The organism is Microbacterium sp. Marseille-Q6965 (assembly GCF_946151065.1).
In the GTDB taxonomy this organism is placed as follows: domain Bacteria; phylum Actinomycetota; class Actinomycetes; order Actinomycetales; family Microbacteriaceae; genus Microbacterium.
In genome coordinates this window covers 230,686-285,307 of record NZ_CAMGZA010000004.1, presented here as the reverse complement: position 1 = coordinate 285,307, position 54,622 = coordinate 230,686, and the positions used below count along the sequence as shown (strand labels likewise).

The following is a 54,622-nucleotide window of genomic DNA, read 5'->3' as shown; positions in this document are numbered from 1 at the left end:
ACGACGTAGAAGCCGTATGGACCCGTCAGCTCGTCGGCCATCATCGCCTCGCTCCACGCGTCGGTCGGGAACGAGGCCCGCTCGATCGACATGATGGCGTCGAGGTCGGCCGGCACGGCGGGGCGGATACGGGCGCCGGGGGTCACGCGCTCACCCGCTTCGGGCTGTGGCTCGCCACGACGTCGGGCGAGCGGAGATACAGCGGCTCGGCGACGTCCGGCTCGAGCCCCGCCGCCATCCGCCGCGCGGCGATGCGGCCGACGCGCGCGGCGTCGATCGCGCCCACGTGCACGATCTCGGCTCCCGGGAAGCGCGCCGCGAGGTCCTCCGCCTGCGGCAGCAGCTCGGGGCCGGACGTGCGGCGGGGCACATCCGCCGCACCGACCCCCTCGTACACCGAGACCGCGTTCTCGCGCCGCCGGGCGTCGGTGACGACGGCGAAGCGCTCGGGCCCGCCGTCCTCGATGCGCGTGAGGGCGGCCGCGTCGTGGCTCACGACGGGAAGCAGCGGGATGCCGCGGCCGATGGCGAAGGCACGCGCGGCGGCGATGCCGATCCGCAGCCCCGTGAAGGGGCCGGGCCCCATACCGGCCGCGACGTGGGTGATCGCGTCCGGGGCGACACGCGCATCGGCGAGAGCGCGCGCAAGCAGGTCGCCGATCACCTCGGCGTGGCCGCGCGGGCTCTCGCTCTCGAGGCGGGCGTGCACCGACCCGTCCGCACCGATCACGGCGACGGTCGAGCCGATCGAGGTGTCGACGGCCAGGATCATCCTTCCAGCGTAATCGCGCTGCCTGATCCGGCGCCGTGGGCGGTGGTCGGGCCGGGCCCCGTCGGATCAGGGACGACGCGTGATGGTGACGACGCGAGGGGCGTCGGCGTCGAGGTCCTCGGCCGAGCGCGACAGGTCACCACACATGGTGTCGGCGCCGCGGCCGCCCACCGGCCGCGCGATCTCGATGTCCCACCATGACTCGCGCAGCCCCTCGACCTTTCCGCGGCCCCATTCGACGATCACCACGGAGGCGTCGGCATCGATGTCCAGGTCGTCCAGCTCCATGGCGTCGCCCAGCCGGTACGCGTCCGCGTGCACGAGCGGCGCACCGCCGACGAGGGACGGATGCGTGCGCGCGATCACGAACGTCGGGCTCTGGATCGGCCCGCGCACGCCGAGACCGGCCGCGATGCCGCGCGTGAGCGTGGTCTTCCCCGCCCCGAGCGGTCCCGTCAGGACGAGCAGATCGCCGGCGACGAGCCTCTCGCCGATGCGGCGCCCCAGCTCCTCCATCTCCGCCGCCGATGCCACGTCGTGCCGCCCCGTCAGCGCATCCGGGATCACGATGCCTCCGTGCGCGTCACGCGGCCGCCGATTCGCGTGACGATCTCGTAGTTGATCGTGCCGGCGGCGGCGGCCCACTCGTCGGCGGAGGGCGCACCGGAGGCCGGGTCGCCGAACAGCACGGCTTCGTCGCCCACCTCGACGGCGACGTCGCCCACGTCGACGACGAACTGGTCCATCGCGATCGTGCCGGCAACGCGGAACCGCTGCCCGCGGATCGCGACCGGCGCCGCGTTCGACGCCTGTCGGGGGATCCCGTCCGCATAGCCGAGCGGCACGAGCGCGAAGGTCGTCTCGCGCGGTGCGCGGTAGCGGTACCCGTACGAGGCGCCGTGCCCCGCCGGCACCCGCCGCACCGCGGCGACGCGGCCGCGCAGGGTCATGGCGGGCACGAGACCGAGGTCGGCAGAGGTGCGATCCTCAAAGGGCGAGAGCCCGTAGATCCCCACGCCGATGCGCACCGCGTCGAGTCGGGTCTCGGGGAGGTCGATCGCGGCGGCCGTGGCAGCGAGATGCGCGATGTCGGGGCGCACCCCATGCTGCGCGGCGCGTCGCAGCCCGTCCTCGAAGGCCGTCAGCTGCGCGCGGTCCTCGTCGGGCGACGTGCCGCTCAGGTGGCTGAAGAGCCCCTCCACCCGGATACGTCCCTGTCGTTCCGCGTGCGCCGCCTCGGAGAACAGCCGGTCCCATTCGGACGGCGCGGCGCCGTTGCGCCCGAGGCCCGTCTCGAGCTTCAGATGCACGGCGGCCCGCGAGGCCTCGCCCGCCGCCGCCACCTCGCGCAGCTGCGACACGCTGGAGACGCCGAGGGCGATGCCGGCGCCGACCGCGCGCCGGAAGTCGGCCCCGGGCCCGTGCAGCCAGGCGATCAGGGGAGCCGTGATGCCGGCGTCGCGCAACGCGTGCGCCTCCGCCAGGTCGGCCACGCCCAGCCGCGATGCCCCGCCGGCGAGCGCCGCTCGTGCCGCCGCGACGGCTCCGTGCCCGTACCCGTTCGCCTTCACGACGGCGATCAGCTCGCGGGCGCGGGTCAGCCGCCGCAGCGTGCGGGTGTTCGCCTCGATGGCGGCCGCGTCGATGGCCGCCTCACGCAGGGGCCCGCTCATCGACGCTCACCCCCGTCGCCGGGGCCCTCCAGCACGGCGTAGGCGACCGCGAGGCCCGCGTCGTGCGAGAGCGACAGGTGGGTGTGACTGACGCCGCGGGCCGCGAGGGTACGCGCCGTCTCGCCCGTCACGACGTATGCCGGTGCGCGGCGCTCGGCGAGCCGTGGCACCTCGATCTCGCGCCAGCTGACGCCGTCCGACCCGCCCAGCGCCTTGATGAGTGCTTCCTTCGCGGCGTAGCGCGCGGCGAGCGAGCGCAGCGGCAGCTCCCGCTCGTGGGCGCTGAACAGGCGCTCGGCCAGACGCGGCGATCCCTCGATCTGCGCCTGGAAGCGGTCGATGTCGACCACGTCCACGCCGATGCCGATGATCACGCCGCGCCCGGTTTCACTCGACCGTGACGGACTTCGCGAGGTTGCGGGGCTGATCCACGTCCAGTCCCTTGGCGTTGGCCAGGCCCATGGCGAAGATGTGCAGCGGCACGACCGCGAGGATCGGCTCGAAGATCGGCCCGGCGAGCGGGATGCGCAGCACCTCGTCGGCGAACGGCAGCGCCGCCACGTCGCCCTCCTCCGCGATCGCGATCACGCGGGCGCCACGGGCACGGATCTCCTCGATGTTCGAGACGACCTTGGCGTGCAGCGTCGCCGCTCCGCGCGGCGAGGGCACGACGACGAACACGGGCTGCCCGGGCTCGATGAGCGCGATCGGCCCGTGCTTGAGCTCGCCCGCCGCGAAGCCCTCGGCGTGGATGTACGACAGCTCCTTGAGCTTGAGCGCCCCCTCGAGGGCGATCGGGTAGCCCACGTTGCGGCCCAGGAACAGCACCGAGCGCGTGTCGGCCATCCAGTGGGCGAGCTGCTCGATGTGCTCCTGCTCGTTCTCGAGGATCCACCGGATCTTGTCCGGCAGCGCCTCCAGCTCGTGGATGCTGCGCGCGGCCTCGGCGGGCGAGACCGTGCCGCGGATGCGGCCCACGTGCAGGGCGAGGAGGTACAGCGCCGTGATCTGCGCGACGAACGCCTTCGTCGAGGCCACCGCGACCTCCGGGCCGGCGTGCGTGTAGACGACCGCGTCCGACTCCCGCGGGATCGTCGCCCCCTGGGTGTTGCAGATGGACAGCGTCTTGGCACCCAGGCGCGCGGCCTCCTTGACCGCCATGAGCGTGTCCATCGTCTCGCCCGACTGGCTGATCGAGACGACGAGGGTCTCGGGGCCGACGATCGGGTCGCGGTAGCGGAACTCGTGCGCCAGCTCCACGTCGACGGGGATGCGCGCCCACTTCTCGAGCGCGTACTTGCCCACGGTGCCCGCGTATGCGGCGGTGCCGCACGCGATCACGATGATCCGCTGGATGCCGGCGAACAGCTCGTCCATGCCGTCCAGCTCGGGGATGACGACCTGGCCGTCCTTCACGCGACCGAGGATCGTGTTGAGCACGGCCTCGGGCTCCTCGGAGACCTCCTTGGCCATGAAGCTCGGCCACCCGCCCTTCTCTGCGGCGGAGGCGTCCCACATCACCTCGAAGGGCGAGGCTTCCACCTCGTTGCCGTCGAAGTCCGTCACCGTGACCTGCTCGGGCGTGATCGCGACGATCTGGTCCTGGCCGATCGCGAGTGCGCGGCGCGTGTGCTCGACGAACGCGGCCACGTCCGAGCCGAGGAAGTTCTCGCCCTCCCCGAGGCCGATCACGAGCGGCGAGTTGCGCCGCGCCCCGACGACGAGGCCGGGACGGTCCTTGTGCATCGCCAGCAGCGTGAAGGCGCCCTCGAGGCGCGCGACCACGCTGCGGAAGGCGGCCACGAGGTCGCCGTCGTGCGCGCGGTACTCGCGCCCGAGCAGCACGGCGGCCACCTCGGTGTCCGTCTCGCTGCGGAAGCGGTGCCCCTGGGCGAGCAGCTCGGAGCGCAGCTCGGCGAAGTTCTCGATGATGCCGTTGTGGATCACCGCGAGGCGATCGTCATCGGCCAGGTGCGGGTGGGCGTTCTGGTCGGTGGGACCGCCGTGGGTTGCCCAGCGGGTGTGGCCGATGCCGGTCGTGCCCGCGGGGATGGGCGCGGCTTCGAGCTGCTCGCGCAGGCGGGCGAGCTTGCCGGCCTTCTTGGCCGCGTGCAGGGCGCCGTCGCCGTCGATCACGGCGATGCCGGCCGAGTCGTAGCCGCGGTACTCCAATCGGGCGAGGCCGGAGAGAAGGATGTCCTGGCTCTCGCGGGGCCCGACATAGCCGACGATTCCACACATGCGATCGATTCTAGGTTCGCGCGCCTGGGAAACCGGATCGGGCCCGCGGGGCGGTGCCGAGCCGGACCGCGACCGGCGCTGCCGCGGGCGGACGCGTCGCGTCGCGTCGCGTCGGCGCTCAGACCTTGCGCAGCAGCACCGACTCGACGGCGTGCTCGGCGCCCTTGCGCAGCACCAGGGTGGCGCGGTGCTTCGTCGGCAGCACGTTCTCGATGAGGTTGGGCATGTTGATGTCGTTCCAGTACCCGAGCGCCGTCTGCACCGCCTCGTCGTCGCTGAGATTCGCGAACACGTTGAAGTACGAGGCGGGGTTCGAGAAGGCGCCGGCGCGCAGCGCGAGGAACCGGTCGACGTACCAGGACGCGATGTGGTCGGTCTCGGCGTCGACGTAGATGGAGAAGTCGAACAGGTCGCTCACCGCGACGCCGTTGGGCGAGGGCGGCGGCTGCAGCACGTTGAGCCCCTCGACGATGACGACGTCGGGGCGGCGCACGGTCACCTGCGCGTCCGGGACGATGTCGTACCGCACGTGCGAGTAGAAGGGCGCGTGCACGACCTCGGCGCCGCTCTTGACGTCGGTGAGGAACTGCACGAGGGCCCGCCGGTCGTACGACTCGGGGAAGCCCTTGCGGTCCATGAGCCCGCGCCGCTCGAGCTCGGCGTTCGGGTAGAGGAAGCCGTCCGTCGTGACGAGCTCGACCCGCGGGGTGTCGGCCCACCGGCTCATGAGCTCGCGCAGCAGGCGCGCGATCGTGGACTTGCCGACCGCGACCGAGCCGGCCACGCCCACGACGAAGGGCGTCGTCTGATCCTCCTCGCCGAGGAACGTCGTCACGTCGGCGCCGATCCGACGGTGCGCCTTGGCCCAGATGCTCAGCAGACGGCTGAGGGGCAGGTAGACCTCGCGCACCTCGCTGAGGTCGAGCCGGTCGCCGATGCCCCGGATCTGCACGACCTCCTGCTCCGTGAGCGGCTGGTCCATCCCCGCCGCCAGCCTCGCCCAGTCGGCGCGCGGGATCTCCCGGTACCGGGAGTGTGGGAGGGAGTCGACTGCGGCGCTCATCCGCCTCATCGTAGCCCGCGTGCCGGCGCAGGCCCCATGGCCGCGGCTCTCCGCCCGGCGGCGAATCGCGTCGCGGCGCAGCGGATAGCGTTGCCTCATGCGTCTGGGCGTCCTCGACATCGGCTCGAACACCGTCCACCTCCTCGTCGCCGACGCCCACGCCGGCGGTCGCCCGCTGGCGACGACGAGCGAGAAGTCGGTGCTGCGGCTGATGCGGTACCTCGACGAGGACGGCGCGATCACGGCCAAGGGCGTCGAGGCCCTGCTGCGCGCCGTGCGCACCGCGAAGGAGGTCGCGGAGGCGGAGGGCGTGGCCGAACTGCTCGCGACCGCGACGTCGGCGGTGCGCGAGGCGAGGAACGGCGCGGAGGTCATCGACGCCATCGAGCAGGCCCTCGGACAGCCGCTGCTCGTCCTCGGCGGTGAGGACGAGGCGCGGCTGACCTTCCTCGCCGTGCGTCGCTGGTTCGGCTGGTCGGCCGGCCGCATCCTGCTGTTCGACATCGGCGGCGGCTCGCTTGAGATCGCCAGCGGCAGCGAGGAGCTGCCGCACGTCGCCCACTCGCTGCCCCTGGGAGCAGGCCGCATGACCGTGCGCTTCCTCCCGAAGGACCCGCCGGGCGACCGGGCGCTCGGGAAACTGCGGGAGCATGCGGCCGCGTCGCTCGCGCCGATCGCGCGCACGTATCGCCGTCTGCCGGGCCCGGACCACGTGGTGGGCTCGTCGAAGACGATCCGCTCCCTCGCCCGGCTCGCGGGCTACCGGCGCCCGGGATGGTCGGGCTCCGAGCGGTGGATGCTGCCGCGCGAATCGCTCGCGTCGTGGATTCCCGTGCTCGCGCGGATCCCGGCCGCGGCCCGCCAGGAGCTGCCCGGCATCACCGCCGACCGCACCTTCCAGATCACGGCGGGAGCGGTCGTGCTGCACGAGGCGATGACGGCGCTCGGCGTCGAGGAGCTCGAGATCAGCCCGTGGGCGCTGCGCGAGGGCGTCATGTTGCGGCGGATCGAGGACCTCGCCAACCGGCCCTGACGGCGCACGGCGCCCGACTCTCACGACTTCGAGCCCGGGCGGTTGACCCGGTCATCGATCTCCCCGGGTACCCCACCGCCCCGGGGTATCAGGCCGCCGCGATGCGGCTCTCCTCCTGGCAACGGAATGATCCGAACCGTTCAGGAGGGTGCGCACCGTCATGCACGCCATGTACTCCGGCGCGGCTCCAGAGGAGTTCGCGCCTCTCGAGGCCGTCGCCTCCCCCGCCCCGCTCGCCCCCGCCCCTCCCTCCGCCGACCTGCGGGTCGTGCAGGGCCCGCCGCCCGCGGCCATGCCCCCGCTGCTCAGAGACGACCGCCGGCTGCAGAACGCCCTCAAGCGTGGCATCGACCTCGCGCTCGCGCTGACCCTGATCCTCGCGCTCAGCCCGCTGATGACGGCGCTCGCCCTCGTCGTGAAGGCCAGTTCTCCCGGACCGGTGCTCTTCCGGCAGGAACGCGTGGGCCACATGGGCAAGACGTTCCTGATGCTCAAGTTCCGCTCGATGGTGGCGGACGCGGAGGAACGACTCGACGAGGTGCGGGCGCTGCAGGACACCGGCAACGTGGTCATGTTCAAGCTGCGTGACGACCCGCGGGTGACCAGGGCCGGCGCGGTGATGCGCCGTTACAGCCTGGACGAGCTGCCCCAGCTGTTCAACGTGCTTGCGGGAGACATGAGTCTCGTCGGACCGCGACCTCCGCTGCCCCGCGAGGTCGCGGAGTACGAGCCGCACGTGCACCGCCGATTCCTCGTGCGACCGGGGATCACGGGGCTGTGGCAGGTGAGCGGACGTTCGACGCTGTCGTGGGAGGAGACCGTCCGCCTCGACCTTTCGTACGTTGAGAGCTGGAGCCTGAGCGGCGACCTGGGTTTGCTGTTGCGCACCGTCAAGGTCGTCGTCGCGCCGGGGGACACGGTCGCGTGACACCGCCGGAGCGCAGCCGAGGATCGGCTACAGCGCGAGCCGCTCCCGCACGACGGCGGCGAGGGTGTCGGCGTGACGCTGCGCGGTCTCCTCGTCGGCGGCCTCCACCATGACGCGGACGAGCTGCTCGGTGCCGGAAGCGCGCAGCAGCACGCGCCCGGTCGTGCCCAGCTGCGCCTCCGCGGCACGGACGGCGGCCTGCACGCCCTCGTCGGCCGCGCAGCGCGCCTTGTCGACGTCCTTGACGTTCACGAGCACCTGCGGGTACACCGTCATGATCGACGCCAGCTCCGCCAGCGACCGCCCCGTGCGCGCCATCTCGGCGACCAGGTGCAGCCCCGTCAGCACGCCGTCGCCGGTGGTGGCGAACTCGCTCATGATGACGTGCCCCGACTGCTCGCCGCCGAGCGCGTGCCCACCCTCGGTCATCGCCTCGAGCACGTAGCGATCGCCGACCGCCGTCTGCACGACGGTGATCCCGCGCTCGCGCATCGCCACATGCAGCCCGAGGTTGCTCATGACGGTCGCGACGAGCGTGTCGTTCGTCAGCTGCCCGCGCTCGTGCATCGACGCGGCGAGGATCGCCATGATCTGGTCCCCGTCGACGACGCGCCCGTTCGCGTCGACCGCGAGGCAGCGGTCCGCGTCGCCGTCGTGGGCGATGCCGACGTCGGCACCCAGCCGAACGACGGCCTCCGCGAGGTGTTCGAGGTGAGTCGAGCCGACGCCGTCGTTGATGTTGAGGCCGTCGGGGTCGGCCCCGATCACGGTGACGGTGGCGCCGGCGTCACGGAACGCGTCGGGCGAGACGCCGGAGGCGGCGCCATGGGCACAGTCGAGCACGACGTGGATGCCGTCGAGCCGGTGCGGCAGCGACGCCAGCAGGTGCATGAGATAGCGGTCCTCGGCGTCGGAGAACCGGCGGATCCGGCCGACCTCGGCGCCGGTGGGCAGCCACCGCTCCCGGTCGAGGTGGCGCTCGATGCGTCGCTCCACGATGTCCGGGAGCTTCACGCCGCCGCGCGCGAACACCTTGATGCCGTTGTCGGGGGCGGGATTGTGGGACGCCGAGATCATGATCCCGAAGTCGGCGTCGAAGTCGCCGATGAGGAACGCGAGCGCCGGGGTCGGGATCACGCCGGCGTCGTAGACGTCCACGCCGGACGAGGCCAGGCCGGCCGCGACGGCCGCCGAGAGGAACTCACCCGAGACGCGGGGGTCACGCGCGATGACGGCGCGGGCGCGACGGCCGGCGGCGCGACGCGCCTCCGCTGAGCGCCCCTGGCCCAGGACGACCGCGGTCGCCTGGGCCAGGGACAGAGCAAGGTCGGCGGTGAGGGTGCCGTTGGCGAGCCCTCGCACGCCGTCCGTGCCGAAGAGCGGCATCGGATGCGGGTCCGATCAGCGCTTCGAGAACTGCGAGGCCTTGCGGGCCTTCTTGAGACCGGCCTTCTTGCGCTCGATCACGCGAGCGTCGCGCGTGAGGAAGCCCGCCTTCTTCAGCGCCGGGCGGTTGTTCTCCCGGTCGATCTCGTTCAGCGCGCGGGCGATGGCGAGGCGCAGCGCGCCGGCCTGACCCGAGGGGCCGCCGCCCGAGATGCGGGCGATCACGTCGTAGGCGCCCGTCAGGTTCAGCACCGTGAACGGGTCGGTGATCAGCTGCTGGTGGAGCTTGTTCGGGAAGTAGTCCTCGAACGTGCGGCCGTTGATCGTGAGGGTGCCCGAGCCGGGGACGAGACGCACGCGGGCGATCGCCTCCTTGCGGCGGCCCACGGCCGCGCCGGGGACGCTCACGACGGGACGGGGCGCCTCGGAGACCGCCTGGGCCTCGGGCGTCTCGGTGGAGTAGTTCTGCGGGAAGTCGGTGGTGTCGTTCGCCACGATGAAGTCCTTAGCTGCGGCGGCGCTTACTGCGCGACCTGGTCGAGGGTGTACGTCTTGGGCTGCTGAGCGGCGTGCGGGTGCTCGGCACCGGCGTACACCTTCAGCTTGGCGAGCTGCTGACGACCGAGGGAGTTCTTCGGCAGCATGCCGCGGATCGCCTTCTCGACGGCGCGGACGGGGTTCTTCTCGAGGAGCTCCGCGTACGAGACCGACTTGAGGCCGCCCGGGTAGCCGGAGTGGCGGTAGGCCAGCTTCTTCTGCAGCTTCTGACCGGTGAGCGCGACCTTGTCGGCGTTCACGATGATTACGAAGTCGCCCATGTCCATGTGGGGGGCGAAGGTCGCCTTGTGCTTTCCACGCAGGAGAGCGGCGGCGTGCGAGGCGAGGCGGCCGAGGACGACGTCGGTGGCGTCGATCACGAGCCACTCACGCTGGGCCTCACCGGCCTTCGGGGTGTAAGTGCGCGTCACAGTAGTGCTGCTTTCTGTTCGAACGGAGACGTTCGTGAATCCCGCTCCGATGGCTGTTCCGGACCGGATGGACCCGGAACCCGCACGGTGGAGGGCTCACGTTCGCGGCGTCCGCAGTGGACACCAAACAATCATCATAGCACGCTCACGTGCCGTCCCCCTCGCCTGCCGTCTCCTGCGAGCCGTGGCCCCGCCGATACTCGGCGGTCACGAGGATCGGCAGGTGGTCGCTCGATCCCTGAGGCAGGGTGATCACCCGGTCGATCGAGAGGCCGCGCGACGTGACGAAGTCGTAGTGGCCGCGGAAGAAGCGGTAACGCATGTAGGTGCGCGCGTCGCTGAGGCTGAGGTCGTAGCCCCGACGGCGCATCCGCTCCCCCAGGTTCTCCTTGAAGACGGGGTAGTTGTAGTCGCCCACCATGAGCGTCGGCGTGCCGGGGCCGAGGCGCTCGAGCGCCTCGAGCGCCGAGCGGATCTGGGTGCGGCGCAGCGAGTTGAGCGCCGTGAGGGGTGCGGCGTGGAACGAGGCCACCGTCACTTCACGACCGGCGTCGATGTCGTGCAACTGCACGCCCAGCACCCGCTCGTGCGCGGGGCGGAGGACCAGGTCGTGCAGCGACCGCTTGAGCCCGAGCGAGACGGTGTCCTTCAGCCGGAAGGCGTTCTCGCGGTAGTAGATCGCCAGCCCCAGGCGGTTCCGATCCGTCGCCGCGCCCAGGCGCATCTCGTCGACGCGCTCCGGCAGGGCCGCGACGTCGGCCTCCTGCAGGCACAGGACGTCCGGCTCGTAGCGGTCCTCGAGCTCCTCGAGCTCGCCCGCCGCGCGATGTTTGCGCAGGTTGTACGACAGCACCTTCACGGCGTCCACGCTACGCGGGCCGCCTTCGCGCAAGGTACGGGTTGACTCTCCTTTCGCCGGGATTCACTCGCGATCGCGTCGGTTGCGCGTGCGCTCCGCCCGGGCAGCCAGCTGATCGTCGGCCGGGTAGCCCACCTCCGTGAGGGTGAGCCCGCGCGCATCGAGCACCTTGAACGCGCTCGTGCGCTCCTGCGCGTCGCGCAGCACCTGGAGGTCGCCGGGGGCGAGCTTGCCCTCCCCCACGGCGACGCACGCGCCCACGAGGGCGCGCACCATGCTGTGGCAGAACGCGTCCGCCTTGACGTTGGCGACGAGCACGCCGCGCTCGTCCCGCCGCCAGTCGAACTCCAGCAGCGTGCGGATGGTCGTGGCCTCGGGTCGCGGCTTGCAGTAGGCCGCGAAGTCGTGAAGACCGATGAGGCCGCGTGCCGCCTCGTCCATGGCCGTCTCATCGAGCCGCGCCCGGACCCGCGTGGTGCGATGCCGCTGCAGCGGATCGTAGCCGGAGCGCGTGTCGGCGATCCGGTACTCGTAGCGCCGCCACGATGCGGAAAAGCGCGCATCGAAACCGGCCGGGGCCGTCGTCGTGCGCAGCACCGCCGCGTCGGAGTACGGCCCGAGCACGCCGGTCAGCCGACGGGCGATGACGGCCGCGGGGTCGGCGGATCGTCCGGCCCCGCTCGCGCGACGGCCCGTGGTCAGGCGCGCCCACTGCGGTGCGGTGAGGTCGGCGTGGGCGACCTGACCGGTGGCGTGCACGCCGGCGTCGGTGCGGCCCGCCACCGCGAGGAGCACCGGGGACCCGGCGATGCGGGTGAGCGCGGCCTCCAGGGTGCCCTGCACGGTGCGCAGCGTCGGCTGGCGTGCCCATCCGCGGAAGTTCGTGCCGTCGTAGGCGATGTCGAGCCGGATCCGGCGGCTCGGTTCGTCCGCGTCGCCCTCGTGCGTCGACTGGAGCGCGTCCGCGGCATCGCCGGCGCCGGTCACAGCCGCCCCAGCGCCGCGATCACGACCCGCGCGGACCGGGCCGCCGCGTCATCGACGTGCGTCTCGAACTGCTCCGGGGTCGGCGCGCACAGGTCGCTCACACCGCGGGCCACCGCGAACCGCACCCCATGGTTGAGCGCGGCCTGTGCGACGGCGGCCGTCTCCATGTCGACCGACAGCAGCGAGGGAAAGTCGTGGCGCAGCGCGTGGGCGAGCTCCACCGTGACGAACTTCTCACCGGACCCCATGGCGCCGGTCCGGACCGATGCGCCGGCGTCACCCACCGTCAGCGCCTCGCGGAGGTCCGGATCGGCGCTGTAGCGCTCGGGCATCCCCGGCGTCTGGCCCAGCGCGTACCCGAAGGCGCGGGCGTCCGCGTCGACGTTCACGGCCTCGACGCCGACGATCACGTCGCCCACCTCGACCATGCCGGCGAGGCCCCCCGCCGTGCCCGCGACGATGAGCGCGATCTCGGGGCCGTAGCGGTGTACGGCACCCGCGGCGGCGACGGCGGCGTTGACCATGCCGATGCCCGAGACGACGACCACCACGGTTCGGCCACCGAGCACCGCGCCGCGGTGCACTGCGCGGCCGATTCTGATCGGCTCGCTCACCTCGGCGGCGGCCTCGAGGAACGGGGCGGCCTCCTCGTCCATGGCCACCTGGATCACGTACGTCGTCACGATCCGAGCCTACGTCGTGGCAACCGGGAGGCCGGATCGGGGCGCACCGGGCGTCAGACGGCGCGCAGACGGGAGATCAGCTCGTCGGCCGCCTCGAGCTGACGCGCCAGCTTCTGCCGCCGCTCCTGTGCGTCCACGACGAAGGTCTCGAGCGCCGCGCGCGCGGCAGGGTCCCGCGGATCGCGCTCGAGCGCGTCCCGGGCGGCGAGCACCTCGCCCATCTGCTCGAGCGAGAACCCGAGCGGCTTCATCCGTCGGATGAGGAGGAGCCGGTCCACGTCGGTCTCGGTGTACAGACGGAAGCCCCCGGCGGTGCGGTCGCTGGGGCTCGCGAGCCCGATCTCGTCGTAGTGCCTCAGGGTGCGCAGGGAGAGCTGCGTGCGCTCGGAGACCTCGCCGATGTGCATCGTTCCCGCCATGCCTGCCACTCCTTTTGATCTAACTCTCACGTAACGGTAGAGTTACCGGGCGCACCTCGCGCCGCCCGGCATCGTCGCCGTCTCCATCTTCCCGCCCCCTTGGAGGACGCATGCCCGCGCCCGTGACCGACCGCTACCGCCCTCGCCCCTCCGTCCGCGAGGCGCTGCGCTCCCCGAAGCTCCTGACGCGCGAGGTCCTCGCCGGCCTCGTGGTCGCGCTCGCGCTCATCCCCGAGGCGATCGCGTTCTCCCTCGCGGCCGGGGTGGATCCGCAGGTGGGACTGTTCTCGTCCATCGTCATGGCCATCTCGATCGCGTTCCTCGGTGGCCGCCCGGCGATGATCACGGCGGCCACCGCCGCCGTGGCACTGGTGATCGCGCCGGTGAACGAGCAGTACGGGCTCGACTATCTCATCGCCACCGTCATCCTGGGCGGGATCTTCCAGGTCCTGCTGGGCATCCTGGGCGTCGCGAAGCTCATGCGGTTCATCCCGCGCAGCGTGATGGTGGGCTTCGTGAACGCGCTCGCGATCCTCATCTTCATCGCGCAGCTGCAGCACTTCGAGGACGCGCCGTGGATCGTCTACCCGATCATCGCCGCAAGCCTGCTCATCCTGTGGCTGTTCCCCCGGCTCACCACCGCCGTCCCGGCGCCGCTCGTGGTGGTCATCGTCATGTCGCTCGTCGTCTTCCTGGGGAACATCGACGTGCCGACGGTGTCGGACATGGGCCGGCTGCCCTCGGGGCCGCCGCTGCTCTTCTTCCCCGACGTCCCCCTCTCCTTCGAGACGCTGCAGATCATCACGCCGTACGCCCTCGGTATGGCGGCCGTCGGCCTGCTCGAGTCGCTCATGACCGCCAAGCTCGTCGACGACGTCACCGACACGCACTCGGACAAGACCCGCGAGTCGTGGGGGCAGGGGGTCTCGAACGTGCTGTCCGGCTTCTTCGGCGGCATGGGCGGATGCGCCATGATCGGCCAGACGATGATCAATGTGAAGGTCTCGGGCGCCCGCACGCGCGTCTCCACCTTCGCCGCCGGCCTCTTCCTGCTGGTGCTCGTGTGGTTCCTCGGGCCGGTGATGGCCGTCATCCCCATCGCCGCACTCGTGGCGATCATGATCATGGTCTCGGTCCTCACCTTCGACTGGCACTCCATCCGCCCCGCCACGCTGCGCCGCATGCCGAAGAGCGAGACGACCGTCATGGTGTTCACGGTCGTCCCCGTGGTGGTGACGCACAACCTCGCCGTGGGTGTCGTCGTCGGCGTGCTGACGGCGGCCGCGCTGTTCGTGCGCCGCGTCGCGCAGGTCACCACGGTGTCGCGCCGGGTGAGCGACGACGGAGCGACGGTGCGTTACGAGGTGGAGGGCGCACTGTTCTTCGCCTCGTCCAACGACCTCACCACGCAGTTCGCCTACGCCGACGACCCGGCGCGCGTCGTGATCGACATGTCACGCTCCCACGTCTGGGACGCCTCCACCGTGGCCGCCCTCGACGCGATCGTGCACAAGTACGCCCGGCGCGGCGCGGACGTGGAGATCGTCGGCATGAACGACGCCAGCGGCGAGTTCCACGGACGCCTCACGGGCAATCTGCCGTAGCGGCGCCGGGCACCGCCGCTACGGAGAGCGCGGTCGCCGTGGCGATGTTCGGCCGGCCCTGCCGAAATCTGTCGTGAGCCACGTCTCGATCGAGTCGAACGGGAACTCCCGCGGCTGGTGCCGCCCCGCGACGCTCCTCAGGTCGCTCATCCGGTCCATGCGGAAGAGGCGCCAGTCCGCACGGTCGATGTCGTACGCGACGATGTACCACTGCCGCTGGTGTAGCACGTGGCGATACGGTTCGACGGTGCGGTGCGACGAGCGCCCATCCAGGTCGGTGTATCGGAAGCGCACGCGGGCGCCGTCGGAGACGGCGTCGGCGAGCACGCCGATCAGGGTCCAGTCCACCGGCGCCGGCCCCTGGTGCAGGATGTGCGTCGAGAGCGCGGTCGCTGTGGCGCGGCGGCGGAGGGTGGGCGTGAGCGCCTGCTCCAGCTTGATCCGAGCCGCGCTCACCGACGCGTCGTCCGGCGCCCACGCCTCGAGGATGAGCAGGCTGGTGATGAGAGTCGAGATCTCGTCCGCGCTGAGCAGCATGGGCGGGATCCGCATGCTCGGTCGCAGGCGGTAGGCGCCTCCCGGGCCCGGTCGTGACGAGACGTCGTAGCCCAGACCGCGGAGGCGCTGCGCGTCGCGGCGCACGGTGCGCTCGCTCACCCGCAGCCGGACGGCGAGCTCCGGGACGCTCCACGCGCGGCCCGTCTGCAGCAACGCCAGGAGCTCGAGCGTCCGGCCCGTGGGGGAATCCATGGCTCCATGATGCGGCCTGATCCGGACAGGATCGGGCCGCATCCGTCCCTAGGCTGTGCGCGTCCGCCACGAAAGGAGCGAGCATGCGAATCGCCGTCACGACGCCCAACGGCAACGTGGGGCGCCACCTCACGCCCATGCTGGTGAGGGCCGGCGTCAGACCGTTGTTGCTGACCCGCCATCCCGAACGACTTCCGGCGTGGCTCACCGCGTATGCCGACATCGAGCGCGCCGACTGTCGCGAGCCCGACGAGGTCGTCGCCGCGACCGAGGGGGTCGAGGTCGTCTACTGGGTGGACCCGCCCGCCGAGTCGGCCGATCCACTCACGGACTATGCGCGCGCGACCGAGGCGCTCACGGCCGCCGTCGCGCGCAACGGCATCCGTCGAGTGGTGTTCCAGAGCAGCGTGGGAGCCGAGAAGCGACGCGGCGCCGGGGAGATCGACGGGCTGGCCGCCACGGAGGTCGCGATCGACGACCTCGGCGTCGACGTGACCCACCTGCGCTGCGGCTACTTCTTCACGAACCTGCTCTTCGACATCGCCTCGGTCCGAAGCGGGAGACTGCAGACCGTGCTGCCCCTCGATCACCGCATGAGCTGGGTGGCGCCGCGCGACATCGCCGAGGTCGCCGCCCTGACCCTGCTGAACCACGATTGGTCGGGGCGACGCGTGCAGGCCGTCCACGGCCCTGAGGACCTCTCCTGGGCAGAGGTCGCCCAGATCCTCACCGCGGCGCTCGACAGGGAGGTCACGGTCGAGCGCCTGTCCGACGACCAGCTGCACGCACAGTACCTCGCTGCGGGCCTTCCCCCTGCCACGGCCGAGGCCGTGCTCGGCATGTCGACGGGATTGCGCGACGACTTCGTGCCCGAGCAGGCGCGCACGGCGGTGACCACCACAGCGACGCGCCTGGCCACGTGGGCGCGAGACGAACTACGTCCACACCTCTGACGCCGCGCGACGGGAACGACGAAGGCCCGCACCTTCCGGTGCGGGCCTTCGTGCGGAATCTGATTACTCCGACTTCTTGGCGTCGTCCTCGACGACGGCGTCCTCGGCAGCCTCCTCGGCGGCCTGGCCCTCCTCGGGCGACTCCGAGCCCGCGTCCGCCGCGGTGTCCTCCGCCGGGGTCTCCTCGGCGGGGGTCTCCTCGGCGGGGGTCTCCTCGGCCGAGGCCGACTCGGCGACCGGAGCGGACTTCTTCGCCGACGACTTCGACGACGTCGCGACCGGCTCGAGAACGAGCTCGATCACGGCCATCGGAGCGTTGTCGCCCTTGCGGTTGCCGACCTTCGTGATGCGGGTGTAGCCACCCTCGCGCTCGGCGACCAGCGGCGCGATCTCGGTGAACAGGACGTGCACGACTTCCTTGTCACCGATGACCGACAGCACGCGACGGCGAGCGTGCAGATCGCCGCGCTTCGCGAACGTGATCAGACGCTCGGCGAGCGGACGCAGGCGCTTCGCCTTGGTCTCGGTCGTCTTGATCGACTTGTGCGTGAACAGAGCCGCAGCGAGGTTCGCGAGGAGCAGACGCTCGTGGGCGGGGCCGCCTCCGAGGCGGGGACCCTTGGTGGGCTTAGGCATTTCTTGTTACTCCAGAGTGTTCGGAAGTCGTCGGGTCAGAGGGTCTCGTCGTCGTAGCCGCCGTAGAAGTTGGCGCCGTCGAAACCGGGCACCGAGTCCTTCAGCGACAGTCCGAGCGAGGTGAGCTTGTCGCGCACCTCGTCGACCGACTTCTGTCCGAAGTTGCGGATGTTCATGAGCTGCGTCTCCGAGAGCGCGACCAGCTCGCTGACCGTGTTGATCCCCTCGCGCTTGAGGCAGTTGTACGAGCGGACCGACAGGTCGAGGTCCTCGATCGGCATCGAGAGCTCGTTCGAGAGCACCTCGGGCACCGGCGCGGGGCCGATCTCGATGCCCTCGGCCTCGACGTTCAGCTCGCGCGCCAGGCCGAACAGCTCGACGAGCGTGCGACCGGCCGACGCCACCGCGTCGCGCGGCGCGATCGACGGCTTGGTCTCGACGTCCAGCACGAGCTTGTCGAAGTCGGTGCGCTCACCGGCACGCGTGGCGTCCACGCGGTAGGCCACCTTGAGCACCGGCGAGTAGATCGAGTCGACCGGGATCTGGCCCGCCTCGGCGTACTCGTTGCGGTTCTGCACGGCCGACACGTAGCCGCGGCCGCGCTCGATGGTGAGCTCCAGCTCGAACTTGGCGGTGTCGTTGAGCGTCGCGATGACCAGCTCGGGGTTGTGCACCTCGACGCCCGCGGGGGCCGAGATGTCCGCCGCGGTGACCTCGCCGGCGCCCGTCTTGCGCAGGTACGCCGTGATCGGCTCGTCGCGCTCGCTCGACACCACGAGCTGCTTGATGTTGAGGATGATCTCGGTGACATCCTCCTTCACACCGGGGATCGTGCTGAACTCGTGCAGCACGCCGTCGATGCGGATGCTCGTGACGGCGGCACCCGGGATGGACGAGAGCAGGCTGCGGCGCAGCGAGTTGCCGATCGTGTAGCCGAAACCGGGCTCGAGCGGCTCGATGATGAACCGGCTGCGGAACTCCGAGATCTTCTCCTCGGTGAGGGTCGGACGCTGTGCGATGAGCACTATGTGTTCCTTTCGATCAAGTGCCCGCTATATGACACTTGGGGGTTCGAGGTCTTGAGTTGTACTCGGCGGGCGGGGCCCGCGGTGGAACGACGAAGTCCCGGAGCGGGGGCGCCTCGATGGGCGCCCACCGCTCCGGGGCAACGGATCAGACGCGGCGGCGCTTCGGGGGGCGGCAGCCGTTGTGCGCCTGCGGCGTCACGTCCTGGATCGAGCCGACCTCGAGGCCAGCGGCCTGCAGCGAGCGGATCGCGGTCTCGCGACCCGAACCCGGGCCCTTGACGAACACGTCGACCTTCTTGACGCCGTGCTCCTGCGCCTGACGCGCGGCCGACTCCGCGGCCATGCCGGCGGCGTACGGCGTCGACTTGCGCGAGCCCTTGAAGCCCACGCCACCCGACGACGCCCAGCTGATCACGGCGCCCGACGGGTCCGTGATCGACACGATCGTGTTGTTGAACGTCGACTTGATGTGGGCCTGGCCCAGCGCGATGTTCTTCTTCTCCTTGCGGCGCGGCTTGCGCGCAGCGGTCTTGGGGGTAGCCATATCCTCGTCTCCTGCCTATCCGCGCTTAGCGGGCCTTCTTCTTACCGGCGACGGTGCGCTTCGGGCCCTTGCGGGTGCGCGCGTTCGTCTTGGTGCGCTGACCGCGCACGGGAAGGCCGCGACGGTGGCGGAGGCCCTCGTACGAGCCGATCTCGACCTTGCGGCGGATGTCGGCGGCGACCTCGCGGCGCAGATCACCCTCGACCTTGTAGTTGGCCTCGATGTAGTCACGGAGCGCGACCAGCTGGTCGTCCGTGAGGTCCTTGACGCGGATGTTCTCGTCGATGCCCGTGGCAGCGAGAATCTCGTTCGAGCGGGTACGGCCCACGCCGTAGATGTACGTGAGGGCGATCACCACGCGCTTGTCGCGCGGGATGTCGACGCCGGCAAGACGTGCCATGCGACTTCTCCTGTTGTTCGGTGGAGGTGTGGAGCAGGATCGGTGCCCGGGCCTCCGCCCCGAGGTGTCCCCCGCTCACGCGGGTTCTGATCCTGCCGAATGCGATTGTTGAGTTGTGACGTCCTGCGGGCCCGCCGAGGCGGAGCCGTCAGCCCTGGCGCTGCTTGTGGCGCGGGTTGCTCTTGCAGATGACCATCACGCGGCCGTTGCGGCGAATGACCTTGCAGTGGTCGCAGATGGGCTTGACGGAGGGGTTGACCTTCATGATTTTCCTGTCGCTGTCTTCGTACCCCGCGAGCGGGGGCCGTTACTTCTCGGCCGGACTCAGCGGTAGCGGTAGACGATGCGGCCGCGGGTCAGGTCGTAGGGGCTCAGCTCCACGACCACGCGGTCCTCGGGGATGATGCGGATGTAGTTCTGCCGCATCTTTCCCGAGATCGTGGCGAGCACCTTGTGACCGTTCGTCAGCTCGACGCGGAACATCGCGTTCGGCAGCGCCTCGGACACCGTGCCCTCGATCTCGATGACACCGTCTTTAGCCATAAACTCGCTATCGCTCTCTTGCAGACCGGCCGGTCTGCGGTGGTTGGGGATCGGTGCCGGATGACACGCCGAAAATAGGCGCAAGGCACCAAAGATCCATGGTAGACGACCGGCCCTGATTCGGCAAACCGCGTGTCACCGCCCCGACGCCGACCGCCGTGATTCGCCGCGGTCGCGGACGCCCGGCGCCGCGCTGTCGAAGCCGGCGTTTTTACTGGAGCTTGTCGATGATGTCGGCCTGCGGGTCCCACGTGAGGCTGACGAACTCGTCGTTCAGCAGGATCGTGGGCGTGCTGATCCCCGACGCGCCGGGAGCCACCGGCGTCTCGGGCGTCATCTTCGTCACGTAGTCCATGTACTCGCCGTCGGCGATGCACGACGCGGCGTCGCCGGCCCCGGCCTCCGACGCGAGACCCGCGATCTGGTCGTCCGACAGACCCTCGGTCCCCTCGCGGGGCTGATCACGGAAGAGCGCATCGATGAACGGATACACCGCGTCCGGGTTCGCCTCGGCCACGCAGTACACCGCTCCGGCGGCGCGCGTGGAGAACTGCGTGCCGTTCGACTGCGAGTCGAGGATCGCGATCGGGTGGACGTTGAGCGTGACCTCGCCCTCCTCGACGAGCTCGGCCACATCCTCGCCGTAGGTCTCGTGGTATTCGTGGCAGTACGGGCACATGAAGTCGAGGTACTCCTCGAGCACGTTGGGGCCGTCGCCCAGCGTGATCGCTCCGGTCTCCTCATCGACGACCGCCGACGCGGGCGATTCGGCCAGCGCCACCGCCTGGCGGTTCATCTGCACCACGAGCACCGCGATCACGGCGATGGCGACCACGACGGCCGCCGAGATCCAGATTGCGACCCAGTTGGTCTTGCGGGCAGCGGCCATTGTTCCTCCGTCGGTCTTGCGCGGGTCTCAGGCGAGGGGCGTGGGGGTGACGCCGAACGGCGCGAGCCCCTCGGCGCCGCCGTCGGGGGCGGTCAGCACCCATACGCCCCCATCATGCACGGCCACACTGTGCTCCCAGTGTGCGCCGTCCGAACCGTCCTCGGTCGTGACGGTCCACTCGTCGTCCTCGACGAACACGGCCTCGGATCCCGAGGTCATCATGGGCTCGACGCAGATGGCGAGCCCCGGCTTCACGCGGGCGCCCGCCTGCGGCGTGCGGTAGTTGAACAGCGTGGGCGGCTCGTGCATGCTGCGGCCGATGCCGTGTCCGACGTAGTCGCGCAGGATGCCGGCGGGCGCCCCCGACGCGAGCGGGTTCGCCTCGATGTGCTCCTCGATCGACGCGCCGACCTCACCGAGGTGGCGGGCCGTCGCGAGCGCCGCGATCCCGGCCCACATCGACGACCGCGTGACCTCGCTCAGCTCCTCGCGCCGCGCCACGAGCTCGGGGCGCTCGGCGTCGGGAAGCACGATCGTGATCGCCGAGTCGCCGTTCCAGCCATCGGGCGTCTCCGCGCCGCAGTCGACCGAGACGATGTCGCCCGGCTCGAGAACACGGTCGCCCGGGATCCCGTGAACGACCTCGTCGTTGACGGACACGCAGATCGTGTGGTGGTAGCCCGGCACCAGCTGGAAGTTCGAGTGCGCACCGCGCTCCACGATCGCCGCCTCCGCGATCGCGTCGAGCTCCAGAGTGGTCATCCCCGGCCGGATCGCGGCCCGCACGGCTTCGAGCGCGGCGTGCGTGATGAGGCCGGGCGCGACCATCGCCCGCAGCTGGGCGGGTGTCTTGTACGCGGAGCGGCGGAACACGTCAGGCCGCGGCGCGCGCGAGACCGCGCGCCTCGAGCGCCGCGAAGATGCGCTCGGTGATCTCGTCGAGCGAGCCCACGCCGTCGATACGATCGACGATGCCGCGCGGGGCGTACACGTCGATGATCGGCGCGGTCTCCGACTCGTAGATGTCCAGGCGCCTCGCGATGACGTCGGTCGTGTCGTCCGAACGGCCCTCCTGCTCGGCGCGCAGCGTGAGGCGCTTCAGGCTCTCCTCGCGCGGCACGTCCAGCACGATGACGGCGTCGAGCGCCTCGCCGCGGCCGGACAGGAACTCGTCGAGATGCCCGACCTGCGCCGTGTTGCGCGGGTACCCGTCGAGCAGGAAGCCCTCGCGCGCGTCGTCTTCGGCGAGGCGGTCGCGCACGATCTCGCTCGTGACCTCGTCGGGGACGAGGTCGCCGGCGTCGGTGATCGCCTTCACCTTCTGACCGAGCGGGGTGTTGTTCTTGATGTTCGCGCGGAAGATGTCGCCGGTCGAGACCACCGGGACGCCGAACGCCTCGGCGATCCGGACGCCCTGGGTGCCCTTGCCCGAGCCCTGCGGGCCGACGATGAGAAGTCGTGTGGTCATCGGAGGAGTCCTTCGTAGTGGCGCTGCTGCAGCTGCGCGTCGATCTGCTTCACCGTCTCGAGGCCGACACCGACCATGATCAGCAGCGACGCGCCGCCGAACGGGAAGTTCTGGTTCGCCTGCACGGTCGCCAGCGCGATGAGCGGGATGAGCGCGATCAGGCCGAGGTAGATCGAGCCGGGGAACGTGATGCGCGTGAGCACGAAGTCGAGGTACTCGGCGGTGGGCCTTCCGGCGCGGATGCCGGGGATGAAGCCGCCGTACTTCTTCATGTTGTCGGCGACGTCGACCGGGTTGAACGTGATGGCCACGTAGAAGTACGTGAAGCCGATGATCAGCAGGAAGTACACGAGCATGTACAGCCAGTGGTCGCCGTTCGTGAAGTACGTGTTGATCCACGTGACCCACTCGGGAACGTTGCCCTCGGCGTCCGGCGTCGCATTGAACTGCGCCACGAGGGCCGGGATGTACAGCAGCGACGAGGCGAAGATGACCGGCACGACGCCCGCCATGTTCACCTTGATCGGGATGTAGGTGTTCGTGCCGCCGTAGGTGCGGCGGCCCACCATGCGCTTGGCGTACTGCACCGGGATGCGCCGCTGCGACTGCTCGACGAACACGACGAGCGCGATGAGGACGATGCCGACCGCGAGCACGAGCAGGAAGATCTCGAAGCCCTGCGCCTGCCAGATGGCGCCCATGGCGCCGGGGAACGTCGCCGCGATCGATGTGAAGATGAGCAGCGACATGCCGTTGCCGATGCCGCGCTCGGTCACGAGCTCGGCGAACCACATGATGAGGCCCGTGCCGGCGGTCATGCAGATGATGACGAGCAGCTGCGCCCACCACACGTCGTTCACGAGCAGCTGGTTGCACTCCGCGATGCCCGTGACGCCGAAGAGCTGACCCGTGCGGGCGACCGTGACGAGCGTCGTCGACTGCAGCAGCGCCAACGCGATCGTGATGTAGCGCGTGTACTGCGTGAGCTTGGCCTGCCCCGACTGACCCTCCTTGTAGAGAGTCTCGAAGTGCGGGATGACCACGCGCAGGAGCTGCACGATGATCGTCGCGGTGATGTACGGCATGACGCCGAGCGCGAAGATCGACAGCTGCAGGAGGGCGCCTCCGGAGAAGAGGTTCACCAGGGAGAGCAGGCCCTCGGCACCGGAGGTCTGGTCGATGCAGCTCTGGACGTTGGGGAAGTGCACGAAGGGCGCGGGGATGTGGGCACCGAGCCGGTAGATCACGATGATCCCGATGGTGAAACCGATCTTCCGCCGCAGATCGGGCGTGCGGAAGATCCGCGCGATGGCGCTGAACAAGGGGTTGCCTCCCTGGAAACTTGCGGCTCGCCCTCGGCAGAGCCTGCACCAGCCTAACGCAAGAGGGGCCGGGACCCTTCCGGATCCCGACCCCTCTGATCGGCGTTACTTGACGCTGCCGCCCGCGGCGACGATCTTCTGCTCCGCGGAGCCCGAGACCTTGTCGACCGACACGTTCAGCGCGACCGAGATGTCGCCGTTCCCGAGAACCTTGACCTTCTCGTTCTTGCGGACCGCGCCCTTGGCCACGAGGTCGGCGACGGTCACGTCGCCACCCTGCGGGTAGAGCTCCGCGAGCTTGTCCAGGTTCACGACCTGGTACTCGACGCGGAACGGGTTCTTGAACCCGCGCAGCTTCGGGGTGCGCATGTGCAGCGGCATCTGGCCACCCTCGAAACCGACCTTCACGGTGTTGCGGGCCTTCGTGCCCTTCGTACCGCGGCCGGCCGTCTTACCCTTCGAGCCCTCACCGCGACCCTTGCGGGTCTTCGCGGTGTTGGCGCCCGGGACCGGACGGAGGTGGTGGACCTTCAGAACGCTGCCGCGCTCGGAGTTGTTCTCAGCCATCAGTCGATCTCCTCAACCTTGACGAGGTGAGCGACCGCGCGGACGTACCCGCGCGTCTGCTGGTCGTCGGGACGGACGACCGAGTCGCCGATCCGCTTGAGACCGAGGCTGCGCAGCGTGTCACGCTGGTTCTGCTTCTCGCTCACCTTGGACTTGATCTGCGTCACCTTCAGACGCGCGGCCATCAGGCACCTACCTTCGCAGCAGCGGCGGCCTCGGCCTCCGCACGAACGAGACGCGCCGGCGCGACCTGATCGAAGTCGAGGCCACGGCGCGCGGCGACCGCGCGCGGCTCCTCGAGCTGCTTCAGGGCCTCGACGGTCGCGTGCACGATGTTGATCGTGTTCGACGAACCGAGCGACTTCGACAGCACGTCGTGGATGCCGGCGCACTCGAGCACGGCACGCACCGGGCCACCGGCGATAACACCGGTACCGGCGGCGGCCGGACGCAGCAGCACGACGCCCGCGGCGGCCTCACCCTGCACGGGGTGCGGGATGGTGCTGCCCACGCGGGGCACGCGGAAGAAGTTGCGCTTGGCGTCCTCGACGCCCTTCGAGATGGCCAGGGGCACCTCGCGGGCCTTGCCGTAGCCGACGCCCACGACGCCGTTGCCGTCACCCACGACCACGAGGGCCGTGAAGCTGAAGCGGCGACCGCCCTTGACGACCTTCGACACGCGGTTGATCGTCACCACACGCTCGAGGAACTGGCTGTCGGCGCCACGGCCACCGCGGTCGTTGTCACGACGACGGTTGTCGCGGCCGCCGCGGCCACCCCGACGCTCGTCGCGCTGCTCGGTGCCGGCGGCCTGCTCGGTCACCGCCGGAGCGGCTTCGGTGGTCGCTGCCTGGTCGGCGGTCACTGGGGTCTCCTTGTTGTCACTCACAGGTTCAGCCCTCCTTCGCGGGCGCCCTCGGCGATCGCGGCGACGCGACCGGCGTAGCGGTTGCCGCCGCGGTCGAACACCGCGTCGGTGATGCCGGCCGACTTCGCGCGCTCCGCGAGGAGCTCGCCGACCTTGCGGGCCTTGGCCGTCTTGTCACCTTCGAGCGAGCGCAGCTCGGTCTCGAGGGTGGAGGCGCTGGCCAGCGTGTGGCCCTTGCTGTCGTCGACGAGCTGCACGAACACGTGGCGCGCCGAACGGGTCACGACCAGCCGGGGACGGACGGGCGTGCCTGCGACCTTCTTGCGAAGGCGAATGTGACGGCGCTTGCGCGCGACGGACTTCGACTTCACAGCCATGATTACTTACCAGCCTTTCCGGCCTTGCGGCGGACCTGCTCGCCCGCGTAGCGCACACCCTTGCCCTTGTACGGCTCGGGCTTGCGGATCTTGCGGATGTTGGCGGCGACCTCGCCCACGGCCTGCTTGTCGATGCCGCTCACCGTGAGCTTGTTGTTGCCCTCGACGGTGAACGTGATGCCCGCGGGGGGCTCGACCGTCACGGGGTGCGAGAAGCCCAGCGCGAACTCGATGGCCGAGCCCTTCTGCGCCACGCGGTAACCGGTGCCGACGACCTCGAGGCCCTTCGAGTAGCCCTCGGTCACGCCGATGATGTTGTTGTTGATCAGGGTGCGCGTCAGGCCGTGCAGCGAGCGCGACTCGCGCTCGTCGTCGGGGCGGGTGACGAGAACCTGGTTCTCCTCCACCTTCACCTCGATCGGCTTGGCCACGGTGAGCGAGAGCTCGCCCTTCGGGCCCTTGACGGCCACCTGCTGCCCGTCGACGGTCACGGTGACGCCGGCGGGGATGTCGATGGGAAGACGTCCGATTCGCGACATGTCAGATCACCACACGTAGGCGAGGACTTCCCCACCCACGCCCTTCTGCTCGGCCTGGCGGTCCGTGAGGAGGCCCGACGAGGTGGACAGGATGGCAACGCCGAGGCCGCCGAGCACGCGGGGGAGCTCGCTCGACTTGGCGTACACGCGGAGGCCGGGCTTCGAGACACGCTTGATGCCGGCGATGGAGCGCTCACGGTTGGGGCCGTACTTGAGCGTCAGGGTGAGGTTCTTCCCGACGCGGGCGTCGGTCTCCTCCCAGTCCGCGATGTAACCCTCCTGCTTGAGGATCTCCGCGATGTGCGTCTTGAGCTTGCTCGACGGCAGGGTCACGGAGTCGTGGTGCGCCGAGTTCGCGTTGCGCAGCCGGGTCAGCATGTCTGCGACCGGGTCTGTCATGGTCATAAGAGTTGTCCTTTGTTCATGAGGTTTCGGCTGCCGTTACACGACAGACGACCTTCCACGACGTGGATGTGAGTGCGATCTTCTATTGTCCGCGAGAATGCCGGGCCCGGCAAAACCGGGACCCGGCATTCACAGCGGTTTACCCGAGACCTGGGTCTCAGGCGGCCTGCGTCGCCTTGTTGACGAAGGGGAAGCCGAGGTGGCGCAGGAGCGCGCGGCCCTCGTCGTCCGTCTTCGCCGTCGTGACGACGGTGATGTCGAAGCCGCGGACGCGATCGATCTTGTCCTGGTCGATCTCGTGGAAGATCGACTGCTCCTGCACACCGAAGGTGTAGTTGCCGTTCCCGTCGAACTGCGCGTCCGACAGGCCGCGGAAGTCGCGGATGCGGGGCAGGGCGAGCGAGATGAGGCGGTCCAGGAACTCCCACGCGCGGTCACCACGGAGGGTGACGTGCGCGCCGATGGCCTGACCCTCGCGCAGCTTGAACTGCGCGATCGACTTGCGGGCCTTCGTGACGTAGGGCTTCTGGCCGGTGATGAGCTCGAGGTCGCGGATGGCGCCCTCGATCACCTTGCTGTCGCGCGCGGCCTCGCCGACACCCGTGTTCACGACGACCTTGACCAGGCCGGGGACCTGCATGACGTTCGCGTAGCCGAACTCGTCCTGCAGCTTCTGGCGGATCTCCTCGCGGTAGACCCGCTTCAGGCGAGGCTGGATCTTGCCAGCCGTCGCAGCGGTGTCCGTGCTCATTCTCAGATGTCCTTACCCGACTTCTTCGCGTAGCGAACGCGAACAGTCTTCTTGACGCCGTCCTTGACCTGCTCCTCGAGACGGAAGCCGACACGGGTCGGCTTCTTCGTCTCGGGGTCCACCAGCGCGACGTTCGAGACGTGGATCGGGGCCTCAAAGGTCTCGATGCCACCGGTCTTGGTGCCACGCTGCGTCTGGCCGACGCGGTTGTGCTTGGTGATGAAGTTCACGCCCTCGACGACGACGCGGTTGCCGCCGTCGATGACCTCGAGGACCTTGCCCTGCTTGCCGCGGTCGCCGCCGCGGTCCTGCTTGGCACCGGTGATGACCTGAACCAGGTCGCCCTTCTTGATGTTCGGCATGGCTTACAGCACCTCCGGGGCGAGCGAGACGATCTTCATGAACCGGCGGTCACGCAGCTCGCGGCCGACCGGTCCGAAGATGCGCGTGCCGCGCGGCTCGCCGTCGTTCTTGAGGATGACGGCGGCGTTCTCGTCGAACTTGATGTACGAGCCGTCGGCGCGGCGCGTCTGCTTCACGGTGCGGACGACGACCGCCTTGACGACGTCACCCTTCTTGACGTTGCCGCCCGGGATCGCGTCCTTGACCGTCGCGACGATGGTGTCACCCACGCCCGCGTAGCGGCGGTTGGAGCCGCCGAGCACGCGGATGGTGAGCAGCTCCTTCGCGCCGGTGTTGTCGGCGACCTTGAGGCGGGATTCGTTCTGAATCATGGATTACTTCGCCTTCTCGAGGATCTCGACCAGGCGCCAGTTCTTCGTGGCGCTCAGCGGACGGGTCTCGTGGATCAGGACGAGGTCGCCGATGCCGGCGGTGTTCTGCTCGTCGTGCGCCTTCAGCTTCTTGGTGCGACGGATGACCTTGCCGTAGAGGGGGTGCTTCACGCGGTCCTCGACCTCGACGACGATCGTCTTGTCCATCTTGTCGCTGACGACGTAGCCGCGCGCCGACTTGCGGTAGCCGCGGGCGTTCTCGTCGCGCACGTCGTGCTCGCCGTGCTCCACGGTCTTCTTCTCGGTGGCCATCACTCAGCCTCTCCCTCGGCGACCGGAGTCTCCTCGGACTTCTTCGCCTTGCTCTTCTTGGCCTTCGCCGCGACCGGAGCGGGCGTGGCACGGATGCCGAGCTCACGCTCGCGGATCACGGTGTAGAGCCGCGCGATGTCGCGCTTGACGGCGCGGATGCGGCCGTGGCTCTCGAGCTGGCCCGTGGCCGACTGGAAGCGCAGGTTGAACAGCTCCTCCTTGGCCTTGCGCAGCTCCTCGACGAGGCGCTGGTCCTCGAACGTGTCGAGCTCGCTGATGGCGAGCTCCTTGGTGCCGATCGCCATTACGCGTCGCCCTCCTCGCGCTTGATGATGCGTGCCTTGAGAGGCAGCTTGTGAATGGCACGGGTCATGGCCTCACGAGCGAGCTGCTCGTTGACGCCGGCGACCTCGAAGAGGACGCGACCCGGCTTGACGTTGGCGACCCACCACTCCGGCGAGCCCTTACCCGAACCCATGCGGGTCTCGGCGGGCTTCTTCGTGAGCGGACGGTCGGGGTAGATGTTGATCCACACCTTGCCGCCACGCTTGATGTGACGCGTCATGGCGATACGAGCGGCCTCGATCTGACGGTTCGTCACGTACGCGGGCGTCAGGGCCTGGATGCCGAACTCACCGAAGGAGACCTTGGTGCCACCCGTCGCCTGACCATCCCGCTTGGGGTGGTGCTGCTTGCGGTACTTGACCTTGCGGGGGATGAGCATTACGCCGAAGCTCCTTCCGCGACCTTCGGGGCCGCGTCGTCACGACGCGGGCCGCGGCGGCCGCCACGGTCGCGAGCCGGCTTCATGTTGGCCTGCTCACGCGCGAGTTCCTTGTTGGTGAGGTCGCCCTTGTAGATCCAGACCTTCACGCCGATGCGGCCGAAGGTGGTCTTCGCCTCGTAGAAGCCGTAGTCGATGTTCGCGCGAAGCGTGTGCAGCGGCACACGACCCTCGCGGTAGAACTCCGAGCGGCTCATCTCCGCACCGCCGAGGCGGCCCGAGACCTGGATCCGGACGCCCTTGGCGCCGGCGCGCTGCGCACCCTGCAGACCCTTGCGCATCGCGCGGCGGAACGCCACGCGGGCGCTCAGCTGCTCGGCGATGCCCTGGGCGACCAGCTGAGCGTCGGCCTCGGGGTTCTTCACCTCGAGGATGTTCAGCTGGATCTGCTTCTTGGTGAGCTTCTCGAGCTCGCCGCGCAGACGCTCGGCCTCCTGCCCGCGGCGGCCGATGACGATGCCCGGGCGCGCGGTGTGGATGTCGACGCGCACGCGGTCGCGGGTGCGCTCGATCTCGATGCTGCTCACGCCGGCGCGGTCGAGCGTCGTCGTGAGGAGCTTGCGGATCTTGATGTCCTCGGCCACGTAGTCGGCGTACCGCTGACCCGGCTTGGTCGAGTCAGAGAACCAGCGCGAGACGTGGTCCGTGGTGATGCCGAGGCGGAAGCCGTACGGGTTGACCTTCTGGCCCATTACTTGCTCGCCTTCTTGTCAGCGCCGGCAGCGGCGGTCTCCGCGACCTCCGGCGTCGAGAGCACGACCGTGATGTGGCTCGTGCGCTTCTTGATCTGGAACGCGCGACCCTGGGCGCGGGGACGGAAGCGCTTGAGCGTCGTCCCCTCGTCCACGAAGGCGTTCTTCACGTACAGATCGCGCTGGTCCAGGTACTCGCCGTCGCGGTCGGCCTTCACCTGCGCGTTGGCCATAGCGGACTCAACGAGCTTGAAGATCGGCTCGGACGCCGCCTGCGGCGCGAACTTCAGGATCGCGAGGGCCTCTTCGGCCTGCTTGCCCTTGATGAGAGCGACGACACGACGAGCCTTCTGAGGGGTCACGCGGATGTGTCGCACGCGTGCGATGGACTCCACCATTTCTTCTCCTCTGCGTCACCGCGTCAGCGGCGACGGCCCTTCTTGTCGTCCTTCTCGTGGCCGCGGAAGGTGCGGGTGGGCGAGAACTCGCCCAGCTTGTGGCCGACCATGGACTCGGTCACGAACACGGGGATGTGCTTGCGACCGTCGTGCACGGCGATCGTGTGGCCCAGCATGGCCGGGACGATCATCGAGCGACGCGACCAGGTCTTGATGACGTTCTTCGTACCCGCCTCGTTCTGCGAGACAACCTTGCGAAGCAGGTGCTCGTCGACGAAGGGGCCCTTCTTCAGACTGCGTGGCATCTTCTTGACTCCTACTTGCGCTTCTTACCGGCGGTACGGCGACGCACGATGAGCTTGTCGCTTTCCTTGTTGGCGTGACGGGTACGGCCCTCGGCCTGGCCCCACGGGGAGACGGGGTGACGTCCACCGGAGGTCTTGCCCTCACCACCACCGTGCGGGTGGTCGACGGGGTTCATGGCGACACCACGCACGGTCGGGCGGACGCCCTTCCAGCGCTTGCGGCCGGCCTTGCCCCAGTTGATGTTCGACTGCTCGGAGTTGCCGACCTCGCCGATGGTGGCGCGGCAGCGGGCGTCGACGTTGCGGACCTCGCCCGACGGCAGACGCAGCTGCGCGTAGGGGCCGTCCTTGGCGACGAGACGCACCGCGGCACCGGCCGAACGCGCCATCTTCGCGCCGCCACCGGGGCGCAGCTCGATGGCGTGCACGACGGTACCGGTCGGGATGTTGCGCAGCGGCAGGTTGTTGCCGGGCTTGATGTCAGCGTTCGGGCCCGACTCGACGATGTCGCCCTGCTGCAGCTTGTTCGGCGCGAGGATGTAGCGCTTCGTGCCGTCCACGTAGTGCAGCAGCGCGATGCGCGCCGTGCGGTTGGGGTCGTACTCGATGTGAGCGACCTTGGCGTTCACGCCGTCCTTGTCGTCACGACGGAAGTCGATGACGCGGTACTGGCGCTTGTGACCGCCGCCGATGTGGCGGGTGGTGATGCGACCCTGGTTGTTACGACCGCCCGTCTTGGCGAGCGGACGCAGCAGCGACTTCTCCGGCGTCGACCGGGTGATCTCCGCGAAGTCGGCCACCGACGAGCCGCGACGACCGGGCGTCGTGGGCTTGTAGTTGCGAATAGCCATATTCGTTCTTCTCTCGTCCTTCGCAGGCGTCAGGCGACTGCCGTGAAGATGTCGATGGTGCCCGACTTGAGCGTGACGATCGCGCGCTTGGTGTCCTTGCGCTTGCCGATGCCGAAGCGGGTGCGGCGGGCCTTGCCGACGCGGTTGATCGTGTTCACCGAGGCGACCTTGACGTCGAAGATCTTCTCGATCGCGAGCTTGATCTCGGTCTTGTTCGCGCGGGGGTCCACCAGGAAGGTGTACTTGCCCTCGTCGATGAGCCCGTAGCTCTTCTCCGACACCACCGGCTTCAGGATGATGTCGCGCGGGTCCTTCTGCACGGCGGTCATGCCGAGGCCTCCTTCGTGGCGACCGTCTTGAACGCGACGAACGTGTCGAAGGCGGCCTTGGTGAAGACGATGTCGTCAGCGACGAGCACGTCGTAGGCGTTGAGCTGGTCCGGCGTGAGGACGTGCACGTTCTCGAGGTTGCGCACGCTCAGCCAGCCGTAGTCGTCCGAACGGTCGAGCACGACGAGGACCTTCTTCGACGGCGCGACCTCGGCGAGGTACTTCGCCGCGGCCTTCGTCGACGGGGCCTCGGTGCCGAAGGACTCGACCACGTGCAGGCGGCCGCCGCGCAGACGGTCGCTCAGCGCGCCCGCGAGGGCGGCGGCGATCATCTTCTTGGGGGTGCGCTGCGAGTAGTCGCGCGGCTTCGGGCCGTGGACGATACCACCGCCGCGGTGCTCGGGCTGGCGGATCGAGCCCTGACGCGAACGGCCGGTGCCCTTCTGCTTGAACGGCTTGGCGCCGGTGCCCGAGACCTCACCGCGACGCTTGGTCGAGTGGGTGCCCTGGCGAGCCGCCGCGAGCTGCGCGACGACGACCTGGTGGATCAGCGGGATGTTCGTCTTGACGTCGAACACCGAGGCGGGCAGCTCGACCGAGCCGGCCTTCTTGCCGTCGGTGCCGCGGACGTCGAGAGCGAGAGTCGAGTCAGCCATCTAACTCAGGCCCCCTTCACAGCGTTGCGGACGTACACGGTGCGGCCGCGCGCGCCGGGGACGGCGCCCTTGACGAGCAGCAGACCCTTCTCGGCGTCGACGGCGTGGACCGTGAGGTTGAGGACGGTCACGCGCTCCTGGCCCATGCGGCCGGCCATGCGCATGCCCTTGAAGACACGGCTCGGGGTCGACGAGGCGCCGATCGAACCGGGCTTGCGGTGGTTGCGGTGCGCACCGTGCGAGGCGGAGACGCCCTTGAAGTTGTGGCGCTTCATGACACCCGCGGTGCCCTTACCCTTGCTCGTGCCGACGACGTCGACGAGCTGGCCGGCCTCGAAGGTCGCGTCCACCGTGAGCTCCTGACCGAGTGAGTAGTCAGCGGCGTCGGCGGTGCGGATCTCGGTGAGGTGACGGCGCGGGGTGACGCCCGCGGCCTCGAAGTGGGCCGTGAGGGGCTTGTTCACCTTGCGGGGGTCGATCGCGCCCGCGGCGATCTGGATGGCGTTGTAGCCGTCCTTCTCGGGCGTGCGGACCTGGGTGACGACGTTCGGCTGGATCTCGATCACCGTGACGGGGATGAGCTTGCCGTTCTCGTTCCACACCTGGGTCATGCCGAGCTTCTTGCCGAGCAGACCCTTCGAAGTCTTCGTGTTGATGTCAGCCATGTCGAACCTCAGAGCTTGATCTCGATGTTGACGTCGGCCGGGAGGTCCAGACGCATGAGCGAGTCGACCGCCTTCGGGGTGGGGTCGACGATGTCGATGAGGCGCTTGTGGGTGCGCATCTCGAAGTGCTCGCGGCTGTCCTTGTACTTGTGGGGCGAACGGATCACGGTGACCACGTTCTTCTCGGTCGGAAGGGGCACGGGGCCCACGACCTGGGCGCCCGCGCGCGTGACCGTGTCGACGATCTTGCGCGCCGAGGTGTCGATGACCTCGTGGTCATACGACTTCAGGCGAATGCGGATCTTCTGTCCCGCCATCTATCTCTCACTCTCTTCAGCGTCATACCTCACGGGCATTGGACGCGCGTACCCTCCGGATACCCTTCGGGCCTCTGTTCACATGTCAGCCCCACGGGCGCGCGGCAAGAAGCCGAGCAAGTGGGTGTGTGATCGTTTCCCTGCCCGCGGCCCAGAACCCTGCACCGGATCCGAAGATCCCCGTGCCGTCTGTGCACTTTCGTGACAGTGATCCCGCCGCGCGTGATCGCACGCGGGAATGTGGAACCTGTCTATTCTGCCATCGCGCGGGATGTTCCTGCAAGCCGGGCGTGTCGCGCCGCGAACCGCGTCATTCCGCGGCTCACCGCGCGGTCGATGCGCGCCATCAGGTCACTCTCAGGCGTTGGCCTTCGCCCGCGCCCGCTCGCCACCGGAGGGGCGCGCCACCGCCCGTTCACCCGCCGGAGGCGTGCGGTTCACTGCGCCCTGGCTGACTGTCCGCGGAGCGTGGGCACGGCGGGCACCCGTTAGCGTTGTGGGGGCGATCGTCCGTCCCCTCGCCCGCGCGCACAGACACGCGGATCGGGAGGGCATGAAGAAGGAGACTGGTGTGAGGATCTCGGTCATCGGGTGCGGCTATCTCGGCGCGGTCCACGCTGCGGCCATGGCGTCACTCGGACACGACGTGGTGGGCATCGACGTGGACGAGGCGAAGGTCGCCACACTGTCGGCGGGCAAGACGCCCTTCTTCGAGCCGGGGCTGGCCGACATCCTCAAGGCCGGCGTCGACTCCGGCCGGCTGCGCTTCTCCACGAGCTTTGCCGCGGCGGCCGATGCGCGCGTGCACTTCATCGGCGTCGGCACGCCGCAGCGCAAGGACACCGGCGCGGCCGACCTCACGTACGTCGATGCCGCCATCGCTTCGCTGAAGCCGTACCTCGCGCCCGGCTCCCTCGTCGCCGGCAAGTCCACGGTGCCCGTCGGCACGGCGGCTCGGCTGACGGAGGAGATCCGCGACACGGGCGCCCATCTCGCCTGGAATCCGGAGTTCCTGCGCGAGGGCTTCGCGGTGCGCGACACGGTCGACCCCGACCGACTGGTCTACGGCGTCACCGAGGAGACGGGCGCGGAAGACGTGGCGCTCCTCGACGAGGTGTACGCGACGATCCTCGCAAAGGGCACCCCGCGCCTGGTCATGAACCAGCCGACGGCGGAGCTCGTGAAGATCTCGGCGAACTCCTTCCTCGCGACGAAGATCTCGTTCATCAACGCCATGGCCGAGATCGCCGAGGTCACGGGTGCCGACGTGACGCAGCTCGCCGATGCGATCGGTTATGACGCGCGCATCGGCCGTCGGTTCCTCAACGCCGGCGTCGGGTTCGGCGGCGGCTGCCTCCCGAAGGACATTCGGGCGTTCGTCGCGCGCGCCGACGAGCTGGGACGGGGCGAGTCGCTCGCCTTCCTCCGCGAGATCGACGAGATCAACCTGCGCCGGCGGCAGCGGCTGGTCGACCTGGTGGTCGATTCGTTCGACGGGCAGGTCTTCGGTCGCCGCGTCGCCGTGCTGGGCCTCGCCTTCAAGCCTGACAGCGACGATATCCGCGACTCCCCCGCGCTCGATGTTGCCGTGCGACTGAAGGGCTTGGGCGCCGAGGTGGTCTCGTACGACCCCGAGGCGATGGACAACGCCCGGAGGATGCACCCGCAGCTGGCCTACGCCGACTCGCTCGACGCGGCTGTCGAGGGCGCGGAGGCGATCGCGATCGTGACCGAATGGAAGCAGTTCAAGGAACTCGACCCGGCCGACACCGCGGGCAAGGTGTCACGACCGTTCGTGTTCGACGGCCGGAACGTGCTCGATCCCGTCGCCTGGCGCGACGCGGGCTGGACCTACACCGGGATGGGGCGCGTCTGACGCGACCGGAGTGATGGCGGCGGACGCGCGACAGGCTTCGGGCTACCGGCCCGACATCGAGGGTCTGCGCGCGCTCGCCGTCGCGGCGGTCGTGCTGTTCCACGCCGGCGCCGTGGCGCTGCCCGGCGGTTACGTCGGCGTGGACGTCTTCTTCGTCATCTCCGGCTACCTCATCACGCGGCAGGTCGTCGGGGGCACGCAGCGCGGGTCGTTCTCGTTCGTCGAGTTCTTCCTGCGTCGTGTGCGCCGGCTGCTGCCCGCGGCCCTCGCCACGGCGATCCTCACGACCGTCTTCGCTGCGGCCCTGCTGCCGCCGTTCCGACTCGCCGAGATCGCGCAGTCCGCGGCGGCAACCGCGGTGTCGATCGCGAACATCCACTTCTGGCTGAGGTCCGGGTACTGGGCACCGGAGTCCGAGAATCAGCCGCTGCTGCACATGTGGTCGCTCAGCGCCGAGGAGCAGTTCTACCTCGTCTGGCCGCTCCTGCTCGTCGCGCTGGTGACGACGCGTGCGCGGCGCTGGGCCCTGCCGATCCTCGTCGCGGGCACTGCGCTTTCGATCGTCGTCACGGCGTGGGCGACGGACCAGTGGCCGGCCGCGGCCTTCTACCTCACGCCGTTCCGCGCCTTCGAGTTCGCGCTGGGCGCGATGTGCGTGTGGCTGGATCGGCTCGCCTGGCCGCGCGGGCGCGTCGCGGGCGTGGCACGGGCGGGAGCCTGGCTCTCCGGCCTCGCCCTCATCCTGTGGGCGGTCCTGGCATTCGACGAGGCGGGGACCGACTTCCCGGGTCTCGCCGCCGTCGTCCCCACCGCCGGGACGGCGCTCGTCATCGCCGCGCGGCGTCCGGCGCTGCTGGATCGTGCGCTGAGCAATCCGGTCATGACGTACGTCGGGCTGCGCTCGTACAGCCTCTATCTCGTGCACTGGCCCGTGCTCGTCTATGCCCGCGACCTCACCGAGCGGGTCTCGCTCCCGCTCACGCTCGCGCTCCTCGCCCTGATGGTGCTGCTCGCCGAGGCGATGTACCGCTTCATCGAGCGTCCCTTGCGCGTGCACGGTACGGGAGTGCGGGCGAGCGCCGTCGCGGCCTGGCGCCGCTTCGGCCGGCTCGCCGCGCCCGTGCTCGGGCTCGCGGTCGTCACGGGCGCCGTAGCGCTCGGCACGGCGGCCGCCGCGTCGGCGCCCAGCGCCTACTCCGTGGAGGTGCGCGCGGTCGCCTCGCTGAGCACCGAATCGGTGAACGCGGGACGCTTCTCCCTCGCCGATGACATCTGCGGCGGCGCCGACCCGCTCGTGTGTGGCGAACCGGTGGGAGATGCCCACAACGTCCTCGTGCTGGGGGACTCGTTCGGGCCCGACGGTCTCAACGTCGTCTCCCGCCTCGCGCCCGATGCCAACTTCCTCATCGCCTCACAGGCCGGCTGTCCCCCGCTTCGCGACCTGCGCCGGTCGGACTACGTCTACGAGCCTTGCCCGGAGATGAACGACGAGCGGTTCGCGCAGCTCGAGCGCCTGGCGCCGCGGCTCGACGTGATCGTCGTCGCCATGCGCCTCGATGAGGGGGCGGAGAACCGCGTCGCTTCCACGATCGAGTGGCTGCGGGCGCTCGGGCCACGGGTCGTGGTGCTGGGCGTGGGGCCGCAGTTCGGCGCGCCGGTGTGGCAGACCGTGCTCGCGCACAACCGTCTCGACGGCCTCGGCCGCGTGCTCCACGACGACATCGACATCCCCCGCGCGCTCGACGACGCGTACGCGCGCCTCACGGCGCAGGCCGGTGGTCACTACCTGCCGCGCTGGGACGTGATGTGCTCGGACGAGGCGTGTCGCGCGTCGGCCAGCGCCGATCTGGCGGATCTCATGATGTACGACTCCGCCCACCTCACGGGGCCCGGTGCGGCCGCGACCGGCGACCACCTCGCGCGCGACCCGGAGCTCGTCGCGCTGTTCCGCTGAGACGCGCAACGAGCCGCGCCGCCGGGGAACACGAAAGCGGGGCCGGATCCGAGGATCCGACCCCGCTTCGCAGCGAGTTCCGGGGAACTTACTTGATGATCTTGGTCACCGTGCCGGCGCCGACGGTGCGGCCACCCTCACGGATCGCGAAGCCGAGGCCCTCCTCCATGGCGATCGGCTGGATGAGCTCGACCGTCATGTCCGTGGTGTCGCCGGGCATGACCATCTCGGTGCCCTCGGGCAGCGTGATGACGCCGGTGACGTCCGTGGTGCGGAAGTAGAACTGCGGGCGGTAGTTCGTGTAGAAGGGGTTGTGACGGCCACCCTCGTCCTTCGAGAGGATGTACGCCGTGCCCTCGAAGTTCGTGTGCGGCGTGACCGAACCCGGCTTCACGACGACCTGGCCGCGCTCGACGTCCTCACGCTTGAGGCCGCGGAGCAGCAGACCGCAGTTCTCGCCGGCCCAGGCCTCGTCGAGCTGCTTGTGGAACATCTCGATGCCCGTGACCGTGGTCTTCTGCGTCGGGCGGATGCCGACGATCTCGACCTCGGAGTTGATGGCGAGCGTGCCACGCTCGGCGCGGCCCGTCACGACGGTGCCACGACCGGTGATGGTGAAGACGTCCTCGATCGGCATGAGGAACGGCTTGTCCTTGTCACGCACCGGGTCGGGGATGTTCTCGTCCACGGCCTCCATGAGGTCGAGGATCGACTGCGTCCACTTCTCGTCGCCCTCGAGAGCCTTCAGGCCCGAGACGCGAACGACGGGGGCGTTGTCGCCATCGAAGTCCTGCGACGAGAGCAGCTCGCGCACCTCGAGCTCGACGAGCTCCAGGATCTCCTCGTCGTCGACCATGTCGGCCTTGTTCAGGGCGACGAGCAGGTACGGCACGCCGACCTGCTTGGCGAGCAGCACGTGCTCACGCGTCTGAGCCATGGGACCGTCGGTCGCGGCGACCACGAGGATCGCGCCGTCCATCTGGGCGGCACCCGTGATCATGTTCTTGATGTAGTCCGCGTGACCCGGGGCGTCGACGTGAGCGTAGTGACGCTTCGGGGTCTCGTACTCGACGTGCGAGATGTTGATCGTGATACCGCGCTGACGCTCCTCGGGGGCCGAGTCGATCGAGCTGAAGTCGCGGACGACGTTGACATCCGACGGGTACTTGTCCGCGAGCACCTTCGAGATCGCGGCGGTGAGCGTCGTCTTGCCGTGGTCGACGTGACCGATCGTTCCGATGTTCACGTGCGGCTTGGTCCGCTCGAACTTGGCCTTAGCCACTGGGTCCTCCTCAGGACGGTCGTTGTCACAGCGCCGGGCACCGGTTTGCGACCGGCCTGCAACGGGGATGGTTCTCAGTCTAGTAGAGAGATTCGGTGTGAAGTTTTGATGGCGGGGCCGCTGCGTAGCGACCCCGCCGGGCCAGGGGGCTCGGGCGGATTACTCGCCCTTGCCCTTCTGGATGATCTCGTCGGCCACGGCCTTCGGGACCTCGGCGTAGCTGTCGAACTCCATCGAGTACACGGCGCGGCCCGAGGTCTTCGAGCGCAGGTCGCCGATGTAGCCGAACATGCTCGACAGCGGGACGAGGGCCTTGACGACCTTGACGCCCTGAGCGTCCTCCATCGACTGCACCTGACCGCGGCGCGAGTTCAGGTCGCCGATGACGTCGCCCATGTACTCCTCGGGAGTACGCACCTCGACCGCCATGAGCGGCTCGAGGAGGACGGGGTTCGCCTTGCGGACGGCCTCCTTGAAGCCCATCGAACCGGCGATCTTGAACGCCATCTCCGACGAGTCGACGTCGTGCGAGGCGCCGTCGACCAGGGTGGCCTTCACGCCCACCATGGGGTAGCCGGCGAGCACGCCGACGTTCATGGCGTCCTGGAAGCCCTGGTTGGTCGGCTCGATGTACTCGCGCGGGATGCGACCACCGGTGACCTCGTTGACGAACTCGTAGGTCTTGTCCGCCGTGACCTCGAGGGGCTCCAGCTTGAACTGGATCTTGGCGAACTGACCCGAGCCACCCGTCTGCTTCTTGTGGGTGTAGTCGTGGCGCTCGACGGTCTTGCGGATCGTCTCGCGGTAGGCCACCCGCGGCTTGCCGACGTTCGCCTCGACCTTGAACTCGCGCTTCATGCGGTCCACGAGGATGTCGAGGTGCAGCTCGCCCATGCCCTTGACCGTGGTCTGGCCGGTCTCGGGGTTGTTCTCGACGCGGAACGTCGGGTCCTCCTCCGCGAGCTTCTGGATCGCCAGACCCAGCTTCTCCTGGTCGGCCTTCGTCTTCGGCTCGATGGCGACCTCGATGACCGGCTCCGGGAACGTCATCGACTCGAGGACCACCTGGTTGTCGGCGTCCGAGAGCGTGTCGCCCGTGGTCGTGTCCTTGAGGCCGATGACGGCGTAGATGTGGCCGGCGGTGACGCGGTCGACCGGGTTCTCCTTGTTGGCGTGCATCTGGAAGATCTTCCCGATGCGCTCCTTCTTGCCCTTGGTGGAGTTCACCACCTGAGCACCCGACTCGAGGTGACCCGAGTACACGCGGATGTAGGTGAGGCGACCGAAGAACGGGTGCGACACGACCTTGAACGCGAGGGCCGCGAACGGCTCGTCGGCGCTGGCGTGGCGCTCGATGATCTTCTCCTCGTCCTTCGGGTCGTGCGCCTCGATGGCGGGCACGTCGAGGGGCGAGGGGAGGTAGTCGATGACCGCGTCGAGCATCGGCTGCACGCCGCGGTTCTTGAACGCCGAGCCGCAGAGCACCGGGTAGGCGTCGCCGGCGATCGTGAGCTTGCGGATGGCGCCCTTGATCTCGTCGATCGTGAGCTCCTCACCGCCGAAGTACTTCTCGAGCAGCGCCTCGTCGGTCTCGGCGACCGCCTCGAGCAGCTTCTCGCGGTACTCCGCAGCCTTGTCGGCCAGGTCGGCCGGGATCTCGGTGACGTCGTACTTGGCGCCCATCGTCACGTCACCCTTGGCGTCGCCGGGCCACACCTTGGCGTTCATCTCGACGAGGTCGATGACGCCTACGAAGTCGTTCTCGGCGCCGATCGGCAGCTGCAGCACGAGCGGCGTCGCCTTCAGGCGGTTGATGATGGTGTCGACCGTGAAGTAGAAGTCGGCGCCCAGCTTGTCCATCTTGTTGACGAAGCAGATGCGGGGCACGTTGTACTTGTCGGCCTGGCGCCACACCGTCTCCGACTGCGGCTCCACACCCTCCTTGCCGTCGAAGACCGCGACGGCGCCGTCGAGCACGCGCAGGGAGCGCTCGACCTCGACCGTGAAGTCCACGTGGCCGGGGGTGTCGATGATGTTGATCTGGTTCTTGTTCCAGAAGCACGTCACAGCAGCGGACGTGATCGTGATGCCACGCTCCTGCTCCTGCTCCATCCAGTCGGTCGTCGCGCCACCATCGTGCGTCTCGCCGATCTTGTGGTTGACACCCGTGTAGAACAGGATGCGCTCGGTCGTCGTCGTCTTGCCGGCATCGATGTGCGCCATGATGCCGATGTTGCGGACCTTCTTGAGGTCGGTGAGCACTTCCTGTGCCACGGGCGTTTCCTTACGTTGTCGCAGGTGAATCTGAGAGCCGGTTCCGGATGACCGTGGTTCCGATCATCCGGAACCGGCGTGAATGGGTGGTTACCAGCGGTAGTGCGCGAAGGCCTTGTTCGACTCGGCCATCTTGTGCGTGTCCTCGCGACGCTTCACGGCGGCGCCGAGGCCGTTCGAGGCGTCGAGGATCTCGTTCATGAGACGCTCGGTCATCGTCTTCTCACGACGACCCTTGGCGTAGCTCACCAGCCACCGCAGCGCGAGCGTGTTCGCGCGGTGCGGCTTGACCTCGACCGGCACCTGGTAGGTCGAGCCGCCGACGCGGCGGCTGCGGACCTCGAGGGTGGGGCGGACGTTGTCGAGCGCCTTCTTGAGCACGGCGACGGCGTCCTGGCCGCTCTTGGCCTCGACGCCGCGGAGGGCGCCGTAGACGATCGACTCGGCGAGCGACTTCTTGCCGTCGACGAGGATCTTGTTCACGAGCTGCGTGACGACGGGTGCGCCGTAGACCGGGTCGTTGACGACGGGGCGCTTCGGGGCGGGTCCCTTACGAGGCATGGGTATCAGCCCTTCTTCGCGCCGTAGCGGCTGCGCGCCTGCTGACGGTTCTTGACGGCCTGGGTGTCGAGCGCACCGCGGACGATCTTGTAGCGGACACCGGGGAGGTCCTTCACACGACCACCGCGGACCAGCACGAGCGAGTGCTCCTGCAGGTTGTGGCCCTCGCCGGGGATGTAGGCGGTGACCTCGGTGCCGTTGCGGAGCTTCACACGGGCGACCTTGCGCATGGCCGAGTTCGGCTTCTTGGGCGTGGTCGTGTAGACGCGGGTGCAGACACCCGCCTGCTGGGGGTTCGCCTTCAGGGCGGGAGCCTTGGTCTTGGTGACCTTCGGCTTACGGCCCTTGCGAACCAACTGCTGAATGGTTGGCACGTTCTCTCCTGGTTCAGTGCTGCACGGTGACAGCGCGTGAGTTTCACGCAGACCCACCGAGACACCGGCGGACCGGAGGAATCGTGATGGTGGGTATGCCGTGGGGGTGGACTGTTCGCAGCCCGGTCCCTGTGCGATGCTCCGCCCGTCTCGTCTGTGCCGAGACACGACACGAGGGCGCGCAGAAACACGCACGTCACTATGTTACGCGCCCTGACGTGATAAGGGCAAACGGGCGCGGTCCCCGGCGCCGGCGCCCGTCAGTCGAGGAAGATGTCGGGGAACAGTGCGTCGTCGGGGGTGCCGGGCACGGCCGCATAGCGCGAGAAGTCGGTCACGCCGGCCGCTTCGAGCACCTCCTCGACGATGAGGGTCTGGCCGGTGCACTCGCGCGCCGGTCGCGTGAGCACCTCGTACGCGGCGTCGGCGTAGATCTCGGGCGTGCGGCTGGCGGCCATCATCCGATCGCCGCCGAGACCGTACTGCACCGCGGCGGTGGCGATCGTGGTGCGCGGCCACAGGCAGTTCGCGGCGACGCCGTCCGGCGCGAACTCCGCCGCGATGCCGAGGGTGGCCATCGTCATGCCGTACTTCGCGATCGTGTAGCCGGTGTGCGCGCCCAGCCACTTGGGGGTGAGCGTGAGCGGCGGCGAGAGCGACAGGATGTGCGGGTTCTCGGACTCCCTCAGGATGGGCAACGCGGCGCGCGAGAGCATGAAGGTGCCGCGCACGTTGACGTCCTGCATGAGGTCGTACTTCTTGGCCGTCAGGTCGAGCGTGCGCGAGAGGTCGAGCACCGAGGCGTTGTTCACGACGATGTCGATCCCGCCGAACTCGCCCTGCGTCATCAGCACCGCCTCGGCGATGTCGTCGTCGTTGCGCACGTCGCCGACGATCGGCAGGGCCTGACCGCCCGCCTCGCGGATCCGATCCGCCGCACTGTGCACCGTGCCCTCGAGCTTGGGGTGCGGCGTGTCGGTCTTCGCGAGGAGCGCCACGTTGGCACCGTCCCGCGCGGCGCGCAGGGCGATCGCGAGGCCGATGCCGCGACTCCCGCCCGACATCAGAATGGTCTTTCCTGCCAGGGTCATCCTCGTCCCTTCGTCGGTCACAACGCCTTCAGCCTACGGGCGGGACGAACGGCTGCACGTGCGGCGATGGCGTCGCAGCCGGCCCGCCCGGCGTCAGCGGCCGGCTCGGCTCCGGCGTCCGACCCGCAGCAGCGGGATGCCGAGCGCGAGGAGCGCCACGGCGGCGGCGAGCGGGGCGCCCACGTCGGCACCGGTCGCGGCGAGGCAGTCCTCCCCGGGTGTGCACGCGTCGAGCGCGGCCACATCCGCCGCGGCGTACACCGCGATGCGCGCCTCCACGACCTCGGACTCGTTGTAGCCGTCGACGGCGGTGAGCCGGAGTGTGTAGCTGCCGGGCTGCCCCGGTGCCGTCCAGCTCCAGGAACCGTCGGGGCCGACGGCGACCTCCTGCGGGGCGGGCGCCGCCGCGCCGGCGGCCGTGACCGCCTCCGCGAACTCGACGCGCAGCGTCGCGCCGGGCTGTGCCGTGCCCGACACCACCGCGCCCGCGGCAAGGGCGCCGAGGTCGGTCCCCGCCGAGATCACGGGCTCCGCCAGGTCGAGCCGGAGGGTGTAGCCCCCGGTCTGCCGCAGGGCATTGCCGAGGTCGGCGACCCAGGTGACCTGGCTGTTGCCGCCCGAGATCACGCCGAGCGCGGTGTCGCCGGCGTACACCGCCCCGCCCGAGTCGCCGTCGGCGACCGGCAGCGTCGTCATGAAGCCGTGCACGACGGTGCCGCCCACGCGCGCCCAGCCGAGCCCACCCAACACCGTGCCGGTCGTCGCGCCGGTCGTGCGCCCGCTCTTCGTGACCGCAAGCCCGTCTCGCGCCTCCCCGATGCGCGCGATCGGCGTGGCGGAGGCCGCCAGGTCGTCGCTCGCGGCCGTCGACCAGTCCGCGACCGCCGGAAGCAGCGTCAGGCCCGCGTCCGGGCCGACGTCGATCGCGGCGATGTCGACGCTGTCGAGCGCCCCCATCTCGCCCGCAGGGTCACCGGGCCTCCCGAACTGGGCGAAGCCGACGGTGCCGAGCGGGCGCCACAGCTCGTATGTCCCTCCGAGGTCCTGCGAGGGGCGGGTCAGCGAGGCGGCCTGCCCGGCGGCGCCGGAGGCGCAGTGACCTGCGGTGATCACCGCGTCACGCCCGTCGGGCGTCCAGCCCGTGAAGCCCACGGAGCACGCCGCCGGCGCACCGCCGCTCAGCTCGAGCGCGTAGCCGGCACCACCCACGACCTCGTCCGCGGCGTGCACGGCCAGGGGTGCGCCGATGTCGGTCACCGCCATGCCGGCGCGCTCCACCATGGCTTGCGTCTGCGGCGCGAGCTGCGCGGCGCTCGCGAACAGGCGGACGCCGCCGGCGCCGTCCGGCACCACCGCGTGCACGGCCGGGTCTGAGCCGAGCAGCGCCGCCGCCAGCGATTCGGCGTCGTCCGCCTCGGTCTCCGCAGCGGGGACGGGCGACTCGGCGGGCTCGGGCGCACCAGCCGGCGCGCCCGAGCCGTTCTCCTCGGACGGCCGCGCGTTCGCCTGCGTCGAGGCGGAGGCATCGTCGTCGGTGGTCGGCTCGGCTCCCTCGCGCGACGCGGAAGGCTCCGGCGCGCCCTCGGCCGCGGTGTCCGTGGGCTCCGGCTGCGCCGGTGCGGCGAGTGACGGCTCCGGGGCGGGCGTGGCCTCGGCGGCGGAGGCGGGGACGGCCGCCCAGGCGAGGGCGAGCACCGTCGCCAGGGTCATCGCAGCTCGCGCCACGCGTGGAGCGGGCATGCGCCCTCCCGTCATCGATCACGTCACAGTCGCACCGAGCGTAACCGACGCCGGACGGGTGCCCGCGCCGGGCCCCGCGACATCAGAGGGTGGCGATGAGCGCGGCGAGCCCCGATGCCGAAGCGGTGACGACGAGCGCCATGGTGCCGACCACCACGGCGGCGCGTCGACCGCGCGCCCGTCGCGCCGCACGCTGCTGCGCCTCCGCGTCGACGTCGCGCACGGCGACCGGCTCGCGGTCCCATCCGGAGGCGCGCAGCGGGGCCGGCACGTCCTCGATGAGGCGCGGCGCCTCTGCGGCGTCGTCGCGGAAGTCGAGCTCGGGCACGGGGGCCCATCCGGGCGCGGCCGTGACGCGGGTCGTCGTGCGCGTCGTGGTCCACGTGGTCGGCGCCTCGAACGCCGTCTGCTCCCCCGTCCCGGCGGGACGCACGAGCGGGCGGGCATCCTCCGCAGCGTCGGGCACGCGCGGACCGTCCGGGCGCGGGGGCGGAGGCACGACGCGCGCGCCATCCTCGTCGCGGTGCGCGGGGCGCCGGGTCAGGCGCGTCGCGTCGTCGGCCGGCGAGGCCCTTGTCACGATCCGGGTGCCCTCGTCGGGAAGCGGGCTGTCGCCCGACCGCCCGGGGACGATACGTGTCTCCTCGTTCGTTCCGCCCGCCGTGTCGGGGAGCGCGTCGCGCCGCACGAGCCGCGTGGACTCGTCGAGCCCGTCGCCGGCCGGGGTGGCGTCGCCCTCGTGCAACTCGCCCGCCGACTCGGCCCGGCGCCGGCGCGCCGCGCGGGTGCCTTCGGCGGCCGCGCGCGCCACGACCCGCGTCGCCTCGTCCAGCGGCGGGATCGCGTCGGCGCGCCGCGCCACCACCCGGGTCGCGTCGTCCACGGGCGAAGCGGCGCCGTCCGGGCGGCGCGTCACCACGCGCGTCGCCTCATCGACGTCCGAATGCGCCGGGGCGGCCGCGCGCGCCACGACCCGCGTCGCCTCGTCCAGCGGCGGGATCGCGTCGGCGCGCCGCGCCACGACGCGGGTCGTCTCGTCCACGGTCGCCTTCGCCGGCGCGTGAGAACGCGTCACCCGCGTCGCCTCGTCCACACCCGACGCCGCCGGGGCGGCCGCGCGCGCCACCACGCGCGTCGCCTCGTCCAGCGGCGGGACCGCGTCGGCGCGCCGCGACACCACGCGGGTCTCGTCGTCGACGCTCGGATCGGCCGGCGCGGCAGAGCGCGCCACCACACGCGTCGCCTCGTCCAGCGGCGGGATCCCGTCGGCGCGCCGCGCCACCACGCGGGTCGCCTCGTCGTGGGCCGGGACATCGCGCCTCCCGCGTCGCACTGCGCGGGTCGCCTCATCCCGCGGCGCGTCCTCGCCCGCGCCGCTGCGACGCACGAGTCGCGTCTGCTCGTCCCGACCGAGCCCGTCCTCGGCGGACCGCTCCTCGCGCCCCGTCATGCCGCCCCCGCCACGCGCACCTCGACATTGCCGAGCAGCAGCCGCTCGGGCACCCGGGCGGGCGCGCCGGGGGTCGTGTCGTACTCGCTGCCGTCGATGTCGAACACGAACACGCCGTTCGTCGATCCGAGGTCCACCACGATCCATCCATCCTCACGTCGCTCGATGCGCGCGTGGGTCTTCGACAGCGTGCGCGAGCCGTCGTGCAGGCGCACGAGCTGCGCCTCAGGGTACTCCGGGTCGGACGACGGGTTGCGCCCTACGATCACGACGCTGCGGGTCAGCTCGATCGTCTCGCCGCCGTCCAGGACGAGGCGGAACCGCACGCCCCGATCCGTGGTGTCCGCATGCAGCATCGCGTCGACGGTGAGCGTCTGGTCCCGCGACGCCGGGGCCCCGGGAAGCGGGGGGCGCGGCGGCAGGGCGATGAGGGTCGGTGTGGCCAGCGCCGGAGCGACCGCCTCGGGCCGGGGCGGGGCCGCGGGCGGCGCGGTCTCGCGGGGCGGGAGCGGGGCGCGGGCACTCGCGGTCGAGAGCGCCGGAGGGGTGCGCGCCTCGAGGCGGGCGCGGATGGACTCGGGGACCCGCGCGTCGCCGGGCGCCGCGAGCATCGCCGGGCGCACGACGTCCTGGGGCAGCACATCGGCGTCGGGAGGGCGGCCGCGGCCGGCGTCACGGCGGGGTGCCGGCCGGGCCACGGGACCGGAGGGACGGCGCCGTACGGCGCCGGGGCGGCGAGGGCGGGTCGCTGCACTGCCGCGGGGAGCGTCGGCGCCGGGAGTCGTCGGCGCGGGGAGGTGCGGGGCGGAGTGCGTCGGGCGGCGCGCGGCCGAGGGCATCGCGGGGCGTGGCTCGCCGAACGGCCACGGGCCCTCCGGCTCGGCGGCGACGCGACGGCGAGCGGCGATGCGATCACGCAGGCGACGCACCGCGGGGTGCTCCGTCCCGACGTAGCGGGCCGAGCCCCAGCCGGCGATGCTCACCCAGACCGGGGGCAGGAGCACGGCGACGACGGTCATTCCCGCGCCGTAGCCGAGCACGCGTCCGATGCGGTGCGCGGCGATCGCCGCCAGCACGGCCAGCGCGAGCCAGCCGAGCACGGGCACGAGGGCCAGCAGCAGCCACCAGCCGCGGAAGCCGCCCAGTCTGAGGAAGACGACGGCGCTTCGCACGGGCACCCAGGCCTGCCAGCCCGCCTCGCCCGACTTCTCGAACAGCTGCGCGAGCGCCGCACAGATCCAGACCAGGGCGATCAGCGCGAGCGGGACCGCCGCGATGACCCACGTCGTGACGTCGCCCATTCCGACCTCCCGTACCCCCGGCTCACGCTACGTCGCCGCCGCCGGCGGCGCCACGGGGAGAACTGCCCGTTCCCCCCAGGAACGAACGCAGCGACACCGCGGCGACGAGCCGCGCCCACCACGACCGGTCGGCCCCGAGCGCCTTGCGCTCCTCCTGGACGATCTGCCAGAACCGCTCGGCCTCGTCGGGCCCGACGCCGCCGCGTGAGAAGACGGCGCGGTCGGCGACGGCGGCGAGGGCGGCACCGTTCGGCGTCGCGTACAGCTCGGCCAGCTCGGCACGCGTGCGGGTACCGGGGCCGGGAAGCCCGTGATCCACCGCGGCGTCGACGTACTCCTCCCAGCCACCCTCGATGCGTTGCACGGGCGCCGCCGCGCCGCGCCGTGCGGAACGGCGTACGGCCTTCGCAACGATGACGACGAGGAACGGGCCGAGCGCCAGCAGCGCCGCGAGCAGGCCGATGCCGACGCCGCGCGCCACCGCCCAGAGCAGCTCGTCGCTCGCGTCCTCGCCCTGATCGTCGCTGTCCTGCGCGCGCTGCTGCAGCGGATCGGGCGGCTGGATCTCGCTCGCATCATCCGGACGCACCTGGGTCGGGACCTTCGGGTCCTGCAGCTGCTGTTCCTCGATGTCGAGCTGCTCCTCCCACTGGGGCGTGGCGTCGATCGCCGCCCACTGCCCGGACGCCCCCTGCACCTCGAGCCACACCGCGAGGTCGGAGCCCCGGCAGACGCCGTCCTCGCACGCCGGCAGGCCCTCCTCGGCCTCCAGACGCGCGCCGACGACGACGCGCGTGGGGTAGCCGAGCTGCTGCGCGACGAGCGAGGCGGCCACGGCGAACTGCTCGTCGTCGCCCACGGCCGCGGCCGTCGACTCGCGCAGCGTGGACTCCGCCTCGATGAGGTCGCTGAAGAGCTGGTCGATGCGGGCGAGCGAGTGGCCGGATTCGCTCGGGCGGAAGCGGTACTCGTCGCCGAGGTCGGCCATCCACCTCGGCTCGTCCGCCTCGGCGTCCAGCCGCAGGGCGTGGCTGAGGTAGCCACGCTCGCGCAGCAGGCTCACGGCGTTCTCGAGGCCCGCGCCGTCGGGGGTGATGTCGTTGCGCTCGATCCACGTCGCGACCGAGTCGGGGATCGGCACGCCCGGGCTGCGCTGGGGGGAGGTCAGCTCGGCCAGGGTGGCCCAGGACTCCTGCGCGACGACGGTGTACGCCGTGCCCGGCTCCACGCCCGCGGTCTGCACCGCGCCGGCGGAGTCATCGCTGTAGTACAGGCCGTCGGCCAGGGTGGACGCGCGCTCGCCGGAGAACTCGATGCGCGACACCTCGCCGAACGTGGGGAGCCAGATGCCGTCGAGCGCACCGATCTCGATGCGGGCGCTCTCGCCACCCGCGCCACCCCACGAGGGCACGCGCACGAAGAGCTGGTCGGCCGCATCCGACGCGGGGTCCAGCGCGCGGTAGGTCTCACCGTCGTACGCGGTGAGGGAGGCGATCCGGATGCGCTCGGGCAGCGACGCCCCGCTGACGCGGAATAGCTCCTCCTCGTACGCGTCGTCGGCGAACGCGGCACGGTACTCCGACAGGGGGCTGACCGCCTCGCGGATGGCCAGCTCGGGACCGGTCGCGGCGCGCGGCACGAGCCGCTCGCGGCTCTCGACCGCCGCCGGTGCGGCCATTCCGGCGGCCGCGACGGCGACGCCCACGAGGGCGGTGGTGACCGCGATGCGCCGGGCCACGCTCCAGGGGGAACGACGGCGCAGCCGCACCCCGCTGCGCTCCGCGGCCTGCGACAGCGCGCGACGGCGGGCGTTGCGGGCACGCCACGACAGCCACGCCACCGACAGCAGCAGGGCCAGCAGTCCCAGCGTGAGCTCGCGGGGCGCGGGCACCTGGATCGTGCCGATCGCCAGCGGCGCGCTGGCGACCGTGTGGCCCAGCAGCAGGCCGAACGACGCCGTGGCCACCGCGCCCGCCACGGCGAGCCCGGCGCGGCCCGCGAGGGCGGCGAGCGCCGACACGAGGGGGCCGACGACGAAGACGACGACCGCGGGCATCAGCAGGTTGCGGTACTCGGCGACGGGCAGCTCGACGGTGAGCAGATCCTTCCAGCCCAACACCGCGCCCTGCAGCGCGTCGGTGAGCACGCCGGGGAACGGCGAGGGCGAGGCCCAGCGGCCGGGCACCGCGAAGGCCACACCGAGCGCGATCACCGCCCCGAGGGCGGCGAGAGCGGTGATCCAGCCGGGCAGTCGCCACGCGCGCGCGGCGACGGCGAGAGCGAGCGCCACGACGAACCCGACGGCGACGACCGCGACGAAGCCGGCACCCTCGTAGATCGGCCACGCGGCGAAGCCGGCCAGGGCCGCCATGGCGGCGAGCCAGCCGAGCGCCACGAGGCCCTCAACCGAGGCGAGCTCGCGCAGGCGCGTGCCGACGGATCCGTCGGCGCCTCCCCAGGCGACCGATCCGGCTGCCTGCGGCGCCCCGGGTGTCGCGCTCACGACTGTCCCCCCTTGACGAGGAGCCCGCCGAGGTCCTGGATCGCGGCGATCGTGACCGTGGTCAGTCCCGTCACCGCCTGCACGCGCGGTCGAGCGTGCTCGTCGCACAGCACCGCGATGACGGCCGTGTCGGCCGGGAACGCCAGCGCCGCACGCTGCAGGCGGCGCAGCGGCATGACGGAACCGACGACGAGGAACGCGAGGGAGACCGCCTCGTCGTCCTCCGCCACGACGTCCCCGATCTGTTCGATCGGCGTCGCGCGTGGACGCACGTCGACACCCGAGAACCCGTCGAGCATCGTCCGAGGGCTGATCGAGGGGATCCGTTCGATCAGCGTCATGCCGCGCGGCACGACGGGGGGCAGCTCGACGCCGGTGACGACCTCGAGGTCGCGCCCGTCATGGAGCACCCGCACGCCCAGCGACGCGGCCGCGCTCACGGCCAGCTCGAACTCGTCGGCGTCGAGGTAGTCGGCCGGGTCGACGCTGAGGATCACGGCGGTGCGCGAGCGCAGCGTCTCCTCGTACTGCCGCACCATGAGGCGACCGGTCTTCGCGGTCGATTTCCAGTGGACGTGGCGGCGGCTGTCGCCGGGCACGTACTCCCGGATGGCGTGGAAGGAGATGTCGGAATTGACGATGCGTCGCGACGGCTGTCCCTCGAGGTCGCGGATGAGACCGGCGCTCGTCGTCGGCACCGTCTCGATGCGCGGGTGCACGTACAGCTCGTGACGGTCGTCCCATGCCCGCTCGCGGCGGAAGAGCCCGACGGGGTCGGAGCGCACCTCGACGGCGGGCCCGATCTGGATGATGCCGCGCCGCGGCGTGGGGATCTCGAGCGTGCGCGCCGACTCGTGACCGGCGCGCAGGAACGGCACGTCCACCTCGATAAGCCCGTCGCCCACCGGAAGCTCGATGCGCCCGGGCAGGGTCGGGCGCGCCCCCGAGTTGCGCACGATGACCTCGGCGGACGCCGACCCCCCGGCCACGACGCGGTCACGGTCGACCTTCACGCTCACGTCGTGCGCCCGGTTGCCGAACAGGAACGGCACCGTCACGGCGATGAGGACGACGGCGGCCAGTCCCGCCACGAGCCACTCCACCCAGCCCAGCGCCCAGCCGATGATCGTGCCCGCGAGCGCGGCGACGACGACGAGCCACCCGGCCGGCGTGATGACCTCGAGGCACCAGTCCCGCGCCGTGCGCAGCGCCTCCCCCGCGCGGCGGGCCCCGACGGCCGACCACGAGACGGCGGTGACGATGACGTGCGAGCGCCGCCTCGTCGTCGCGGTGGTGCGGCCGATGGTGCGCGTGCGCGTGCGGCCCCAGCTCGTCGACGTGCGGGTGGCCGACGAGGGGGCGCGGGTGCGGCTGCGGGTCTGTGCCATGGACGGGGATCAGGCCGCGGGCTGGTCCACCGGGGGCGCCACCGAGAGCAGCACCTGGCCCACCACGGCATCCGCCGTGACGCCGTCGAACTCGGCCTCGGGCTGCAGGATGAGGCGGTGGGCGAGGACGGGGCCCGCCAGCGCCTTCACGTCGTCGGGCACCGCGTAGGTGCGACCCTGCGAGGCGGCGCGGGTGCGGGCGGCCCGCGTCAGCGCGAGGGCGCCGCGGATGCTGACGCCCAGGCGCACCTGCTCGGCCGTGCGCGTGGCCTCGACCACGCGCGCGATGTAGTCGAGCACCAGCGCGTCGACGTACACGGTCCGGGCTAGGGCCGCCATGCCCACCATCGCCTGCGGCGCGATGATCGCCGCGAGGTCGGAGGTGGCGGTGGCGGCGCCGCCGATGATGCGCACCGTGGCGGCGTGGTCGGGGTAGCCGAGCGACGTCTTCATGAGGAAGCGATCGAGCTGCGCCTCGGGCAGGCGATAGGTGCCCGCCTGTTCGACGGGGTTCTGCGTGGCGATGACGAGGAACGGCTCGCCCACGGGGCGCGTGATGCCGTCGACGGTGACCTTGCCCTCTTCCATCACCTCGAGCAGGGCCGACTGCGTCTTCGGCGAGGCGCGGTTGATCTCGTCGGCGAGCACGATGTTGGCGAAGATCGGGCCGGGGTGGAAGTCGAACTCCCCGGTCTTCTGGTCGTACACCGTCATGCCCGTGATGTCGCCCGGCAGCAGGTCGGGCGTGAACTGGATGCGCGTGTTCGTGCCGCTCACCGTCTGCGCGAGCGCCCGCGCGAGCGAGGTCTTACCCGTGCCGGGCACGTCCTCCAGCAGCACGTGACCGTCGCTCAGCATCGCCGTGAGCACCAGCTCCACGACGTGGCGCTTGCCCAGCACGGACCGCTCGACGTTGTCGGCGAGCTGCGCGAACGTCTGGGCGAACCAGGTCGCCTGCTCCTGCGTGATCGTCATGCGTGTCCTTCTTCTCGGGGGTTGCTCACGGGTTTCGTCATCCCTCGGCGGGCGGATCCGTCGGGTCGCTTGGAGCTGGTTCGCGCGCGGGCTCACACTTCCCACTGACCTCGAGCGTGGCGTCTTCGAGGCCATAAGCCCCGCCCCAGCTGACTCTCGAACGCACAACCACCCGGTCGGCTTCCGTCGGCACGGAGCCATCGGCTTCGGCAGCGACCGGGAACCACCCGGCGTAATAGGTTCGATCCAGCTCCGTGATAGTCGGCGACATCCTTGTGCCGTCCGGGAGCTGCAGCTGATCGTGTTCACCTAGGACGGCCTTCGGAGGGGCACCGCCACCGACGCACGAAGATTCGATGTTAACGCTCGCCCTCAACTGGTACGGCGCGGTTTCCGGATCGGCATACGCCGGTGCCGATTGCACCTCCGGCCACTGTTCGTGCTGCCACCAGAAGGCAATCTCCGGGGGGCGCCCATAGACGGTGCTTCCCTGCGGCACCTGCTCAGGCATGAGTTCGGCCCCATTAGGTGCGTTCCGCCGCGAGGGGGGAGTCACCTGCACAATGCGCCATTGCGCCTGGTTGCCCTCGATAAATGGGCGCTCGCGCACCCGGAACGTCGCCCCCTCGGGAGGGTTCATGACCGGGATCGCCCGCACGAACGTCTCGGCCCACGCCGAGCCGTACTCCTGGCCCTGGTAGACGGTGCGCGCGCACGCCTGAATGCGGTACTCCCGGCCGTCGTCCTCCGTGAACGACGCGGTCGGGCTGGACGAACGCGGGCTGCACCAGCCGTTGTCGAGCACGAAGCCGTACTCCACGCTCACCCCCGGGGCGGAGCTGCCCGATCCCGCCGAGGCGGTGGCATCGATCCGCGACCTGCCGTCGCCCACGTTCGTCGCGCTGGCCTGCACGCCCAGGCCCTGGGGCGCCCCCACGCCGTGCATCTGGCGCGTGATCGACTCGCCCGTCTTCACGCCCGCCAGCCCCGCGGGGATCTCGTGGATCGAGATCGGCGTGATGGTGACGTCGGTGAGGTTGTTCGATCCGACGTTGTAGCCCCGCACCTGCACGCGGGAGCGGCCGTTCACCTCCACGGTCGTCGTCTGGTTGGTCGCGGCGCTCCAGATGTCGATCGCGCCCGTCTGCTGTGGCTCGGTGATCTCCACCTCGATGTCGACGAGATTGCCCTCGCCGCGCGTCACCGTCGGCGTCCATCGCGCGTCGCGCGGCGCCGCCGGCGCGCGGAACGCCCATGCCGTGGTCTGGACGGAGCCCTCGGACTCGCCCGTGGAGTTGACGGCGCGCACCACGTAATCGCGCCGCTCGCCGTTGGGGGCGCTGATGACGGGGCACGCCCCGTCGGCCGAGCAGCTGGCCACCTCCTGGCCGTTCCACGTCACGCGGAAGCCCTGCAGCGCGGGGTACGCGGCGCGGGAAGTGCCCGGGTCGACGCGCAGCATGACCTCGCCGTCGCCGTAGCCGACCTGTCGCACGCCGCCGGGGGCGTTGGGCAGGCCGTGCAGGTCGAGCAGCACCGTGCCCATCGCCTCGCCGCCCGAGACGCGCCCCTGCGCGTCCTCGACCGCGAAGCGCGCCCGGCAGGTCGCTCCCGGCGTGCCCGAAGCCCACGAGGCCCGCACGTGGGTGTCGGAGGCGACCGAGAACGACACCCCGCTGCAGGCCTGCGATGCCTGCACTGACACGAGGCGCAGCGGCGTGCCAGGGAGCGGGTTCGTCTCGCCCGCGATGCCGACCACGCGGATGTCGCACGAGCCGCCCTGCGTCGTGCGGCACAGCTGCTCGGCCGTGCCGCCGCGCGGCAGCTGCGACGGCGCCTCGCCCACCGTGAAGGTGAGCGATGCGGGCGCGACATCCTCGTGGCTCGTGCTCGTCACGGTGGCGCGCTCCTGCGTGCCGGGGCGCGCGCTGTCGGTGGCCGTGACGGTGACGGTGCTGCCCGAGGCGGTGGCGCGCAGCGCCGAGCCCCCGAACTCGAAGCCGAAACGCACGGGGTCGCCCACGCGGCCGCCCGGCCACGTGACCATCTGCTGGAGGTCGAACGTCTTCGTGTCGCCCGGCGAGACCGTCACCGCGGCGGCCTGCAGGTCGGGCTGCGGCGCGTTCGGGATGACCCGGATGCCGACCGAGAGCACCGTCCACGCCTCGTCGCCGTCGAGGCGCACCGGCACGGCGCAGGCGTCGCTCCACGGCGCGCCGTCGCCAGCCGCATACGTGACGACCGATCCTCGGACCGTGCAGGTCGCGGCGCTGCGCGCGCCGCTTGCCGCCACCTCGTCGCCGACCTCGAGCGTGCGTCCGCGCGGCGCCGCCACGCGGTCGCGCATGTCGAACTCGACCGATTCGCTCTCCTGCACCTCGATGGGCGGAGCGTCGGCCTTCTCCGCGAGCGCGGCCCGGTCCCCCGGCACGCGCAGGAACGCGTACCCGGCCACCTCGTCCCCGCTCGTGCTGACGCCGGCCAGCTGGAACGGGACGACGCGCGCCTCCGGCGTCAGCTCGCCGGAGATGCGGTTCCCCGAGACCTCGACGCCCTCCTGCTCGCCCCACAGGCCGAGCTCGAGGTCGTCGACCGATCCACCGCTCCACGCGACCGACCCGTCGACCACGTCGACGCCGTCCTCGAACCGGTCCCGCGTCTCCAGCGTGAGGCGGGTGTCGCTCACGATCGGGTAGTCCGGCACGCGCTCGCGGGTGACATACACGACGATCCGGCCACGCGCCGAGTTGCCGCCGGAGGTCTCCACGTCGTACAGGTAGGAGATCGTGCCGAACTCGGCTCCCGGTCGCACGCGGAGCGTGTCGCCCTCCACGGTCAGCCGGTCGGTGAGCTCGACGTAGCGCGGGTTCTCCGTGCCGTCGGCGAGGGTGGCGGGCACATCGGGCACGACGTTCTCGAGGCTCAGCTCGCCGCCGAGCGGGTCGATGTCGTTGGCGAGCGGCGTCACCGTCACCTCGGCATCCTCGGCCCCCTGCACCTGCACATAGTCGGTGTAGAGCACGGGGCGCGGGTCGGCCTCGGCGGCCATCACGCCCACGCGGACGCGACCGGTGCCCGGCAGCCCCTGCCCGTCGACGACCTGATAGGTGAACGAGACCTGCCCGAACGATCCCGGGGCGCTCGAGTAGACGAT

Annotated in this window: 63 protein-coding genes (2 of these 63 running past the window's edge); 6 read left to right on the top strand and 57 right to left on the bottom strand. The window is 70.6% G+C overall.

Translation table 11 applies throughout. The features are described 5' to 3' along the window. The 7 genes from rimI to coaA all read right to left on the bottom strand — a co-directional run. On the bottom strand, window positions 1-146 hold the 5' end (the start) of the coding sequence (rimI, locus tag N8N77_RS12025; RefSeq protein ID WP_396652835.1) for a ribosomal protein S18-alanine N-acetyltransferase. The gene continues 364 nt to the left of window position 1, outside the view; 146 of the gene's 510 nt are visible here — the first part of the coding sequence; the start codon lies at window positions 144-146; the stop codon falls past the left edge of the window. Continuing rightward, a complete protein-coding gene (gene tsaB, locus N8N77_RS12020; RefSeq protein ID WP_261167097.1) occupies window positions 143-772 on the bottom strand; it encodes a tRNA (adenosine(37)-N6)-threonylcarbamoyltransferase complex dimerization subunit type 1 TsaB in 630 nt (209 codons plus the stop codon). Before tsaB ends, rimI begins: the two co-directional genes overlap by 4 nt. Window positions 773-838: 66 nt before the next feature. Then, window positions 839-1,288 (bottom strand): tRNA (adenosine(37)-N6)-threonylcarbamoyltransferase complex ATPase subunit type 1 TsaE, encoded by a 450-nt coding sequence (tsaE, locus tag N8N77_RS12015; protein ID WP_261167162.1) that lies wholly within the window; start codon window positions 1,286-1,288, stop codon window positions 839-841. A 47-nt stretch (window positions 1,289-1,335) separates the two neighbouring features. Beyond that, window positions 1,336-2,445 carry an alanine racemase gene (gene alr / locus N8N77_RS12010; RefSeq protein WP_261167096.1) on the bottom strand — a complete coding sequence of 370 codons (1,110 nt, stop codon included), beginning with the start codon at window positions 2,443-2,445 and terminating at the stop codon, window positions 1,336-1,338. Further along, the gene (locus tag N8N77_RS12005) at window positions 2,442-2,819 is read right to left on the bottom strand and encodes a holo-ACP synthase (RefSeq protein WP_261167095.1); all 378 of its coding nucleotides are present in this window, start codon (window positions 2,817-2,819) and stop codon (window positions 2,442-2,444) included. Before N8N77_RS12005 ends, alr begins: the two co-directional genes overlap by 4 nt. A gap of 13 nt (window positions 2,820-2,832) precedes the next feature. Continuing rightward, a complete protein-coding gene (gene glmS / locus N8N77_RS12000) occupies window positions 2,833-4,686 on the bottom strand; it encodes a glutamine--fructose-6-phosphate transaminase (isomerizing) (RefSeq protein WP_261167094.1) in 1,854 nt (617 codons plus the stop codon). Between the two features lie 118 nt (window positions 4,687-4,804). Further along, entirely contained in the window at window positions 4,805-5,749 is a 945-nt protein-coding gene (gene coaA, locus N8N77_RS11995) for a type I pantothenate kinase (protein WP_261167093.1), read from the bottom strand. A gap of 97 nt (window positions 5,750-5,846) precedes the next feature. Here coaA and N8N77_RS11990 point away from each other — a divergent pair, with 97 nt between their 5' ends. Continuing rightward, a complete protein-coding gene (locus N8N77_RS11990) occupies window positions 5,847-6,782 on the top strand; it encodes a Ppx/GppA phosphatase family protein (RefSeq protein ID WP_261167092.1) in 936 nt (311 codons plus the stop codon). Window positions 6,783-6,942: 160 nt separating this feature from the next. After that, entirely contained in the window at window positions 6,943-7,710 is a 768-nt protein-coding gene (locus N8N77_RS11985; RefSeq protein ID WP_396652833.1) for a sugar transferase, read from the top strand. Window positions 7,711-7,737: 27 nt separating this feature from the next. Here N8N77_RS11985 and glmM read toward each other — a convergent pair whose 3' ends face one another. The 7 genes from glmM to N8N77_RS11950 form a co-directional block, all read right to left on the bottom strand. Continuing rightward, a complete protein-coding gene (gene glmM, locus N8N77_RS11980; protein ID WP_261167091.1) occupies window positions 7,738-9,096 on the bottom strand; it encodes a phosphoglucosamine mutase in 1,359 nt (452 codons plus the stop codon). Window positions 9,097-9,111: 15 nt separating this feature from the next. Next, entirely contained in the window at window positions 9,112-9,591 is a 480-nt protein-coding gene (gene rpsI / locus N8N77_RS11975) for a 30S ribosomal protein S9 (RefSeq protein WP_314732531.1), read from the bottom strand. Between the two features lie 26 nt (window positions 9,592-9,617). Continuing rightward, window positions 9,618-10,064 (bottom strand): 50S ribosomal protein L13, encoded by a 447-nt coding sequence (rplM, locus tag N8N77_RS11970; protein WP_261167090.1) that lies wholly within the window; start codon window positions 10,062-10,064, stop codon window positions 9,618-9,620. A 145-nt stretch (window positions 10,065-10,209) separates the two neighbouring features. Continuing rightward, window positions 10,210-10,923, bottom strand: coding sequence for an endonuclease/exonuclease/phosphatase family protein (locus tag N8N77_RS11965; RefSeq protein WP_261167160.1), 714 nt, complete (start codon window positions 10,921-10,923; stop codon window positions 10,210-10,212). A 63-nt stretch (window positions 10,924-10,986) separates the two neighbouring features. Further along, the gene (gene truA, locus N8N77_RS11960) at window positions 10,987-11,835 is read right to left on the bottom strand and encodes a tRNA pseudouridine(38-40) synthase TruA (RefSeq protein WP_261167159.1); all 849 of its coding nucleotides are present in this window, start codon (window positions 11,833-11,835) and stop codon (window positions 10,987-10,989) included. 71 nt (window positions 11,836-11,906) lie between these two features. Further along, window positions 11,907-12,593, bottom strand: a complete 687-nt coding sequence (gene mtnN, locus N8N77_RS11955) for a 5'-methylthioadenosine/S-adenosylhomocysteine nucleosidase (RefSeq protein WP_261167089.1) — start codon at window positions 12,591-12,593, stop codon at window positions 11,907-11,909. 53 nt (window positions 12,594-12,646) lie between these two features. Then, window positions 12,647-13,012: a MerR family transcriptional regulator gene (locus N8N77_RS11950; protein WP_261167088.1), complete on the bottom strand. Its 366-nt coding sequence runs from the start codon at window positions 13,010-13,012 to the stop codon at window positions 12,647-12,649. A 110-nt stretch (window positions 13,013-13,122) separates the two neighbouring features. On the opposite strand from N8N77_RS11950, the gene N8N77_RS11945 reads away from it, so the two are divergent. Next, entirely contained in the window at window positions 13,123-14,616 is a 1,494-nt protein-coding gene (locus N8N77_RS11945) for a SulP family inorganic anion transporter (RefSeq protein WP_261167087.1), read from the top strand. Window positions 14,617-14,634: 18 nt separating this feature from the next. On the opposite strand, the gene N8N77_RS11940 is transcribed toward N8N77_RS11945, so the two are convergent. After that, a complete protein-coding gene (locus tag N8N77_RS11940) occupies window positions 14,635-15,366 on the bottom strand; it encodes a YafY family protein (protein WP_261167086.1) in 732 nt (243 codons plus the stop codon). An 83-nt stretch (window positions 15,367-15,449) separates the two neighbouring features. On the opposite strand from N8N77_RS11940, the gene N8N77_RS11935 reads away from it, so the two are divergent. Then, entirely contained in the window at window positions 15,450-16,319 is an 870-nt protein-coding gene (locus N8N77_RS11935) for an NAD(P)H-binding protein (protein ID WP_261167085.1), read from the top strand. Window positions 16,320-16,382: 63 nt separating this feature from the next. Here the strand turns inward: N8N77_RS11935 and rplQ are convergent, their stop codons facing one another. The 30 genes from rplQ to rpsJ all read right to left on the bottom strand — a co-directional run bounded on the left by rplQ (window position 16,383) and on the right by rpsJ (window position 32,699). Next, on the bottom strand, window positions 16,383-16,955 hold the full coding sequence (gene rplQ / locus N8N77_RS11930; RefSeq protein WP_261167084.1) for a 50S ribosomal protein L17: 573 nt from the start codon (window positions 16,953-16,955) through the stop codon (window positions 16,383-16,385). A 35-nt stretch (window positions 16,956-16,990) separates the two neighbouring features. Continuing rightward, complete coding sequence (locus tag N8N77_RS11925) at window positions 16,991-17,980, bottom strand: DNA-directed RNA polymerase subunit alpha (protein WP_261167083.1); 990 nt, start codon at window positions 17,978-17,980, stop codon at window positions 16,991-16,993. Window positions 17,981-18,128: 148 nt separating this feature from the next. Then, entirely contained in the window at window positions 18,129-18,527 is a 399-nt protein-coding gene (gene rpsK, locus N8N77_RS11920; protein WP_261167082.1) for a 30S ribosomal protein S11, read from the bottom strand. Window positions 18,528-18,552: 25 nt separating this feature from the next. After that, on the bottom strand, window positions 18,553-18,927 hold the full coding sequence (rpsM, locus tag N8N77_RS11915) for a 30S ribosomal protein S13 (RefSeq protein WP_261167081.1): 375 nt from the start codon (window positions 18,925-18,927) through the stop codon (window positions 18,553-18,555). A gap of 148 nt (window positions 18,928-19,075) precedes the next feature. After that, window positions 19,076-19,192, bottom strand: coding sequence for a 50S ribosomal protein L36 (gene rpmJ / locus N8N77_RS11910; protein WP_055821300.1), 117 nt, complete (start codon window positions 19,190-19,192; stop codon window positions 19,076-19,078). A gap of 59 nt (window positions 19,193-19,251) precedes the next feature. Continuing rightward, window positions 19,252-19,470, bottom strand: a complete 219-nt coding sequence (gene infA, locus N8N77_RS11905) for a translation initiation factor IF-1 (protein ID WP_029151296.1) — start codon at window positions 19,468-19,470, stop codon at window positions 19,252-19,254. A 211-nt stretch (window positions 19,471-19,681) separates the two neighbouring features. Continuing rightward, a complete protein-coding gene (locus tag N8N77_RS11900) occupies window positions 19,682-20,359 on the bottom strand; it encodes a thioredoxin domain-containing protein (protein ID WP_261167080.1) in 678 nt (225 codons plus the stop codon). Between the two features lie 27 nt (window positions 20,360-20,386). Continuing rightward, window positions 20,387-21,232, bottom strand: coding sequence for a type I methionyl aminopeptidase (map, locus tag N8N77_RS11895; protein WP_261167079.1), 846 nt, complete (start codon window positions 21,230-21,232; stop codon window positions 20,387-20,389). A 1-nt stretch (window position 21,233) separates the two neighbouring features. Then, entirely contained in the window at window positions 21,234-21,827 is a 594-nt protein-coding gene (locus tag N8N77_RS11890; RefSeq protein ID WP_261167078.1) for an adenylate kinase, read from the bottom strand. Continuing rightward, on the bottom strand, window positions 21,824-23,149 hold the full coding sequence (secY, locus tag N8N77_RS11885) for a preprotein translocase subunit SecY (RefSeq protein ID WP_261167077.1): 1,326 nt from the start codon (window positions 23,147-23,149) through the stop codon (window positions 21,824-21,826). The genes N8N77_RS11890 and secY overlap by 4 nt, the downstream gene beginning before the upstream one ends. Window positions 23,150-23,254: 105 nt before the next feature. After that, the gene (gene rplO / locus N8N77_RS11880) at window positions 23,255-23,716 is read right to left on the bottom strand and encodes a 50S ribosomal protein L15 (RefSeq protein WP_261167076.1); all 462 of its coding nucleotides are present in this window, start codon (window positions 23,714-23,716) and stop codon (window positions 23,255-23,257) included. Next, the gene (rpmD, locus tag N8N77_RS11875; protein ID WP_261167075.1) at window positions 23,716-23,901 is read right to left on the bottom strand and encodes a 50S ribosomal protein L30; all 186 of its coding nucleotides are present in this window, start codon (window positions 23,899-23,901) and stop codon (window positions 23,716-23,718) included. Before rpmD ends, rplO begins: the two co-directional genes overlap by 1 nt. Then, the gene (rpsE, locus tag N8N77_RS11870) at window positions 23,901-24,581 is read right to left on the bottom strand and encodes a 30S ribosomal protein S5 (protein ID WP_261167074.1); all 681 of its coding nucleotides are present in this window, start codon (window positions 24,579-24,581) and stop codon (window positions 23,901-23,903) included. The genes rpmD and rpsE overlap by 1 nt, the downstream gene beginning before the upstream one ends. Window positions 24,582-24,601: 20 nt before the next feature. Beyond that, on the bottom strand, window positions 24,602-24,961 hold the full coding sequence (gene rplR, locus N8N77_RS11865) for a 50S ribosomal protein L18 (protein ID WP_261167073.1): 360 nt from the start codon (window positions 24,959-24,961) through the stop codon (window positions 24,602-24,604). A 2-nt stretch (window positions 24,962-24,963) separates the two neighbouring features. Then, on the bottom strand, window positions 24,964-25,500 hold the full coding sequence (rplF, locus tag N8N77_RS11860; protein ID WP_261167072.1) for a 50S ribosomal protein L6: 537 nt from the start codon (window positions 25,498-25,500) through the stop codon (window positions 24,964-24,966). Between the two features lie 6 nt (window positions 25,501-25,506). Further along, on the bottom strand, window positions 25,507-25,905 hold the full coding sequence (gene rpsH / locus N8N77_RS11855; protein ID WP_261167071.1) for a 30S ribosomal protein S8: 399 nt from the start codon (window positions 25,903-25,905) through the stop codon (window positions 25,507-25,509). Between the two features lie 157 nt (window positions 25,906-26,062). Beyond that, a complete protein-coding gene (gene rplE / locus N8N77_RS11850) occupies window positions 26,063-26,656 on the bottom strand; it encodes a 50S ribosomal protein L5 (protein ID WP_261167070.1) in 594 nt (197 codons plus the stop codon). Between the two features lie 2 nt (window positions 26,657-26,658). Further along, on the bottom strand, window positions 26,659-27,018 hold the full coding sequence (rplX, locus tag N8N77_RS11845; protein WP_261167069.1) for a 50S ribosomal protein L24: 360 nt from the start codon (window positions 27,016-27,018) through the stop codon (window positions 26,659-26,661). Between the two features lie 3 nt (window positions 27,019-27,021). Further along, window positions 27,022-27,390: a 50S ribosomal protein L14 gene (gene rplN / locus N8N77_RS11840; RefSeq protein ID WP_261167068.1), complete on the bottom strand. Its 369-nt coding sequence runs from the start codon at window positions 27,388-27,390 to the stop codon at window positions 27,022-27,024. A gap of 3 nt (window positions 27,391-27,393) precedes the next feature. Beyond that, a complete protein-coding gene (gene rpsQ, locus N8N77_RS11835) occupies window positions 27,394-27,702 on the bottom strand; it encodes a 30S ribosomal protein S17 (RefSeq protein ID WP_261167067.1) in 309 nt (102 codons plus the stop codon). After that, window positions 27,702-28,007, bottom strand: coding sequence for a 50S ribosomal protein L29 (gene rpmC / locus N8N77_RS11830; protein ID WP_261167066.1), 306 nt, complete (start codon window positions 28,005-28,007; stop codon window positions 27,702-27,704). The genes rpsQ and rpmC overlap by 1 nt, the downstream gene beginning before the upstream one ends. Continuing rightward, on the bottom strand, window positions 28,007-28,426 hold the full coding sequence (rplP, locus tag N8N77_RS11825) for a 50S ribosomal protein L16 (protein WP_261167065.1): 420 nt from the start codon (window positions 28,424-28,426) through the stop codon (window positions 28,007-28,009). Before rplP ends, rpmC begins: the two co-directional genes overlap by 1 nt. Further along, entirely contained in the window at window positions 28,426-29,178 is a 753-nt protein-coding gene (gene rpsC / locus N8N77_RS11820; RefSeq protein ID WP_261167064.1) for a 30S ribosomal protein S3, read from the bottom strand. The genes rplP and rpsC overlap by 1 nt, the downstream gene beginning before the upstream one ends. After that, complete coding sequence (gene rplV, locus N8N77_RS11815; RefSeq protein ID WP_261167063.1) at window positions 29,178-29,576, bottom strand: 50S ribosomal protein L22; 399 nt, start codon at window positions 29,574-29,576, stop codon at window positions 29,178-29,180. The genes rpsC and rplV overlap by 1 nt, the downstream gene beginning before the upstream one ends. Before the next feature lie 23 nt (window positions 29,577-29,599). Continuing rightward, window positions 29,600-29,881, bottom strand: coding sequence for a 30S ribosomal protein S19 (rpsS, locus tag N8N77_RS11810; protein WP_261167062.1), 282 nt, complete (start codon window positions 29,879-29,881; stop codon window positions 29,600-29,602). 11 nt (window positions 29,882-29,892) lie between these two features. Further along, window positions 29,893-30,732, bottom strand: coding sequence for a 50S ribosomal protein L2 (gene rplB, locus N8N77_RS11805; protein ID WP_261167061.1), 840 nt, complete (start codon window positions 30,730-30,732; stop codon window positions 29,893-29,895). A gap of 29 nt (window positions 30,733-30,761) precedes the next feature. Beyond that, window positions 30,762-31,061: a 50S ribosomal protein L23 gene (gene rplW, locus N8N77_RS11800; protein WP_261167060.1), complete on the bottom strand. Its 300-nt coding sequence runs from the start codon at window positions 31,059-31,061 to the stop codon at window positions 30,762-30,764. Continuing rightward, complete coding sequence (rplD, locus tag N8N77_RS11795) at window positions 31,058-31,717, bottom strand: 50S ribosomal protein L4 (RefSeq protein WP_261167059.1); 660 nt, start codon at window positions 31,715-31,717, stop codon at window positions 31,058-31,060. Before rplD ends, rplW begins: the two co-directional genes overlap by 4 nt. A gap of 5 nt (window positions 31,718-31,722) precedes the next feature. Further along, window positions 31,723-32,382 carry a 50S ribosomal protein L3 gene (gene rplC / locus N8N77_RS11790; RefSeq protein ID WP_261167058.1) on the bottom strand — a complete coding sequence of 220 codons (660 nt, stop codon included), beginning with the start codon at window positions 32,380-32,382 and terminating at the stop codon, window positions 31,723-31,725. A gap of 8 nt (window positions 32,383-32,390) precedes the next feature. Then, entirely contained in the window at window positions 32,391-32,699 is a 309-nt protein-coding gene (gene rpsJ / locus N8N77_RS11785; RefSeq protein WP_261167057.1) for a 30S ribosomal protein S10, read from the bottom strand. A gap of 571 nt (window positions 32,700-33,270) precedes the next feature. Here rpsJ and N8N77_RS11780 point away from each other — a divergent pair. Both N8N77_RS11780 and N8N77_RS11775 read left to right on the top strand, forming a co-directional pair. After that, entirely contained in the window at window positions 33,271-34,575 is a 1,305-nt protein-coding gene (locus N8N77_RS11780) for a UDP-glucose/GDP-mannose dehydrogenase family protein (RefSeq protein ID WP_261167056.1), read from the top strand. Window positions 34,576-34,588: 13 nt separating this feature from the next. Continuing rightward, the gene (locus tag N8N77_RS11775) at window positions 34,589-36,529 is read left to right on the top strand and encodes an acyltransferase family protein (protein WP_261167055.1); all 1,941 of its coding nucleotides are present in this window, start codon (window positions 34,589-34,591) and stop codon (window positions 36,527-36,529) included. Between the two features lie 88 nt (window positions 36,530-36,617). Here N8N77_RS11775 and tuf read toward each other — a convergent pair whose 3' ends face one another. From tuf to N8N77_RS11715, 12 genes are all read right to left on the bottom strand, one after another. Beyond that, window positions 36,618-37,811, bottom strand: coding sequence for an elongation factor Tu (tuf, locus tag N8N77_RS11770; protein ID WP_261167054.1), 1,194 nt, complete (start codon window positions 37,809-37,811; stop codon window positions 36,618-36,620). Window positions 37,812-37,970: 159 nt separating this feature from the next. Further along, the gene (fusA, locus tag N8N77_RS11765) at window positions 37,971-40,085 is read right to left on the bottom strand and encodes an elongation factor G (protein WP_261167053.1); all 2,115 of its coding nucleotides are present in this window, start codon (window positions 40,083-40,085) and stop codon (window positions 37,971-37,973) included. 90 nt (window positions 40,086-40,175) lie between these two features. Beyond that, window positions 40,176-40,646 carry a 30S ribosomal protein S7 gene (rpsG, locus tag N8N77_RS11760; RefSeq protein ID WP_261167052.1) on the bottom strand — a complete coding sequence of 157 codons (471 nt, stop codon included), beginning with the start codon at window positions 40,644-40,646 and terminating at the stop codon, window positions 40,176-40,178. A 5-nt stretch (window positions 40,647-40,651) separates the two neighbouring features. Then, window positions 40,652-41,020 carry a 30S ribosomal protein S12 gene (gene rpsL, locus N8N77_RS11755; protein ID WP_067024840.1) on the bottom strand — a complete coding sequence of 123 codons (369 nt, stop codon included), beginning with the start codon at window positions 41,018-41,020 and terminating at the stop codon, window positions 40,652-40,654. A gap of 260 nt (window positions 41,021-41,280) precedes the next feature. Continuing rightward, on the bottom strand, window positions 41,281-42,111 hold the full coding sequence (locus tag N8N77_RS11750) for an NAD(P)-dependent oxidoreductase (RefSeq protein ID WP_261167051.1): 831 nt from the start codon (window positions 42,109-42,111) through the stop codon (window positions 41,281-41,283). Between the two features lie 93 nt (window positions 42,112-42,204). After that, complete coding sequence (locus tag N8N77_RS11745) at window positions 42,205-43,821, bottom strand: hypothetical protein (RefSeq protein WP_261167050.1); 1,617 nt, start codon at window positions 43,819-43,821, stop codon at window positions 42,205-42,207. 112 nt (window positions 43,822-43,933) lie between these two features. After that, entirely contained in the window at window positions 43,934-45,301 is a 1,368-nt protein-coding gene (locus N8N77_RS11740; RefSeq protein WP_261167049.1) for a hypothetical protein, read from the bottom strand. Further along, the gene (locus N8N77_RS11735; RefSeq protein WP_261167048.1) at window positions 45,298-46,602 is read right to left on the bottom strand and encodes a DUF5684 domain-containing protein; all 1,305 of its coding nucleotides are present in this window, start codon (window positions 46,600-46,602) and stop codon (window positions 45,298-45,300) included. The genes N8N77_RS11740 and N8N77_RS11735 overlap by 4 nt, the downstream gene beginning before the upstream one ends. A 22-nt stretch (window positions 46,603-46,624) precedes the next feature. Then, window positions 46,625-49,105: a transglutaminase domain-containing protein gene (locus N8N77_RS11730; protein ID WP_261167047.1), complete on the bottom strand. Its 2,481-nt coding sequence runs from the start codon at window positions 49,103-49,105 to the stop codon at window positions 46,625-46,627. Further along, entirely contained in the window at window positions 49,102-50,493 is a 1,392-nt protein-coding gene (locus N8N77_RS11725) for a DUF58 domain-containing protein (RefSeq protein WP_261167046.1), read from the bottom strand. Before N8N77_RS11725 ends, N8N77_RS11730 begins: the two co-directional genes overlap by 4 nt. Before the next feature lie 9 nt (window positions 50,494-50,502). Continuing rightward, the gene (locus N8N77_RS11720; RefSeq protein WP_261167045.1) at window positions 50,503-51,468 is read right to left on the bottom strand and encodes a MoxR family ATPase; all 966 of its coding nucleotides are present in this window, start codon (window positions 51,466-51,468) and stop codon (window positions 50,503-50,505) included. 37 nt (window positions 51,469-51,505) lie between these two features. After that, a protein-coding gene (locus tag N8N77_RS11715) for an Ig-like domain-containing protein (protein ID WP_261167044.1) crosses the window boundary here: on the bottom strand, window positions 51,506-54,622 show its 3' portion. Its footprint extends 2,874 nt past the window's final position; only the last 3,117 of its 5,991 coding nucleotides appear in the window; its start codon lies beyond the right edge, outside the window; it ends in the stop codon at window positions 51,506-51,508.

What these genes read in the sequence shown, in the direction of transcription:
- N8N77_RS11985 (WP_396652833.1), top strand. Translation starts at nt 6,943, where the DNA reads ATGCACGCCATGTACTCCGGCGCGGCTCCAGAGGAGTTCGCGCCTCTC.
- rplN (WP_261167068.1), bottom strand. Translation starts at nt 27,390, where the DNA reads ATGATTCAGAACGAATCCCGCCTCAAGGTCGCCGACAACACCGGCGCG.
- rpsQ (WP_261167067.1), bottom strand. Translation starts at nt 27,702, where the DNA reads ATGGCCACCGAGAAGAAGACCGTGGAGCACGGCGAGCACGACGTGCGC.
- rplV (WP_261167063.1), bottom strand. Translation starts at nt 29,576, where the DNA reads ATGGTGGAGTCCATCGCACGCGTGCGACACATCCGCGTGACCCCTCAG.
- tsaE (WP_261167162.1), bottom strand. Translation starts at nt 1,288, where the DNA reads ATGGAGGAGCTGGGGCGCCGCATCGGCGAGAGGCTCGTCGCCGGCGAT.
- rpsM (WP_261167081.1), bottom strand. Translation starts at nt 18,927, where the DNA reads ATGGCACGTCTTGCCGGCGTCGACATCCCGCGCGACAAGCGCGTGGTG.
- rpsJ (WP_261167057.1), bottom strand. Translation starts at nt 32,699, where the DNA reads ATGGCGGGACAGAAGATCCGCATTCGCCTGAAGTCGTATGACCACGAG.
- rpsK (WP_261167082.1), bottom strand. Translation starts at nt 18,527, where the DNA reads ATGGCTACCCCCAAGACCGCTGCGCGCAAGCCGCGCCGCAAGGAGAAG.
- N8N77_RS11750 (WP_261167051.1), bottom strand. Translation starts at nt 42,111, where the DNA reads ATGACCCTGGCAGGAAAGACCATTCTGATGTCGGGCGGGAGTCGCGGC.
- N8N77_RS11775 (WP_261167055.1), top strand. Translation starts at nt 34,589, where the DNA reads ATGGCGGCGGACGCGCGACAGGCTTCGGGCTACCGGCCCGACATCGAG.
- N8N77_RS11745 (WP_261167050.1), bottom strand. Translation starts at nt 43,821, where the DNA reads ATGACCCTGGCGACGGTGCTCGCCCTCGCCTGGGCGGCCGTCCCCGCC.
- N8N77_RS11990 (WP_261167092.1), top strand. Translation starts at nt 5,847, where the DNA reads ATGCGTCTGGGCGTCCTCGACATCGGCTCGAACACCGTCCACCTCCTC.
- rplC (WP_261167058.1), bottom strand. Translation starts at nt 32,382, where the DNA reads ATGGCTGACATCAACACGAAGACTTCGAAGGGTCTGCTCGGCAAGAAG.
- rpsS (WP_261167062.1), bottom strand. Translation starts at nt 29,881, where the DNA reads ATGCCACGCAGTCTGAAGAAGGGCCCCTTCGTCGACGAGCACCTGCTT.
- rplW (WP_261167060.1), bottom strand. Translation starts at nt 31,061, where the DNA reads ATGACCGCCGTGCAGAAGGACCCGCGCGACATCATCCTGAAGCCGGTG.
- rplX (WP_261167069.1), bottom strand. Translation starts at nt 27,018, where the DNA reads ATGCCGAACATCAAGAAGGGCGACCTGGTTCAGGTCATCACCGGTGCC.
- rpmJ (WP_055821300.1), bottom strand. Translation starts at nt 19,192, where the DNA reads ATGAAGGTCAACCCCTCCGTCAAGCCCATCTGCGACCACTGCAAGGTC.
- N8N77_RS11735 (WP_261167048.1), bottom strand. Translation starts at nt 46,602, where the DNA reads ATGGGCGACGTCACGACGTGGGTCATCGCGGCGGTCCCGCTCGCGCTG.
- rplR (WP_261167073.1), bottom strand. Translation starts at nt 24,961, where the DNA reads ATGGCTGTGAAGTCGAAGTCCGTCGCGCGCAAGCGCCGTCACATTCGC.
- rplP (WP_261167065.1), bottom strand. Translation starts at nt 28,426, where the DNA reads ATGCTCATCCCCCGCAAGGTCAAGTACCGCAAGCAGCACCACCCCAAG.
- glmS (WP_261167094.1), bottom strand. Translation starts at nt 4,686, where the DNA reads ATGTGTGGAATCGTCGGCTATGTCGGGCCCCGCGAGAGCCAGGACATC.
- N8N77_RS11940 (WP_261167086.1), bottom strand. Translation starts at nt 15,366, where the DNA reads ATGGATTCCCCCACGGGCCGGACGCTCGAGCTCCTGGCGTTGCTGCAG.
- glmM (WP_261167091.1), bottom strand. Translation starts at nt 9,096, where the DNA reads ATGCCGCTCTTCGGCACGGACGGCGTGCGAGGGCTCGCCAACGGCACC.
- rpsG (WP_261167052.1), bottom strand. Translation starts at nt 40,646, where the DNA reads ATGCCTCGTAAGGGACCCGCCCCGAAGCGCCCCGTCGTCAACGACCCG.
- rplO (WP_261167076.1), bottom strand. Translation starts at nt 23,716, where the DNA reads ATGGCTGAGAACAACTCCGAGCGCGGCAGCGTTCTGAAGGTCCACCAC.
- rplD (WP_261167059.1), bottom strand. Translation starts at nt 31,717, where the DNA reads ATGGCTGACTCGACTCTCGCTCTCGACGTCCGCGGCACCGACGGCAAG.
- N8N77_RS11890 (WP_261167078.1), bottom strand. Translation starts at nt 21,827, where the DNA reads ATGACCACACGACTTCTCATCGTCGGCCCGCAGGGCTCGGGCAAGGGC.
- N8N77_RS11945 (WP_261167087.1), top strand. Translation starts at nt 13,123, where the DNA reads ATGCCCGCGCCCGTGACCGACCGCTACCGCCCTCGCCCCTCCGTCCGC.
- N8N77_RS11740 (WP_261167049.1), bottom strand. Translation starts at nt 45,301, where the DNA reads ATGACGGGGCGCGAGGAGCGGTCCGCCGAGGACGGGCTCGGTCGGGAC.
- rpmD (WP_261167075.1), bottom strand. Translation starts at nt 23,901, where the DNA reads ATGGCCGCGCGTCTGAAGGTGACGCAGATCAAGTCCAAGGTGAGCGAG.
- rplF (WP_261167072.1), bottom strand. Translation starts at nt 25,500, where the DNA reads ATGTCGCGAATCGGACGTCTTCCCATCGACATCCCCGCCGGCGTCACC.
- N8N77_RS11935 (WP_261167085.1), top strand. Translation starts at nt 15,450, where the DNA reads ATGCGAATCGCCGTCACGACGCCCAACGGCAACGTGGGGCGCCACCTC.
- coaA (WP_261167093.1), bottom strand. Translation starts at nt 5,749, where the DNA reads ATGAGCGCCGCAGTCGACTCCCTCCCACACTCCCGGTACCGGGAGATC.
- rpsC (WP_261167064.1), bottom strand. Translation starts at nt 29,178, where the DNA reads ATGGGCCAGAAGGTCAACCCGTACGGCTTCCGCCTCGGCATCACCACG.
- rplB (WP_261167061.1), bottom strand. Translation starts at nt 30,732, where the DNA reads ATGGCTATTCGCAACTACAAGCCCACGACGCCCGGTCGTCGCGGCTCG.
- N8N77_RS11950 (WP_261167088.1), bottom strand. Translation starts at nt 13,012, where the DNA reads ATGGCGGGAACGATGCACATCGGCGAGGTCTCCGAGCGCACGCAGCTC.
- rpsH (WP_261167071.1), bottom strand. Translation starts at nt 25,905, where the DNA reads ATGACCATGACAGACCCGGTCGCAGACATGCTGACCCGGCTGCGCAAC.
- rplQ (WP_261167084.1), bottom strand. Translation starts at nt 16,955, where the DNA reads ATGCCTAAGCCCACCAAGGGTCCCCGCCTCGGAGGCGGCCCCGCCCAC.
- rplE (WP_261167070.1), bottom strand. Translation starts at nt 26,656, where the DNA reads ATGAGCACGGACACCGCTGCGACGGCTGGCAAGATCCAGCCTCGCCTG.
- infA (WP_029151296.1), bottom strand. Translation starts at nt 19,470, where the DNA reads ATGGCTAAAGACGGTGTCATCGAGATCGAGGGCACGGTGTCCGAGGCG.
- tsaB (WP_261167097.1), bottom strand. Translation starts at nt 772, where the DNA reads ATGATCCTGGCCGTCGACACCTCGATCGGCTCGACCGTCGCCGTGATC.
- N8N77_RS11720 (WP_261167045.1), bottom strand. Translation starts at nt 51,468, where the DNA reads ATGACGATCACGCAGGAGCAGGCGACCTGGTTCGCCCAGACGTTCGCG.
- rpmC (WP_261167066.1), bottom strand. Translation starts at nt 28,007, where the DNA reads ATGGCGATCGGCACCAAGGAGCTCGCCATCAGCGAGCTCGACACGTTC.
- alr (WP_261167096.1), bottom strand. Translation starts at nt 2,445, where the DNA reads ATGAGCGGGCCCCTGCGTGAGGCGGCCATCGACGCGGCCGCCATCGAG.
- N8N77_RS11900 (WP_261167080.1), bottom strand. Translation starts at nt 20,359, where the DNA reads ATGGCCGCTGCCCGCAAGACCAACTGGGTCGCAATCTGGATCTCGGCG.
- N8N77_RS11725 (WP_261167046.1), bottom strand. Translation starts at nt 50,493, where the DNA reads ATGGCACAGACCCGCAGCCGCACCCGCGCCCCCTCGTCGGCCACCCGC.